Annotated in this window: 57 protein-coding genes and 1 pseudogene (1 of these 58 cut by a window edge); 32 read left to right on the forward strand and 26 right to left on the reverse strand. The window is 71.4% G+C overall.

Annotated features, from left to right (window positions below; translation table 11 throughout):
* Positions 1 to 568, reverse strand: partial view of a GNAT family N-acetyltransferase gene (locus tag O7624_RS18895; RefSeq protein WP_093403488.1) — the 5' portion only. The gene continues 449 nt to the left of window position 1, outside the view; only the first 568 of its 1,017 coding nucleotides appear in the window; it begins with the start codon at positions 566 to 568; its stop codon lies off the left edge, out of view.
* A 72-nt stretch (positions 569 to 640) separates the two neighbouring features.
* On the reverse strand, positions 641 to 1,855 hold the full coding sequence (locus tag O7624_RS18900) for a lytic transglycosylase domain-containing protein (RefSeq protein WP_282236742.1): 1,215 nt from the start codon (positions 1,853 to 1,855) through the stop codon (positions 641 to 643).
* Between the two features lie 56 nt (positions 1,856 to 1,911).
* Here O7624_RS18900 and O7624_RS18905 point away from each other — a divergent pair, with 56 nt between their 5' ends.
* The 3 genes from O7624_RS18905 to O7624_RS18915 all read left to right on the forward strand — a co-directional run bounded on the left by O7624_RS18905 (position 1,912) and on the right by O7624_RS18915 (position 6,727).
* Positions 1,912 to 2,130 carry a zinc ribbon domain-containing protein gene (locus tag O7624_RS18905; RefSeq protein WP_282236743.1) on the forward strand — a complete coding sequence of 73 codons (219 nt, stop codon included), beginning with the start codon at positions 1,912 to 1,914 and terminating at the stop codon, positions 2,128 to 2,130.
* Between the two features lie 165 nt (positions 2,131 to 2,295).
* Positions 2,296 to 5,124 (forward strand): adenylate/guanylate cyclase domain-containing protein, encoded by a 2,829-nt coding sequence (locus O7624_RS18910; protein WP_282236744.1) that lies wholly within the window; start codon positions 2,296 to 2,298, stop codon positions 5,122 to 5,124.
* Positions 5,125 to 5,278: 154 nt separating this feature from the next.
* Positions 5,279 to 6,727, forward strand: coding sequence for an NF041680 family putative transposase (locus tag O7624_RS18915; protein WP_282236745.1), 1,449 nt, complete (start codon positions 5,279 to 5,281; stop codon positions 6,725 to 6,727).
* 105 nt (positions 6,728 to 6,832) lie between these two features.
* On the opposite strand, the gene O7624_RS18920 is transcribed toward O7624_RS18915, so the two are convergent.
* The 5 genes and pseudogenes from O7624_RS18920 to O7624_RS18940 form a co-directional block, all read right to left on the reverse strand.
* Positions 6,833 to 8,134 (reverse strand): IS256 family transposase, encoded by a 1,302-nt coding sequence (locus O7624_RS18920; RefSeq protein ID WP_282236516.1) that lies wholly within the window; start codon positions 8,132 to 8,134, stop codon positions 6,833 to 6,835.
* A gap of 52 nt (positions 8,135 to 8,186) precedes the next feature.
* Positions 8,187 to 8,723, reverse strand: coding sequence for a phospholipase (locus O7624_RS18925; RefSeq protein ID WP_282236746.1), 537 nt, complete (start codon positions 8,721 to 8,723; stop codon positions 8,187 to 8,189).
* A 185-nt stretch (positions 8,724 to 8,908) separates the two neighbouring features.
* The gene (locus tag O7624_RS18930) at positions 8,909 to 9,634 is read right to left on the reverse strand and encodes a methyltransferase domain-containing protein (RefSeq protein ID WP_093403496.1); all 726 of its coding nucleotides are present in this window, start codon (positions 9,632 to 9,634) and stop codon (positions 8,909 to 8,911) included.
* 136 nt (positions 9,635 to 9,770) lie between these two features.
* A pseudogene (locus tag O7624_RS18935) lies at positions 9,771 to 10,022 on the reverse strand (hypothetical protein); the annotation flags it as partial.
* 37 nt (positions 10,023 to 10,059) lie between these two features.
* Positions 10,060 to 11,697, reverse strand: coding sequence for an ABC-F family ATP-binding cassette domain-containing protein (locus O7624_RS18940; protein ID WP_282236747.1), 1,638 nt, complete (start codon positions 11,695 to 11,697; stop codon positions 10,060 to 10,062).
* A 60-nt stretch (positions 11,698 to 11,757) separates the two neighbouring features.
* Between O7624_RS18940 and O7624_RS18945 the strand changes: the two genes are divergently transcribed.
* From O7624_RS18945 to O7624_RS18955, 3 genes are all read left to right on the forward strand, one after another.
* Positions 11,758 to 12,510: an ROK family protein gene (locus O7624_RS18945; RefSeq protein ID WP_093403500.1), complete on the forward strand. Its 753-nt coding sequence runs from the start codon at positions 11,758 to 11,760 to the stop codon at positions 12,508 to 12,510.
* A 91-nt stretch (positions 12,511 to 12,601) separates the two neighbouring features.
* On the forward strand, positions 12,602 to 12,967 hold the full coding sequence (locus tag O7624_RS18950; RefSeq protein ID WP_093403502.1) for a tetratricopeptide repeat protein: 366 nt from the start codon (positions 12,602 to 12,604) through the stop codon (positions 12,965 to 12,967).
* A 149-nt stretch (positions 12,968 to 13,116) separates the two neighbouring features.
* Positions 13,117 to 13,371, forward strand: a complete 255-nt coding sequence (locus O7624_RS18955; RefSeq protein ID WP_013736060.1) for a Smr/MutS family protein — start codon at positions 13,117 to 13,119, stop codon at positions 13,369 to 13,371.
* A 43-nt stretch (positions 13,372 to 13,414) separates the two neighbouring features.
* On the opposite strand, the gene O7624_RS18960 is transcribed toward O7624_RS18955, so the two are convergent.
* Entirely contained in the window at positions 13,415 to 14,530 is a 1,116-nt protein-coding gene (locus O7624_RS18960; protein WP_282236748.1) for a site-specific integrase, read from the reverse strand.
* Complete coding sequence (locus tag O7624_RS18965; RefSeq protein WP_282236749.1) at positions 14,517 to 15,119, reverse strand: helix-turn-helix transcriptional regulator; 603 nt, start codon at positions 15,117 to 15,119, stop codon at positions 14,517 to 14,519. The genes O7624_RS18960 and O7624_RS18965 overlap by 14 nt, the downstream gene beginning before the upstream one ends.
* A 127-nt stretch (positions 15,120 to 15,246) precedes the next feature.
* Between O7624_RS18965 and O7624_RS18970 the strand changes: the two genes are divergently transcribed.
* The 9 genes from O7624_RS18970 (at position 15,247) to O7624_RS19010 (ending at position 23,212) form a co-directional block, all read left to right on the forward strand.
* Entirely contained in the window at positions 15,247 to 15,435 is a 189-nt protein-coding gene (locus O7624_RS18970) for a helix-turn-helix domain-containing protein (RefSeq protein ID WP_282236750.1), read from the forward strand.
* 1 nt (position 15,436) lies between these two features.
* On the forward strand, positions 15,437 to 16,318 hold the full coding sequence (locus O7624_RS18975) for a bifunctional DNA primase/polymerase (protein WP_282236751.1): 882 nt from the start codon (positions 15,437 to 15,439) through the stop codon (positions 16,316 to 16,318).
* On the forward strand, positions 16,315 to 17,613 hold the full coding sequence (locus tag O7624_RS18980) for a DUF3631 domain-containing protein (protein ID WP_282236752.1): 1,299 nt from the start codon (positions 16,315 to 16,317) through the stop codon (positions 17,611 to 17,613). The genes O7624_RS18975 and O7624_RS18980 overlap by 4 nt, the downstream gene beginning before the upstream one ends.
* Positions 17,610 to 18,248, forward strand: a complete 639-nt coding sequence (locus O7624_RS18985; protein ID WP_282236753.1) for a hypothetical protein — start codon at positions 17,610 to 17,612, stop codon at positions 18,246 to 18,248. Before O7624_RS18980 ends, O7624_RS18985 begins: the two co-directional genes overlap by 4 nt.
* A complete protein-coding gene (locus tag O7624_RS18990; RefSeq protein ID WP_282236754.1) occupies positions 18,245 to 18,457 on the forward strand; it encodes a hypothetical protein in 213 nt (70 codons plus the stop codon). The genes O7624_RS18985 and O7624_RS18990 overlap by 4 nt, the downstream gene beginning before the upstream one ends.
* Complete coding sequence (locus O7624_RS18995; protein ID WP_282236755.1) at positions 18,447 to 18,833, forward strand: hypothetical protein; 387 nt, start codon at positions 18,447 to 18,449, stop codon at positions 18,831 to 18,833. Before O7624_RS18990 ends, O7624_RS18995 begins: the two co-directional genes overlap by 11 nt.
* A 372-nt stretch (positions 18,834 to 19,205) precedes the next feature.
* Entirely contained in the window at positions 19,206 to 19,715 is a 510-nt protein-coding gene (locus tag O7624_RS19000; RefSeq protein WP_282236756.1) for a hypothetical protein, read from the forward strand.
* A 1-nt stretch (position 19,716) separates the two neighbouring features.
* Positions 19,717 to 22,461 (forward strand): phage tail tape measure protein, encoded by a 2,745-nt coding sequence (locus O7624_RS19005; protein WP_282236757.1) that lies wholly within the window; start codon positions 19,717 to 19,719, stop codon positions 22,459 to 22,461.
* Between the two features lie 10 nt (positions 22,462 to 22,471).
* Positions 22,472 to 23,212, forward strand: a complete 741-nt coding sequence (locus O7624_RS19010) for a hypothetical protein (protein WP_282236758.1) — start codon at positions 22,472 to 22,474, stop codon at positions 23,210 to 23,212.
* A 4-nt stretch (positions 23,213 to 23,216) separates the two neighbouring features.
* Here O7624_RS19010 and O7624_RS19015 read toward each other — a convergent pair whose 3' ends face one another.
* From O7624_RS19015 to O7624_RS19065, 11 genes are all read right to left on the reverse strand, one after another.
* The gene (locus tag O7624_RS19015; RefSeq protein WP_282236759.1) at positions 23,217 to 23,582 is read right to left on the reverse strand and encodes a hypothetical protein; all 366 of its coding nucleotides are present in this window, start codon (positions 23,580 to 23,582) and stop codon (positions 23,217 to 23,219) included.
* Positions 23,583 to 23,928: 346 nt separating this feature from the next.
* Positions 23,929 to 24,168: a hypothetical protein gene (locus O7624_RS19020; RefSeq protein ID WP_282236760.1), complete on the reverse strand. Its 240-nt coding sequence runs from the start codon at positions 24,166 to 24,168 to the stop codon at positions 23,929 to 23,931.
* A gap of 142 nt (positions 24,169 to 24,310) precedes the next feature.
* On the reverse strand, positions 24,311 to 26,329 hold the full coding sequence (locus tag O7624_RS19025; protein WP_282236761.1) for a cell division protein FtsK: 2,019 nt from the start codon (positions 26,327 to 26,329) through the stop codon (positions 24,311 to 24,313).
* A 2-nt stretch (positions 26,330 to 26,331) separates the two neighbouring features.
* Positions 26,332 to 26,523: a hypothetical protein gene (locus O7624_RS19030; protein WP_282236762.1), complete on the reverse strand. Its 192-nt coding sequence runs from the start codon at positions 26,521 to 26,523 to the stop codon at positions 26,332 to 26,334.
* A 2-nt stretch (positions 26,524 to 26,525) separates the two neighbouring features.
* Positions 26,526 to 27,326 carry an ABC transporter permease gene (locus O7624_RS19035; RefSeq protein WP_282236763.1) on the reverse strand — a complete coding sequence of 267 codons (801 nt, stop codon included), beginning with the start codon at positions 27,324 to 27,326 and terminating at the stop codon, positions 26,526 to 26,528.
* Entirely contained in the window at positions 27,323 to 27,565 is a 243-nt protein-coding gene (locus O7624_RS19040) for a hypothetical protein (protein ID WP_282236764.1), read from the reverse strand. The genes O7624_RS19035 and O7624_RS19040 overlap by 4 nt, the downstream gene beginning before the upstream one ends.
* Before the next feature lie 2 nt (positions 27,566 to 27,567).
* Positions 27,568 to 27,819: a hypothetical protein gene (locus O7624_RS19045; RefSeq protein ID WP_282236765.1), complete on the reverse strand. Its 252-nt coding sequence runs from the start codon at positions 27,817 to 27,819 to the stop codon at positions 27,568 to 27,570.
* Positions 27,819 to 27,992 (reverse strand): hypothetical protein, encoded by a 174-nt coding sequence (locus O7624_RS19050; protein ID WP_282236766.1) that lies wholly within the window; start codon positions 27,990 to 27,992, stop codon positions 27,819 to 27,821. The genes O7624_RS19045 and O7624_RS19050 overlap by 1 nt, the downstream gene beginning before the upstream one ends.
* Positions 27,989 to 28,291 (reverse strand): hypothetical protein, encoded by a 303-nt coding sequence (locus tag O7624_RS19055; RefSeq protein WP_282236767.1) that lies wholly within the window; start codon positions 28,289 to 28,291, stop codon positions 27,989 to 27,991. Before O7624_RS19055 ends, O7624_RS19050 begins: the two co-directional genes overlap by 4 nt.
* Positions 28,291 to 28,452, reverse strand: a complete 162-nt coding sequence (locus tag O7624_RS19060; protein WP_282236768.1) for a hypothetical protein — start codon at positions 28,450 to 28,452, stop codon at positions 28,291 to 28,293. The genes O7624_RS19055 and O7624_RS19060 overlap by 1 nt, the downstream gene beginning before the upstream one ends.
* Positions 28,452 to 29,237 (reverse strand): hypothetical protein, encoded by a 786-nt coding sequence (locus O7624_RS19065; protein ID WP_282236769.1) that lies wholly within the window; start codon positions 29,235 to 29,237, stop codon positions 28,452 to 28,454. Before O7624_RS19065 ends, O7624_RS19060 begins: the two co-directional genes overlap by 1 nt.
* 168 nt (positions 29,238 to 29,405) lie before the next feature.
* On the opposite strand from O7624_RS19065, the gene O7624_RS19070 reads away from it, so the two are divergent.
* Positions 29,406 to 29,603: a hypothetical protein gene (locus O7624_RS19070; protein WP_282236770.1), complete on the forward strand. Its 198-nt coding sequence runs from the start codon at positions 29,406 to 29,408 to the stop codon at positions 29,601 to 29,603.
* Between the two features lie 157 nt (positions 29,604 to 29,760).
* On the opposite strand, the gene O7624_RS19075 is transcribed toward O7624_RS19070, so the two are convergent.
* The gene (locus O7624_RS19075; protein WP_282236771.1) at positions 29,761 to 32,139 is read right to left on the reverse strand and encodes a M28 family peptidase; all 2,379 of its coding nucleotides are present in this window, start codon (positions 32,137 to 32,139) and stop codon (positions 29,761 to 29,763) included.
* Between the two features lie 157 nt (positions 32,140 to 32,296).
* Here O7624_RS19075 and O7624_RS19080 point away from each other — a divergent pair, with 157 nt between their 5' ends.
* The 7 genes from O7624_RS19080 (at position 32,297) to O7624_RS19110 (ending at position 41,208) form a co-directional block, all read left to right on the forward strand.
* A complete protein-coding gene (locus tag O7624_RS19080) occupies positions 32,297 to 33,547 on the forward strand; it encodes a fused response regulator/phosphatase (RefSeq protein WP_170863401.1) in 1,251 nt (416 codons plus the stop codon).
* Positions 33,544 to 35,334 carry a sensor histidine kinase gene (locus O7624_RS19085; protein ID WP_282236772.1) on the forward strand — a complete coding sequence of 597 codons (1,791 nt, stop codon included), beginning with the start codon at positions 33,544 to 33,546 and terminating at the stop codon, positions 35,332 to 35,334. Before O7624_RS19080 ends, O7624_RS19085 begins: the two co-directional genes overlap by 4 nt.
* Complete coding sequence (locus tag O7624_RS19090) at positions 35,331 to 35,783, forward strand: response regulator (protein WP_093403507.1); 453 nt, start codon at positions 35,331 to 35,333, stop codon at positions 35,781 to 35,783. Before O7624_RS19085 ends, O7624_RS19090 begins: the two co-directional genes overlap by 4 nt.
* Positions 35,776 to 36,585 (forward strand): inositol monophosphatase family protein, encoded by an 810-nt coding sequence (locus O7624_RS19095; RefSeq protein WP_282236773.1) that lies wholly within the window; start codon positions 35,776 to 35,778, stop codon positions 36,583 to 36,585. Before O7624_RS19090 ends, O7624_RS19095 begins: the two co-directional genes overlap by 8 nt.
* Positions 36,586 to 36,880: 295 nt before the next feature.
* Positions 36,881 to 37,885, forward strand: a complete 1,005-nt coding sequence (locus tag O7624_RS19100) for a hypothetical protein (RefSeq protein WP_282240682.1) — start codon at positions 36,881 to 36,883, stop codon at positions 37,883 to 37,885.
* 36 nt (positions 37,886 to 37,921) lie between these two features.
* Positions 37,922 to 39,475, forward strand: coding sequence for a fused MFS/spermidine synthase (locus O7624_RS19105; protein ID WP_282236774.1), 1,554 nt, complete (start codon positions 37,922 to 37,924; stop codon positions 39,473 to 39,475).
* A 71-nt stretch (positions 39,476 to 39,546) separates the two neighbouring features.
* Complete coding sequence (locus O7624_RS19110; protein WP_282236775.1) at positions 39,547 to 41,208, forward strand: serine/threonine-protein kinase; 1,662 nt, start codon at positions 39,547 to 39,549, stop codon at positions 41,206 to 41,208.
* A gap of 9 nt (positions 41,209 to 41,217) precedes the next feature.
* On the opposite strand, the gene O7624_RS19115 is transcribed toward O7624_RS19110, so the two are convergent.
* Together O7624_RS19115 and O7624_RS19120 are read right to left on the reverse strand one after the other, a co-directional pair.
* The gene (locus O7624_RS19115) at positions 41,218 to 41,889 is read right to left on the reverse strand and encodes a TrkA family potassium uptake protein (protein WP_282236776.1); all 672 of its coding nucleotides are present in this window, start codon (positions 41,887 to 41,889) and stop codon (positions 41,218 to 41,220) included.
* On the reverse strand, positions 41,879 to 43,213 hold the full coding sequence (locus tag O7624_RS19120; RefSeq protein ID WP_282236777.1) for a potassium transporter TrkG: 1,335 nt from the start codon (positions 43,211 to 43,213) through the stop codon (positions 41,879 to 41,881). Before O7624_RS19120 ends, O7624_RS19115 begins: the two co-directional genes overlap by 11 nt.
* A gap of 285 nt (positions 43,214 to 43,498) precedes the next feature.
* Here O7624_RS19120 and O7624_RS19125 point away from each other — a divergent pair, with 285 nt between their 5' ends.
* From O7624_RS19125 to O7624_RS19155, 7 genes are all read left to right on the forward strand, one after another.
* Complete coding sequence (locus tag O7624_RS19125; RefSeq protein WP_348774955.1) at positions 43,499 to 43,954, forward strand: hypothetical protein; 456 nt, start codon at positions 43,499 to 43,501, stop codon at positions 43,952 to 43,954.
* Between the two features lie 325 nt (positions 43,955 to 44,279).
* Positions 44,280 to 45,485 carry a substrate-binding domain-containing protein gene (locus tag O7624_RS19130; protein WP_282236779.1) on the forward strand — a complete coding sequence of 402 codons (1,206 nt, stop codon included), beginning with the start codon at positions 44,280 to 44,282 and terminating at the stop codon, positions 45,483 to 45,485.
* Between the two features lie 6 nt (positions 45,486 to 45,491).
* Positions 45,492 to 46,235, forward strand: a complete 744-nt coding sequence (locus tag O7624_RS19135) for an ABC transporter ATP-binding protein (RefSeq protein WP_093403522.1) — start codon at positions 45,492 to 45,494, stop codon at positions 46,233 to 46,235.
* Positions 46,232 to 47,008, forward strand: coding sequence for an ABC transporter ATP-binding protein (locus O7624_RS19140; RefSeq protein ID WP_282236780.1), 777 nt, complete (start codon positions 46,232 to 46,234; stop codon positions 47,006 to 47,008). Before O7624_RS19135 ends, O7624_RS19140 begins: the two co-directional genes overlap by 4 nt.
* Positions 47,008 to 47,898: a branched-chain amino acid ABC transporter permease gene (locus tag O7624_RS19145; RefSeq protein ID WP_093403525.1), complete on the forward strand. Its 891-nt coding sequence runs from the start codon at positions 47,008 to 47,010 to the stop codon at positions 47,896 to 47,898. Before O7624_RS19140 ends, O7624_RS19145 begins: the two co-directional genes overlap by 1 nt.
* Positions 47,895 to 49,025: a branched-chain amino acid ABC transporter permease gene (locus tag O7624_RS19150; protein WP_282236781.1), complete on the forward strand. Its 1,131-nt coding sequence runs from the start codon at positions 47,895 to 47,897 to the stop codon at positions 49,023 to 49,025. Before O7624_RS19145 ends, O7624_RS19150 begins: the two co-directional genes overlap by 4 nt.
* Positions 49,026 to 49,208: 183 nt before the next feature.
* Entirely contained in the window at positions 49,209 to 49,955 is a 747-nt protein-coding gene (locus O7624_RS19155; RefSeq protein ID WP_282236782.1) for an SDR family oxidoreductase, read from the forward strand.
* Positions 49,956 to 49,959: 4 nt separating this feature from the next.
* Here O7624_RS19155 and O7624_RS19160 read toward each other — a convergent pair whose 3' ends face one another.
* The gene (locus tag O7624_RS19160) at positions 49,960 to 50,757 is read right to left on the reverse strand and encodes a hypothetical protein (RefSeq protein WP_282236783.1); all 798 of its coding nucleotides are present in this window, start codon (positions 50,755 to 50,757) and stop codon (positions 49,960 to 49,962) included.
* A gap of 92 nt (positions 50,758 to 50,849) precedes the next feature.
* Here O7624_RS19160 and O7624_RS19165 point away from each other — a divergent pair, with 92 nt between their 5' ends.
* Positions 50,850 to 53,024 carry a DEAD/DEAH box helicase gene (locus tag O7624_RS19165; protein ID WP_282236784.1) on the forward strand — a complete coding sequence of 725 codons (2,175 nt, stop codon included), beginning with the start codon at positions 50,850 to 50,852 and terminating at the stop codon, positions 53,022 to 53,024.
* 69 nt (positions 53,025 to 53,093) lie between these two features.
* Complete coding sequence (locus O7624_RS19170; RefSeq protein WP_282236785.1) at positions 53,094 to 54,119, forward strand: hypothetical protein; 1,026 nt, start codon at positions 53,094 to 53,096, stop codon at positions 54,117 to 54,119.
* Between the two features lie 8 nt (positions 54,120 to 54,127).
* On the opposite strand, the gene O7624_RS19175 is transcribed toward O7624_RS19170, so the two are convergent.
* Together O7624_RS19175 and O7624_RS19180 are read right to left on the reverse strand one after the other, a co-directional pair.
* Positions 54,128 to 54,580 carry a helix-turn-helix domain-containing protein gene (locus tag O7624_RS19175; RefSeq protein ID WP_210937859.1) on the reverse strand — a complete coding sequence of 151 codons (453 nt, stop codon included), beginning with the start codon at positions 54,578 to 54,580 and terminating at the stop codon, positions 54,128 to 54,130.
* A gap of 118 nt (positions 54,581 to 54,698) precedes the next feature.
* On the reverse strand, positions 54,699 to 55,874 hold the full coding sequence (locus O7624_RS19180; RefSeq protein WP_282236786.1) for an SAM-dependent methyltransferase: 1,176 nt from the start codon (positions 55,872 to 55,874) through the stop codon (positions 54,699 to 54,701).
* Between the last annotated feature and the right edge of the window lie 71 nt (positions 55,875 to 55,945).

Consider the following 55,945-nt stretch of genomic DNA (forward strand, 5'->3'; position numbering starts at 1 on the left):
GCGCGTACGCCTCGATCAGTTCGTCCGGCGGGCCGCCGGGGTGGAACTGGACCTGGTAGCCCGCACCCAGCCCGGTCGACATCTCCGCCAACTCGGCCCAGTCGACGCTGGAGAGGTCCAGGACGCTTCGGGTCTCGACGTACTCCCGGCTGAAGCCGAGCGATTCGTAGAAGGCGACGGCAGGAGTGTCGCCGACCACCTCCACCCCGATCGACTCGAAGCCCTCCTGGTAGACGCGACGGGCCGCGCGCAGGACGAGATCACGGCCCAACCCGCTGCGCCGTGCGCTCGGGTGGACCAGGACCTCAAGCACACCGATGTTGCCGAGCAGCAGCACGTGCACCTGCCCGAGGATGGCCCCCGGGCTGCCGTCAGCAGCCGGATCCTCCTCGGCGATCCAGGAGATCCGCCGTTCGCCCGGCATCACCTCGGCGAGGTACTCCCGCAGGGAACTCTCCCGCCACGGCGGATCCTGCGGGAGATCGGCCGCCAGGACCGCGTTCAGCGTGTCCAGCAGCGACGCGATCTCGGCGGACGACGCGGTCCTGGGGTCCCACTCGCGCACCATCACCCGTCTAGCTTGCCGTTAACCGCAGCCGGGGGGAAGTGTCCAGTTCTCCAATGTATGCGGACGATCACTTCACGTGCGACTGGCCTGTCCGTACCGGTTGGCGGCGTCGAAGACATCCTGGGCGTACCTTCGGACGTCGTTGTACGACAGAATCGCGTTCCACCAGTCACCCGGAATGGTGAGGTTCCGACCGCCCTTGCACAGGTACATGCCGGCGGCGAGCGCGGCGTCGTGGATGTTGTGCGGGTCCTTGCGGCCGTCGTTGTCCGCGTCGGCGCCGATCTCCGCCCAGGTGGTCGGAATGAACTGCATCGGCCCGATCGCCCGGTCGTAGGTGGTGTCGCGGTCCAACTCGCCCCGGTCGGTGTCGGCGATGCGCATCCGGTTGCCCTGACCGTCCAGCGGCAGACCGATGATCTCCGGGACCGCCCGGCCGTCCGCGCCGAGCTGGGCGTTGTTGGCCTGGCCGTGGCGGGACTCGACCAGACCGATCGCGGCCAACGTGGTCCAGCTCAGGCCGCAGGCGCGATCGGTCTCGGCAAGCACCAGCTCGGCGTAGCCGTACGCCTGCATGGCGATCGGGTCGATGCCGACCTTGGCGCCCGTGTCGCGGGCCCAGCCGGCCAGGGCGTCGGACGGGCGTCCACCGGCCGGCGCGGCGGCGCCCGGCGGGGTCACGCCCGGCGGAAGGGTAGCGGTGGGTGGCGGGAACTGCCCCGGCGGCGGCACCGCGCCGGACGGCGGCAGGTCGCTGGGCAGCGCGTCGGGCACCTCGGCGGTGGCGTCGACCGCCACCGGACGCGGGGCGCCGAGGGTGGCCGGCACGAGCAGTGCGCCGGCCGTGGCGGTCGCAGCGATCAAGGCCAGCAGGAACACGCCGGGCAGGGTCAGCCGGCCACTCGGCCGGCGCGACCAGTCGCGGGTCGCCCGGGCCGCGACCCGCGGCCCCGGCAGACGTACGGCGTGCACGAAGCGCACCCGGCGACGCCGGGCTGCCGGTGCGCCGGAGTCCGGAGTGGACTGCTCGACAGTGGTCTTCGGCGTCGATCCGGGAGCCGCAGCGCCGGTCGAGGCGCCTGCGGCGCTATCGATGGCCGCTGCCGGAACCGACTCGGTGGTTGGTGAGTCCAATGCCGCGTCGTCGGCCGGCTTGCCGGAACTCAGCCAGGGTCGGCGGGGCCGGGGCAGCCTGGTCGCCGGCCCGTCCGGGCCGGCACCGGAGTCGGCGCGCGGCGTGGCCGGTCGGAGGGGTCGAAGGGTGCTGCGCTCTTCGCCGTCTGCCACCCGTCGAGTATCACCCATGTCCCCGCCGACGTCAGGTCCGGTCGTAGGCTGATGGCATGCCCCGGTACGAGTTCCGTTGCCGCGCCTGCGGCGCCACCTTCGAGGTCAACCGTCCGATGGCGCAGGCCGGTGAGCCGGCGCCCTGCCCGCAGGGGCACGCCGACACGGTGAAACTGCTCTCCACGGTCGCGGTCACCGGTCGCGGCGGTGGCGGCTCCGGTGCCGCGTCCGCTGCCGGCCGCGGCGGTTGCTGTGGTGGCGGCTGCGGCTGCTGACCGCGCCGGCAATCTTCGTGGATGGGTGGTACGGGTGATGCCGGCCTTGCCCGGATGCCGGGTCCGATGGCACCTTGGGTCGGAGTCTTGGCCGGCCGTTCTCACGATGCGTGATGATCTGGTCTCGGGAAGTATGGTGCCGAGACCAGGGGGGAGGTTCCACGCATGCCGCCACGGATCCACCTCCCGACCGGCTGGGTGACCTTCGTTTTCACCGACATCGAGGGCTCCACCCGGCTGGCACAGCTGCTCGGGTCGGGCTATCGGCCGGTGCTGGCCGAGCATCGACGGCTGCTCCGCCGCACGATCGCGGCGACCGAGGGTGCGGAGTTGCTGACCGAGGGCGACTCGTTCTTTCTCGCCTTCGATGACGCCGGAGCGGCGTTGACCGCCTGTCTGACCGCCCAGCGGGCGCTCGGTGAACACGACTGGCCGACCCCCGAGGCGGCCCCCCGGGTCCGGATGGGACTGCACACCGGTTGGGCGGAGCCACGCGACGGCGAGTACGCCAGTCCCGAGGTGCACCGGGCGGCCCGCGTCGCCGCGGCGGCGCACGGTGGGCAAATCCTCTGCTCCGGTGCCACGGCGCGGCGGGCCCGTCCACTGCCGGCCGGCGCCTCGCTACTAGACCTCGGGCTGCACCGGCTACGCGGCTTCGATGACCGGGAACGGCTCTTCCAGCTCGTCGCACCCGGCCTGGAACGGCAGTTTCCGCGACCGCGCACCGCCGACGCGGTGGCGCACAACCTGCCGATCCAGGTCACCACGTTCGTCGGCCGGCAGACCGAACGCGCCGAGCTGAGGCGACTCGTGGCCCGACACCGGCTGGTCACCGTGCTGGGCGCGGGTGGCAGCGGGAAGACGCGGCTGGCTGTGGAGTTCGCCACCGACCTAGTGGACGAGTACCCGGACGGCGTCTGGTTCGTCGACATCGCCGCGGTCACCGATCCCGGGCTGGTCGCCTTCGCGGTCGCCGCCGTGCTCGGGCTGCGTCCGGAGCCGGGCCGCCCGATGGTCGACACGCTTGTGGAGTACGCCGCTGCCCGCCGGATGCTGATCGTGCTCGACACCTGCGACGCCCAGCCGGCGTCCTGTGCCGAGGCGGTGTCCCGGTTGCTGGCTGGTGGCGGTGGCGTGCGGGTGCTGGCGACGACCCGGGAACCGCTCGGGCTGCCGGGCGAGGTGGTGTGGCGAATCCCGCCGTTGTCCGTCGACCCGGCACCCGACGGCACCGAGAGCGACGCGGTGGCGCTGCTGCTGGACCGTACGGCGGCGGCCCGAGGCGGACGGCAGCCCGACCCGTCCGAGTCGGCCGACATCCGCCGGGTGGTGCGCCGCCTGGACGGGTTGCCGCTCGCCATCGAGCTGGCCGCGGCCCGGCTGCGGGTGCTCTCGGTCGGTCAGCTCGCCGAGCGTCTCGACGACGTGCTCGGCACGCTCGACGCCGGCCGCGAGGATCCGCTGCCGGCACCGGCCGATCGGGGCAACACCGGCAACCAGCGGGACACGGTCGACCTGGCCGCGGCGGCCACCGGCGTCAACCCCTCGGCCCCGGCGACCCGAGCGGCGGCCCGCTCGGCTGTCGAACGGCACCTGACCATGCAGGCGACGGTGACCTGGTCCTACCGGACCCTCGGGCCACGGGCTGCGCGACTGCTGCGCTGGCTGGCCGTCTTCGCCGGCCCGGTCGACCTGCCGACGGTGGAGTGGCTGCTCGACGACGACCCGCTCGACCCGTTGTCGGTGCTTGTCGACAAGTCCATGGTGCTGGCGGAGCCGCATGCGGCCGGCTGCACCTACCGGATGCTCGACCCGATCCGGGCGTACGCGGCACGCCGGCTCGCCGAAGCCGGCGAGGAACAGGCGGCCCGTGACCGGCATGTGGCCTGGTCGGCGCACGCCCTGGAGCGGGCACACCTCGGCCCGGACGGGCAGCCGGTGACGCTGTCGCTGTACGCGCTGGATCCACTCGCCGGTGAGCTGCGTGCCGCGCTGCGCTGGTGCGCCACGGGTGGCAGTGCCCGGATCGGACTGCGGCTGGCTGGCGGGCTGGACCAGTGGTGGCGTGAGCGCGGACTGGCCCGGGAAGGCCGGCTCTGGCTGTTCCGGCTCTACGGCCGCCTGGCCGAGACCGGCGAGGTGATCCCGGAGGACGAGCTGGCGGCGGCCTACCACATGCATTCGCTGCACGCCGGTGGCGACGGCGAGTTCGGCGAGGAGCTGCGCTACTCGCAGCGGGCCGAGGCGGCGGCCCGCCAGGCCGGGGACGCCGGTCTGCTGGCCCGGGTGCTCGCCGGCCGCGCCGCCCCGCTCGTCGACATGGGACAGTTCGCCGAGGCGGAGCGGGTCTGCCGGGAGGTCATCGACTGGGCGCAGGACCAGGGGGTCGAGTCGGAGGCGTTGTTCGCCGTCTTCCGCCTGGCCGAGTTGCTGTGGCGGCGGGGCGCACTGGGCGAGGCGGCGGAGCTGCTCGGTGCGGCTCGTCCGGTGGAGGCGTCCCGCCCGGTCGACCGGGGACGCCGCTCGGTGGACATGCTGCTCGGCATGGTCGCGCTGGCGCGGGGTGACCTGGTGGCCGCGCACGAGCACCTGCTGGTGGCGCTGCGGTCGCGGATGAATCACGGCTTCCACGGGCGGGCCTGCGACACATTGAACGCGGTCGCGGTGCGTTGCGCGGTCGGTGGCCAGCCGCTGACCGGGGCTCGGCTCTTCGGCGCCGCCCAGGCGACCCGGGCGGGTCTGCGGTCGACGCCGGGCATCTTCGAGGCGTACTGGACGGAGCGGCAGGCGGCGCTGCGGCGGATGTTGGGCGACACGGCCTTCGACGAGGCGTACGGCGAGGGTGCCGAACTGGGGCTGGATGAGGCGGTCGCGTTGGCGCTCGGTGTCGAGCATCCCGACCTGGCGGCCGATTCGGGGCGGTTCGCCTCGGGGGCGGGTCGCTCCGCTCCACCTCGGCCCAGCGCTGTCGACCGGCACACCGAGCACGCCTGAGACCGTCGGGAATCCGCGCGCGGTTTCCCGACGGTCCCTGAGCTTGATCTTTAACCTTTGGCGGCTGGTCGGTGACCCCGGCTGATCATGGTGACAGCCCCTGGTCGATCATCTTCTTGTCGAGGGAAGAGGATCAATACCAGGGGCTGTCTTGGTGGTCAGTGTGCATGATGCTGGTTCTGCTGGTGCGTTCGGGGAGCTGGCGGCGTTTCGGCGGGAGTTCCATGCCTGTCTGACCGCTCGGGCGGATGCGATGTTCGAGTTGGCCGACGCGGTGTTGTGCGGCGACGGGCCGGTGCATTCGCTGGTGGAGCTGTCGCTGGTGGGCGAGCATCGTCGTGGCCATGGGTCGCTGTACGCGGCGCTGGCCCGAGGTCGGGTGGATGTCGAGCGGCTGCGCAGGAGCTTGGCGGCGCTTCCGCTGCCTCGCGCGGCCGACGGCCGGCTTGTCCTGGCGGTCGACATCACCTGCTGGCTGCGGCCCGACGCGCATACCTCCGCGGAGCGGATCCTGTGCCACACCTACGGCCGCGGCAAGGACCAGCACGTGATGATTCCTGGCTGGCCGTACTCGTTCGTCACGGCGTTGGAGCCCGGTCGCAGTTCCTGGACCGCGCCGCTGGATGCTCAGCGGCTCGCGCCGGGCGATGATGCCGCCACCGTCACCGCCGGGCAACTCCGCCACCTCGTGCAGCGACTCATCGCCGCTGGGCAGTGGCGCACCGGTGATCCCCACATCCTGGTCGTCGCCGACGCCGGCTACGACACGCCCCGATTGGCATACCTGCTGCGCGACCTGCCGGTGCAGGTGCTGGGCCGGATGCGCTCCGATCGAGTGCTGCGCCACGCGGCCCCGCCCCGACGGCCGGGCACGAACGGTCGACCACCCCGCCACGGCAGCGAGTTCATCTTCGGTGACCCCGCGAGCTGGGGCGCGCCCGAGGTGACCACGGTGACCGACACTCGCCTCTACGGCGCTGCCACCGCCCGCAGCTGGGACCGGCTACATCCCCGGCTGACGCACCGCAACGCCTGGATCGACCAGACCGGCGACCTGCCACTCATCGAAGGCACCGTGATCCGGCTGGAGGTGAATCACCTGCCTAGCGGCGCGATCCCGAAGCCGGTGTGGCTGTGGTGGTCCGAGACCGATGCCACACCCGCCGACGTTGACCGGCTCTGGCAGGCGTTCCTGCGCCGCTTCGACATCGAGCACACCTTCCGGCTGCTCAAACAGACCCTTGGCTGGACCTGCCCGAAGATCCGCACCCCACAAGCCGCCGACCGGTGGACCTGGCTCATTCTGGCCGTCTACGCGCAGCTGCGCCTGGCACGCGGCCTCACCAGTGACCTGCGCCGCCCCTGGGAGAAACCGACACCGCCCGAACGCCTCTCACCCGCCCGCGTCCGACGAGGGTTCCGGCACCTCCGCGCGAAGACCGCCTGCCTGGCCAGCGCACCGAAACCCTCCCGACCAGGTCCAGGGCGACCACCAGGCCGACCGAACAAGCAACCCGCTCAACGACACGACGTGCACATCAGCGCGAACGCAAGGAAGAAACCGAAGACCTCGAGCAGTCCCCGCCCACGCCGCACAGGTTAAAGATCAAGCTGAGCGGCGGGACGCCCGACCACGGTTGCTGCCGGGCGTCCGTCACTGTTCGTCAGGGGTCTGTCAAACGAACGGTGTAACTCGGGTTGTTGACGGCTACTTGCGGCCTGCGGACAGGCGTCCTTCGAAGGCGATGTCGAAGGCGTTGAGGGCTGGCTTCCAGCGGATGGTCCAGCGCCGGCGGCCCTGCCCGGTGGGGTCGAGGCTCATCACGGCCAGGTAGACGCATTTCAGCGCGGCGGCCTCGTTGGGGAAGTGGCCGCGGGCGCGGACGGCGCGGCGGATGCGGGCGTTGACGCTCTCGATGGCGTTGGTGGAGCAGACGACGGTGCGGATCTCGGCGTCGAAGGCCAGGAACGGCACGAACTCCGCCCACGCCTGCTCCCACAGCCGCACGATCGCCGGATACTTGCCGCCCCACGCCTCGGTGAACTCGGCGAACCGGGCCCTGGCAGCCGGCTCGGTGGGCGCGGTGTAGACCGGCCGCAGGGCTTTGGCGATGGCGTCCCAGTGCTGCCGGCCGGCATACCGGAACGAGGCACGCAGCAGATGGATCACGCAGGTCTGCACCACCGCTTCGGGCCACACCTCGCCGATCGCGTCGGGCAGCCCTTTGAGTCCGTCACAGACCACCATGCACGCGTCCGCGACACCGCGGTTCTTCAGCTCGGTGAGGACCTGCAGCCAGAACTTGGCGCCCTCACCGCCGTCACCGGCCCACAGCCCGAGGATGTCCCGGGTGCCGTCAACGGTGACGGCCAGGGCCAGGTAGATGGGCCGGTTGGCGACCTTCCCGTCACGGATCTTCACGTGCACCGCGTCCAGGAAGATCACCGGGTAGACCGGGTCCAAAGGCCGGTTCTGCCACTCGGTCATGCCCTCGACAACCTTGTCAGTGATCGTCGAGATCGTCTGCCGTGACACGTCGGCACCGTAGACCTCGGCGAGGTGGGCCTGGATCTCCCCGGTGGTCAGGCCCTTGGCGGACAGCGAGATGACCATGTCGTCCACACCGGACAACCGACGCTGCCGCTTGCGGACGATCTGCGGCGCGAACGACCCATCCCGGTCGCGCGGCACGTCAATCTCGACCGGGCCGACATCGGTGAGCACCGTCTTGGCCCGCACACCGTTGCGGGAGTTCCCGCCGTTCCTGCCCGCCGGCTCGCCCTTGTCATAGCCCAAGTGATCGGTGATTTCGCCCTCAAGCGCTGATTCCAGGACTCGCTTCGTGAGCTGCTGCAACAGACCGCCGTCGCCGGTCAGCTGCAGACCCGCCGCACGGGCCTGCTCCACGATCTGGGCGACGAGTTCCCCGTCGAGACCCTCCGCCGGTTGTCCCGGCCCGTTCTTCGCCACCGCGGCAGTATCCACGGCGGCCATCGATCCATCAGACATCAGGTGCTGCTCCTTGATCAGGAGTTACACCGTTCGTCTTACAGTCCCTTCGTCAGGCGCGAGCGCGGCGCTCGGCGTCTGCCTTCATCCGGGCGGCCCGGTCGATGTCGGACTGCTGGACGGCGGCTACCGAGCCGAAGATGGCGACGGCCTGGTAGTAGGTCCACGCCAGGCTCAGGCAGGCCGGCCGGACGACGGAGTTGTAGGTGGCGCAGGACCGCTTCAGATCCGCGTAGAAGGCGCTGTCGAGGCGCGGCTTGGTGGCACTGAAATGGCCGACCGCCTTGTAGTTGCGGTAGCCGAAGTCGTGGCGGGCGCAGGAGAGGCTGAACTTGAATCCGAGCGGGTTGTCCGGGCTGGACGAGCAGTAGTCGGTGGACCAGTCGAAGTTGTACTCGGCCCAGGGCGCGCGGTTCTGGCGGGCGGAGTACCAGGCGTTGTAGCTGCTGGCGCTGGTCTGGGTCCAGCTGGACAGGACCGACAACTTCTGCTGTGGAGTGACGGCCGCCGTGGCGGGGGAGGCCACGGCGAAGGCGGTGAGCAGCGCGAGTACGCCGGAGGTGAGGATGGTGGCGAGACGTCTGGGCATGGTCGTACCTCCGCGGGGGTGTGCGGTGGGGCCAGTTGTTACCGGCGAGTCACCGGGGTTAGATCAGTGTCGATCGATGACGCGGCCTGCCGGTGTTACCCGCGAGAAATATTGGTGACCTGTGCCGAAACAGACGAATGTCCTGGACACCGCCGGTGTCCAGGACATTCGTCGAGCGGACCTGCCTAGTCGAAGAAGCGGGCCAGGTGGGTGGCGGTAGGGCCGTCGTCCTCCGGTCCCAGCGGAGTGAGGTCGGCGAAGATGGACGCACCGTCGCTGCCGGCGTGCAGGGGGTACCAGCGCGGCGTGCCCGGGGGGCGCATGACGCAGATGCCCTTGACCGTCTGCACGTCCAGCAGCCGCACGTGGGTCGGGTCGGCAACCGCGTTCACATGACCCCACCAGGGGCTCATCACGTGCAGCACACCCCCGGGACGGAGCACCCGGTGACACTCGTCCAGCAGCGGCAGAAAGTCGATCAGGTGCTCCAGGATGTGTACCGCAAACAGCACGTCGACCGAGTCGTCGGCCAGTGGCAGGGAGCCGGAGAGATCGGCGACCGCGTCCACTCCGGGGGCGGGGAAGATGTCCAGGCCGAGATTGCCGGGCCACTGCTTGGTGGCGCCACAGCCCAGGTCGACCACCACCGGGTCGCGTCCGCCGACCCGTACCCGGCACCAGACGCCGAAGACGCCGGCCAGCCGGCCGACCTGCTCGCGTACCAGTCGCAGCTGTGCCGGCTCGTCGACCTCGCCGGTCAGGTGGGCGACGCCCCGGTCGAAACGGACCTCGACACCGAGCGGGCGCAATCGCTCGTCGTGGCGGACCTGGTCCAGCCACGCCTCGGTGAGGAACCCGTCCATCGCCCGCAGCCGCTCGGCGGAGGACGGGGTGTGTGCCAACGCGACCATACCGGCCACCTCCGGCCGGCCCGTTACCCGGATAGTTGCCCGGTATGCGCCGGTTGTCCCTGAAATCTGCGCCAGGTCAACGCGCGATGGGCCGTCGAGGACGTCCGGTACGCATCCGCTGCCGCGGTGCGGCCGCCGTCCGGGGCCGCTTCAGGTGATAGCGGTGCAACTCGTTGTTCCCGGGCAGGGACGGGTCCTCGCTCATCGCGACCAACTCCCAGCCCTGGTCGCCGGCCCGGTTGAGATGAGCCAGCGCGGTGTCGCCGTACGGCGTGACGTCGATCATCGAACCGTCGGGGCCGTACCAGGAGAAGATGACCTCGAAGCCGAGGTCGTTGGTGGCGGCCTGGCGGCGGCGCACCAGTAGGGCGTACTCCCACCTGAGCATGGGGTCATTGTCGCCCCACCGTCCGGATTCCGCCGGATCAAAACTCGGTGATCCGCCCGGCGTCCACCCGCAACCGCCGGTCGAGGCGTACCGCCTCCAGCATCCGCCGGTCATGGGTCACCAGCAGCAGCGTGCCCGGGAAGCTGGCAAGCGCGGACTCCAGTTGCTCGATCGCCGGCAGATCGAGGTGATTCGTCGGCTCGTCCAGCACCAGCAGATTGACGCCCCGCCCCTGCAACAGGGCCAACGCGGCCCGGGTCCGTTCGCCCGGAGAGAGCGTCGCGGCCGGTCGCAGCACGTGCTGCGCGCGCAGGCCGAACTTGGCCAGCAGCGTACGCGCGTCGGCCGGAGACACGTCCGGCACCGCGGCCCGGAACGCGTCAAGCAGCGGTACGTCACCCAGGAACAGTCCCCGGGCCTGGTCCACCTCGCCGACCACCACGCCCGGCCCCAGCGCGGCCTGGCCGGCGTCCAGCGGCAACCGGCCGAGCAGGGCGGCCAGCAGGGTCGACTTGCCGGAACCGTTCGCCCCGGTCACCGCCACCCGGTCCGCCCAGTCGATCTGGAGGTTCACCGGGCCGAGGGTGAAATCGCCCCGGCGTACCACGGCGTCGCGGAGCGTGGCCACGACGGCGCCGGCGCGCGGCGCGGCGGCGATCTCCATCCGCAGCTCCCACTCCTTGCGTGGCTCCTCCACCACCTCCAGACGTTCGATCAGCCGCTCGGTCTGCCGGGCCTTCGCCGCCTGCTTCTCGGACGCCTCGGACCGGAACTTGCGGCCGATCTTGTCGTTGTCGGTGGCCTTACGCCGGGCGTTGCGGACCCCCTTCTCCATCCAGGCCCGCTGGGTACGCGCCCGTGCCTGGAGTCCGGCCCGCGTGTCGGCGTACTCCTCGTAGTCGGCGCGCGCCTGGCGGCGGGCCACCTCCCGCTCCTCCAGGTACGCCGCGTAACCGCCGCCGAAGTGGTTCACCTGCTGCTGGTGCAGGTCCAACTCCAGCACCGAGGTCACCGTGCGGGCCAGGAACTCCCGGTCGTGACTGACCAGGACCGTGCCGGCGCGCAGCCCGGTCACGAAGGTCTCCAGCCGGTCCAGCCCGGCCAGGTCGAGATCGTTCGTGGGCTCGTCGAGCAGAAATATGTCGTACCGGCTGAGCAGCAGCGACGCCAGGCCGGCCCGGGCGGCCTGGCCGCCGGAGAGACTGGTCATCTCCTGGTCGAGATCGACGGCGAGGCCCAGCTCGGCCGCCACCTCCTCGGCCCGCTCGTCCAGGTCGGCGCCGCCGAGCCCGAGCCAGCTCTCCAGCGCGGCGGCGTACGCGTCGTCCGCGCCCGGGGTGCCGGCGGTCAGCGCCTCCGTCGCCGCGTCGAGCGCAGCTTGCGCCCCGGTCACGCCGGTGCGGCGGGCCAGGAACGCCCGGACCGTCTCCCCGGGGCGGCGCTCCGGCTCCTGGGGCAGGTGCCCGATGCTCGCGCCGGGCGGGCTCACCGCGACGCTGCCGGCCTCGACCGGCAACAGACCGGCGAGCGTACGCAGCAGCGTCGACTTGCCGGCCCCGTTGGCCCCGACCAGGCCGACCACGTCGCCGGGCGCTACCACGAGGTCCAGGCCGGCGAAGAGGGTGCGTTCCCCGTGCCCGGCGGCGAGGTCCCGGGCGATCAGCGTGGCGCTCACAAACAGCCGAGCCTACCCGTCGCCGCGCGGCGGACCCTGCGACGAGGCAGACTCACGTGCGTGTTGACCACTCTGGCGATCGACTGCGGGGGCGGCGGAATCAAAGCCTCCGTCCTCGACGGCGCGGGCACGATGCGGGCCCAGCCGATGCGGGTGCCGACGCCGTACCCGCTGCCGCCGGACCTGTTCGTCCGCACGCTCGTGGAACTCGGCGGTCGGTTGCCGGCGGCCGGTCGGGTGACGGTCGGGATGCCCGGCATGATCCGGCACGGCGTCGTGGTGGCCACCCCGCATTACGTGACCCGTTCGGGCCCACGTAGCCGGGTCGACCCGGCGCTGCTCGCCGAGTGGTCCGGGTTCGACGCCCGCAGCGCGCTCTCGGCCGCGTTCGGCCTGCCGGCGCTGGTGCTCAACGACGCCGAGGTGCACGGTGCCGGGGTGGTCGCCGGCACCGGCTGCGAACTCGTGCTGACCCTCGGCACCGGGCTGGGCAGCGCCCTCTTCGACGGTGGGGTGCTCGCCCCGCACCTCGAACTGTCCCATGCCCCGGTGCGCTGGGGCACCACCTACGACACGTACGTCGGTGAGCCTGAGCGCCGCCGGCTGGGCGACGCCTTCTGGTCCCGACGGATCCGGCAGGTGGTGGAGGGGCTGCGTCCGGTGTTCCGCTGGGACCGGCTCTACCTGGGCGGCGGGAACTCGCGGCGGATCCGCCCCGAGCAGCTCACCCGGATGGGTGACGACGTGGTGGTGGTCCCGAACAGCGCCGGCATTGTCGGCGGCGTCCGCGCCTGGGACCTCGCCACCGTGTGAGGCGGGCAGGAAAAGCCACCGGGAACAGTCGCGGTACAGCCGGTGTTGTGCCAGCGTCGGAGCAGTGGTGCGACACGGAGGGGGTGGCGGCATGGATCTTCTGGCCGAGTACCGACGGGCGACCCTGTTCTTCGAGGCGGGCGACCCCAGCAGCGCGGCCCGGCTGCTCGAACCGATCATCGAGGCGGAGCCGGACAACGCCTCCGTGCGCCAGTTGCTGGCCCGGGCCTACTTCCAGTCGGCACAGCTCAACCGGGCCGAGGAGCAGCTGCGGGAACTGGTCGACCGCAACCCCAGCGACCACTACGCCCACCACGTGCTGGGCCGGACGCTGGAGCGGCTCAACCGCTACACCGACGCGCTGCGTCACCTGCGCATCGCGGCGGCCATGCACTCGTCCAACGACGATTACACGACCGCCCTGCGCCGGGTCGAGACCCGGGTCGGCGGTCGCTGATCCCGGACACGCGTCGAGAGGGCAGCCCACTGTGGGCTGCCCTCTCGACGTCCGGGGGGCCCGGCAGCCGGCGTGCCCACGATGGCCTGGCCGGCGCCCGGCGTGCCTACCATGAGCCGCATGACAGCCGACCGGACGGTGGACGTGGCATGAAGCTGAAGCTGGACCTGCACGACATCTTCAACAAGGGCCACGACATCGACCGGGCACTGCGCGGGATCATGGACGAGGCGGTGGCCAAGAAGGCCACCCTCGTCGAGATCATCCCGGGCAAGGGCTCCGGTCAGCTCAAGAAGCGGGTGCTGCGCTTCCTCGACCAGAAGGACGTCAAGCAGCTCTACCACCGGGTCGAGAAGGACTCCAAGAACTTCGGCCGCCTCTTCGTCCACTTCCGCTGGAAATAAGAGCGCCGGACGTGAAACCGGCGGTGAGCTGCGGCACCGTAGATCACTTCCCGTCGGCGGGGCGCATGTGGGGCACATGAGCCCGGAGGACATCATCCGTCGCCTGCCTCGTCCGGTCCTCGTCGTCCGGCCAGAGGTGACTGTACGTGTTCAGCGTCTCGGCGGCGTTGCCGTGCCCGAGACGCGCTGACACGACCTTGACCGACAGACCGGCCCGGATCAACGCCGACGCGTAGAAGTGGCGCAGGTCGTGAAACCCGACCCCCGGCAGACCGGCCGCCTTCACCGCTGGCCGCCACACCGACTCGTTGAACCGCGACCGGTGCAGCAGGCCGCCGCGATCGAGGAACAGGAACCCGTCGCCCAGGTCGGCCATGTGCGCCTTCAACGCGTCGGTGAGCACCTGGCCGACGGGCACCGTCCGGTAGGACGGCGCGTTCTTCAACGGGACCACCTCCGGCCGGTTGTCGACCAGCTGCACCTGTCGGTCAACCTTCACTGTGCGCGCCGCCAGGTCGACATCACCAGCCTGCAACCCGAACGCCTCGCCCTGCCGCAGCCCGGCCGCCGCGGCGACCAACGCGGTGAGGCGGTACGCCGGCGCAATGGTCGTCAGGATCGCATCGACCTGCTCGACGGTCAGCGGCGTCACCTGAACGCGTGGCCGCTCCGGCAGACGTACACCCTTGCGACCACTACGAGCCGGCAGGGATGGATCCTGCGTGATGATCCGGTCGTGCAGTGCGGCGCCGAACACCGCCCGCACCGTGGAGTAGACAACCCGAACCGTGCCCGGCTTGAGCGTGGCCGACAGGCCGGTCACGAACGCCTGTAGTTCGCTCGGACGAACCGCAGCCAGCGGGCGGTCACCCAGCACCGGGTAGACGTGCTTCGTCAGCCGCGACCGGGTACCGGTCGCGGTGTTGGGCCGGTGTGGCTGTCCGGCCCGCCAGGTCTCGGCGTATGCGCGGAACGTCTGCTTGCCGGCCTTCGGGTCGACGTACTGCCCGGTGTTCAGCTTGTGCTCGACCTCGGCCCGGAACCGGTCGGCGTCGACCTTCCGGGCGAACGACTTCTTGCGCTGCTTGCCGGCCTCGTCGCGCCAGCGGACCAGCCAGGGTTTCGGCCGGCCGTCGTCGCGCCGCTCAACGCTCGCCATCGGCGTCCTGGCCACTGTGCAGGGTCACATCCCCGCTGATCCTGCCGTCGCCGTCGTGGCGGATCTCCGCCCGGAATGGTTTCGTGCCGAGTCTGGCCAGCAGGAACATCCCGGCCTCGTCGATCGGGTCACTCTCGAACGGCCGATTGGCGCGGACGTAGTCGACCACCCGGGGGTCGGCCAGGTCGATGCGGTCGAAGGAGACGACCTCGCGGCCCTGCTCGTCCTGGCGGCGGCGCTCGGCGACCAGGGGATGCTCTCCGGCCGCCCAGCGCCATCCGGGTTTCCATCCGATGCGTACGCCTGCCGCGAGGTCGATGGGAGAGTCCTGGGCCGGCATCAGCAGGGCAAGGGGCGACACGTCCAGAGCTATGGCCAGGGCGACCAGGTCGTCCGCATCGACCCGTCTCGTGCCGTTCTCGATGCGCGACAGCCCCAACGTGGGAATGGATCGGCCCAGGTCGGCGAGGCGGTCGGAAAGTTCCCGGTACGTGAGCCGGCGCTCGGTACGGATGCGCTGGATGTTCTCGCGGACCCGGTGCCCGGTAGGTCCGAGTGGGTTCTTCTGCGGCTTCTCGTCATCGCTCACGGTGCACACCTTGGCATCGAAATGATGTCATCGCAAGTCTTCTTGACATGTCCCGCTGTGTCGTGCATGTTGGTGCGGAGATCGCCTATCGAAGTGATGCGGGCGACGATCAAAGGGGATGTTCGAGATGTCGAAGCGTTCGTTGGCGGGGCCGCCCGAGGTCGCCACGTACTTGAACGTGCCGGAGAAGACCCTCACTCAGTGGCGGTACCTCAAGACCGGCCCTCGCTGGTCGAAGGTGGGCCGCCACATCCGGTACCGGTGGGAAGACGTCGAGAAGTGGCTCGACGAGAAGAGCAGCAAGGCGGCGGCCTGAGATGCCGCAGACGCGAAACCGCCCCGGGGTGGCGTCCGGGGCGGCATCAGGGGTCATTGCGGCGACCACCAGCAGCGTAACCGAATCCGACGACATTCCGCACCGTCCGGTAGACCTGCTCAACGCAGCGCTGGCGTACGCCGAGGTGGGATGGCCTGTCTTTCCGTGCGCGGCCGGCGACAAAGCGCCGCTAACCCGACACGGATTCAAGGACGCCACCACCGACCCCGCCCGCATCACCGCATGGTGGCGGCAGCAGCCACACGCCAACATCGCCGTGGCCACCGGGGCACCTGGGCCCGACGTGCTCGACGTCGACACGAAGAACGGCCTGCCCGGCATGGCCCTGTTCCGCCGGGTGCTATCCGCTGGCCTGCTCCGGGGGGCGGCGGCGATCATCCGGACACCGTCCGGAGGGCTGCACGTGTGGTTCACCGGCACCGACCAGCGAGGCGGGGCGACCGGTGAAGGCCGGGCGCTGGAGTTGAAAGCTCGCGGCGGGTACGTCCTGCTACCGCCGTCCTACGTCGAGACCGGCACCTACGCCGGCCGGTACGAACTGGTCGAGCACCGGGAGACGTGCGCCACCGTCGACTTCGCGGCCATCCGTGAGTTGCTGGAGCCACCCCGGCCGGCGGCCCGGACGTGGACCGGGCAGATGTCCCGGCAGCGCGCCGAACGTCTGGCCGCGTACGTCTCACGGGCCACCGAAGGCAGCCGCAACAAGGCCCTGTTCTGGGCGGCGTGCCGGGCCGCCGAGAGCGGCGCCGGTCCGGGGGTCTACGACGCCCTGGTCGACGCCGCCGTCCGCGCGGGCCTACCCCGCGCCTCGTGCCTGGCCACCGTCCAGTCAGCTCAACGAACCGCGGGGAGTGCGGCGTGACCGACTTCAAGCTCGACGACTTCGACCGCGACCACGACGGCAGTGCGCTGCTCGACGAGGTGCGGGCGGCGGTCGTGCGGTACGTCGCGCTGCCCTCGACGCACGTCGAGGTGGCCGTCACGTTGTGGATCGTCGCCACGCACGCGGTCGACGCCCTCAACACCGCGCCACGGTTGGCCATCCGGTCGCCGGAGAAGCGGTGCGGCAAGTCCCGACTGCTCGACCTGGTCGGTGCGATGTGCCGCAACCAGCTGCCCACCGCCAACGTGTCCTCAGCAGTGCTGTACCGGGTGATGGGCGGGGACCGGAAACCGACGCTCATCATCGACGAGGCCGACACGATCTGGGGCAACAAGAAGACCGCCGAGCAGAACGAAGACCTGCGTGGCCTGGTCAACGCCGGATTCGAGCGCGGGCGGCCGACGCTGCGCTACGACGCCGCGTCACGGTCGGTCGAGGAACTGGAGACGTTCGGATTCGTCGCCCTGGCCGGCATCGGGCAACTACCCGACACGATCACCGACCGGGCGGTGAACATCACCATGCAGCGGCGTAAGGCCGGCGAGCGGGTCGCCCCGTACCGCAGCCGGCGCGACGGGCTGCCGCTGCAAAACCTGCGTGACCGGGTAGCGGCGTGGATCCGCACCGCGCTGGAGGAGATTGAAAAGACGGTGCCGGACCTGCCGGTCGAGGACCGGGCCGCCGACGTGTGGGAACCGCTGGTGATCGTCGCGGACATCGCCGGTGGCGACTGGCCCCGACTGGCCCGTGACTCCGCCGTGGCGCTCACCAGCGACCACGACGAGGAAGACCACGGATCCGACTCGCTGCGGCTGCTCGCCGACATCCGCGAGGTGTTCGGACCGAACCCGTTCATGCAGTCGAAGGATCTTGTGCACCGGTTGCGCGGCCTGGATGACTCGCCGTGGTCCGAGTGGGATCTGACGGTTCGGAAGCTCGCCGACCGGCTGCGCCCGTACAAGGTCGCGCCGCGCCGCAACGAGACGGGAACGGCGCGCGGATACCGGGCTGAGGACTTCGCTTCCGTCTTCGATCGGTACCTGTCCCGTCAGGAAGCGTCAAACCGTCAAAACCCCAGGTCAGAGCCCGACGGATCGATTCCGTCTGACACTTCGAAGTGTCAGACGTCAGAAGCGTCCAAGCCTCTGACCAGCACTTCTGACGGTTTGACGCTTCTGGACACTTCTACGCCCGAGACGGACCAGACGTGCCCGGTTTGCTCGTGGCCGCTCGACTCCACCGCCCACTACGAGAACTGCGAGGCGACCCGATGACCGCCGCCCTGCTGCTGGAGCAGTTGATGACGCACCCGCGCTACGGCGAACTGGTCGACCACCTGCGCGCCACCGCCAACCCGGCGCACGTCGCCCAGGTCGACGCCGCCACCGCCGACGCCATCGCGTTGATGACCGGCCTCGGCCGCGACGTCCTCGGCGTCGACCACGCCACCCCCACCACCGTCGACCAGACCCCCGGCTGGCTGCGCCTCGGGCTGCTCGACACGTTCACCGCATGGGCCGAAGGGCAGGCCGTCACCTGCCTGCACCAGCCGACCGTCGGCCGCCCGCTGCCGGTCCTCGCGGCGGCGTGGCGACCCCGGATGGTCGTCTGCGGCCTGTGCGTACACCTGGTGGCGTTGCCGCGTGGCAGTGCCGCCGACCGCACCTGCGACGCGTGCGGGCACCGCTGTGCCGGAGTTGAGCACGGGGACGGCATCTACCCGGGCATGGTGCAGTTCGGGCCGGTCATCTACCAGTACGGGGTGTGCTCGGACTGCCGGCCGCCGATCACCACCGGAACCGGCCCGCTGAGAGCCACGCACAGCCAAGATCCGGGCACCCCGAGGGGTGCGGGAAGGGTCCGCCCACGCGGCAGGCGTGGACGGGGCCGGGGAAGGGGACGCCGGTGACCACGCCACCGCTCGCCAACGGCGCGGAACTCGTGTTCGCCGCCGCCGACCAGGACTGGCCCACCGTGGAGGCGATCGTCCGGCAGGGCCCGCCCGATCTGCTGATGCAAACCGTGTGGGTGGCCTGCCAGCTCATCGAGGTGCACGGCCTGGACGACGCCCTGCGCGCCCGGCTGCGCGCCGCCCTGGCCGCCCCCGATGCCGGCTGACGGGCCGCCCCGGGTGGTGGCCGTCGACGCCCACGGCCACGCCGTCGCGCTCGGCGACCGGGCCATGGCACACCTGGCCAGTGCGCTGGGCGAGCACCTGCAACGCTGCCACCGGGCCGGCATCACCCCACCCGGTGACCTGCTGGAGTTGGCCGCCGCCATGGCCCCCAGCATCCCGAATGTCCGCACCGCTGGCCGCCAACGTGACCAGGCGCCGCTGGCCGGGCACCGTCAGGTCGTGATGACGTACGCGGAAGCCGCACGGCACCACGGTGTCTCTACCCGGACACTGCGGCGCTGGCGGGCGCAAGGCCTTGTTCGGGGGGTCGGGCGTCGGCTGGTCGTCGAGGTGCCGTGTGATCTTCCGGCCGCCTGACCGGTGACGACCGGACCAGGCCACGGCGCGACCCCTCCTGGTGGCCACCAGGGGATTGCGTGATGGCGGAGCCGGCGAACCAAGCCACTCGGCAGCCACCCGTGGAAGGCCCCGGCGTGGGTGACGCCAACTGTCGTGCTCGGAGGCGACGGGAAGCGCACCAACGTAGGTGAACCGGGCGTCATCCGTCCCCCGTGGCCGGCCCGCCGTGCATCCTCCCGCGTCGGGCCGGCCAACGGTACAGATCGACAGTCAGGTGGTTGTGGGATGTGCGTCGGATGTCGGGCTCTCAACGAGATGGTGGCCGCGCGGCTTGATCCGCTGCTGGGTTCACCCAGCTACATGCGGTCGGTTGCCGCCGGGCGTGCGCCGATGCCGTCCCCCCGGTACGGCCAGCCGACCCGCCGCACCGCGGCACGCCCCGCCACCCGGAAGCGTCAGCCGGACTGGAGTCCGGCGTTCAACATTCGCGCTGCCACCCAGAACCTGGTCGTCGACGGATGCCGGCTCGACCTGGCCGGCATGGACGCCCGCCAGTGCGAGGCGGCCCTCTACTGGAACCACCGCGACGGGTTGACCAGCCGCGACCGTGAAGCCATCGGCCGGGTAGAGCAACTGTTCGAATCCCGGTGGGGCCGCAACCTGTACGACCTTTCGCTGCACGCCCGCGTCCGCTTGGACCTGCGCACCGAGCAGGGCCGGCGGCAGTGGGAACACCACCAGGCCGGCAAGCAACTGGCAGCGTCGATCACGTACACCGCCGACGAGTGGCCCGAGCAGATCGGCGGGTGGGTGCGGTCGTGGCGGCTGCACCACATCACCCTCGGCGAGCCCGGCGAGCAGGCCGACGAGCGGGCCGTGACCCCCGGATGGATGCTCTGACATGGCCGAGAAAGACCTCAGCTACCGCCTCTCCGCTGACCCTCGACAGTTCGAGCGCGGCTTCAAGTCGGCAGAGTCGTCGGCCCGGGCGTTGGAGCGGGAACTTGCCAAGCTGGAAGCGGAACAGGCGCGCGTTGACGCGGCCATGGACCAGGTCGGGGCGACGTTCCTCGCGGCCGGGGCCGCCATCGGCGCCGGCCTGGCAATGGCCGTCCGCGCCGCGATCAGCTGGGAATCTGCCTGGACCGGCGTGGCGAAGGTCATCGACGGGTCACCCGAGCAGCTCGCCGAACTCGAAGGCGAACTGCGGCAGCTGGCCCGCACGCTGCCGCAGACCCACGAGGAGATCGCCGGAGTGGCGGCGGCTGCTGGCCAGCTCGGTATCGCCCGGCAGGACATCGTCCAGTTCACCCGCACCATGGTCGACCTGGGCACCGCCACGAACCTGACCAGCGAAGAGGCGGCGTTCGCCCTGTCGCGGCTGATGAACATCATGCAGTCCGCCCCCGACGACGTTGGCCGCCTGGGCGCGAGCATCGTCGAGCTGGGCAACAACTCGGCCACCACCGAGCAAGAGATCGTCGACATGGCGCTCCGGATCGCCGGTGCTGGCCAGACCGTCCGCATGAGCGAAGCCGACGTGATCGGATTCGCTGGTGCCCTCTCATCCGTGGGTGTCCAAGCCGAAGCGGGCGGTTCGGCGATCTCCCGGGCGTTCATCATCATCGAGCAGGCCGTCCGCTCCGGCGGGGAGCGTCTCGACACGTTCGCCCAACTGGCCGGCATGACCGCCGACCAGTACGCCCAGGCGTTCCAGCAGGACGCCGCGAAGGCCACCGCCGCCTTCATCCAGGGCCTCGGCCGCATGCAGCAGTCCGGTGGCGACGTCTTCGCCACCCTCCAAGACCTCGGCATGAGCGAGATCCTGCTCCGCGACGCCCTGCTCCGCCTCGCTGGCGCGGGTGACCTGGTCACCCGGTCACTCGACACGGCGAATCGCGGATGGGAAGACAACACCGCCCTACTCGAAGAGGCCGAACGGCGGTACGCCACCGTCGAGTCCCGCGTCGCCATCGCCCGCAACCAGCTGAACGACTTCGCGATCGACATCGGGAACACGTTCCTACCGGCCGTCGGCGCGGCCGCTGACCTGATCGGTGACCTGGCCGGGGTACTCACCGACCTACCCGGACCGGTCAAAGCCGTCCTGGCCGTCCTCGGCCTGTCCGCCGCCGCGCTGCTGCTCGTCGGTGGCACCGCCCTGCTCGTCGTGCCCCGCATCGCCCAGTACAAGCAAGCCATCCTGGAACTGTCCATGGCGCAAGGACGGATGGCCGCCACCGCCGTGGCCGCGAACACCGCCATGAGCCGCGTCGGCAGTTTCCTCGCCGGGCCGTGGGGAATCGCCATCGCCGGCGCGGTCGCCGCCCTGTCCGCGTTCGCCCTGGCCAACGCCGAAGCACGAGGCCGCGCCCGCGAACTCGCCGACACCCTCGACGACCAATCCGGGGCCGTCACCCGCGACACCGGGCTGTGGATCGCCCACCAACTCGCCCAGAACGGCGTCATCGACCAGGCCGAACTCCTCGGCATCTCCGCCGGTGACCTGACCGCCGCCATGATGGGCGAAGCCGACGCCATCGCCCGCGTCAACGCCGAACTCGACCGGCATAACGGGGCCATCGCACCCGCCTACGCGCAACGCTCCGACGACCTCAACGTCGCCGCCCAGAAAGTCCGCGGCTCCCTGCAAGACATGGGCGGTGACCTCGCCAACGCCCGCGAACTGCACCGGCAGGTCACCGAAGCCACCGACGGGCAAACCCGCTCCGTCGCCGACCTTGACCCCGCCACCCGGCAGCTGGCCACCGGACTCGGCCTGACCGCCGCCGCGGCCACCGACCTGGCCGCCGAGGTCGACGAGTTGGACAAGGCCCTGAGGGCTCTCTACGACCAGATGTTCGCCCTCGAAGAGGCCGAAGACGCCGCCACCAGGGCCATGAAGCGGATGACCGAAGAAGCGAAAGCCAACGGCGGCGCCCTCGACGGAAACTCCGAGTCGGCGTTGACCAACCGGGACAACATCCGCAACCTGATCCGCACCCACATGGACCTGGTCGTCGAGTACGCCAAAACCGCCGACAGCGCCGACGACGTCACCGCGAAAACCGAGGAGCTGCGGAAGAAGTTCGTGGAGCAGGCCCGGCAGGCCGGCATCACCGAAGCGGACATCCGCGAGTACGCGAAGGCGTACGACCGGGTCCCCGACGAGGTGGCCACCCTGCTCAAGACCCTCGGCCTGGACGCGGCGCAGCGACAGATCCGCAACCACCTCGAATGGCTGGACCGCATCCCACCGGAGGTGCGTACCCGCCTGGTCGTCGAGCAGCGCACCGCGAGAGGCGGGCACCGCGAGTTCAACGCATTGGGCGGGCCGGCCGGCAGCAGGTACGCCGGAGGTGGCGAGGTAGACGGCCCATACGGCTACGACGCCGTCCCCGCGTGGCTGACCCGCGGTGAATGGGTGTCCACGGTCGAAGCCACCCGCCGCAACGCCGCAGCCCTCGCCGCAGCCAATGCCGGCGCCCGGCTGGCGGTGGTCGGATCATCGGCCAGCCGTGGCGACTACGGCGGCGCCGGACGAGGCGTCCACGCCGACAACATCAACGTCAACGTCCAGGCGTGGACCGACCGATTCAGCCTGCGGCAGGTCGAGCAGGAAATCGCCATGCACAACAGCATCTAGGAGGCCACCTGTGGGAGTCATCGGCGACCAAGCGATCTCGCCCGGCAACCTCGCCCGCCGGGTCCGTGAACTAGAGCGGCAGGTGCAGATGCTGACCGCTGGCCGCCGCCTCGAAGCGGCATCCATCGGCCGCGGCGGCCTCACCGTCACCGGCGGCACCATCACCACCCGCGACACCGACGGCAACGTCCTATCCCGGCAGGGGCAACTAGCCGAAGGGTGGCGTGGCACGTGGATCGGCCGTGCCGGCGGCGGCGTCGCGTTCTTCGTGGGCGGCGAGGGCGCCGACGAGGGTTTCGTGGGCATCTACGACCGGGCAGGCCAGTACATCGTGTCCGACGACGCCGCATCCGAACGTGGCCTGGCCCGCCCGTACATCCCGATCCAGACGGGCGAGGTCACTGTGCCCACCGCCACCACCGCCTCGGCGACGTTCGTGGACATGGCGGCCGGCACCATGCCCGTGCAGCACCCAGTCCTGCACGCGCACCTGCTGATCCGCTCCGACGACGGGTCCACCACCGGCGAGGTGCGGATGACGCTGGATGGCGAGCAGGTCGGCGAGGTGTTGGAGGTGGCGGCCTCTCAGTACGCGTTCGCCACGCTCGGTCCGGCCGCGCTGCCGGGCGTGTACCCGTACGGTGCGCTGCGTACGGTGGCGGTGCAGGCGCGCCGCACCGCGGGAAGCGGCAACATCGGGGTGCGGGTCCTGACGATCCTCGGCCTGGAATCCGCCTACCTCGCCGAATGACCGGTCAGTCGCCCGACCTCGTCGGCAGCGGCTCCGGCAGCGGATCCGGCTTGATGACGTCCACCGTGCCCGTACCGGTCGTGGCCTGCGGGCTGGTGGACTGCCGTCCGGTGGGCTTCTGCTCGGGCGTGCGCTGCTCCGTCACAGTCTTCCCCTCACGCTTCGGTGTCACCACGGCCGAAGGACTGGCCGCAGTCGACGTCACCACCGTAGGCGTCGGCTCGGCAGACGGCGTGCCCTGCGGGTCCTCCAGGCGCAGCCTCACCTCACCGCCCGTGTCCCGGTCAACGAACTGCACACCGATCGCCGCACCGGCAGCGGTGGCGAACACGAACGCACCCACCAACAGGGCAGCACTACGCACCCTCACCGTGTCCCCTCTCGACAGCTCACAGCGACCGACTGTAGGCCCAGCGCGCACACCGAAGCATCGACCAACCAGCAGCGACAGCAGCGGCGAACAGACGCGAGCAACGGGGACACCAGGGGGGCCGGGTCCGACCGGGCAGCGTCCGGCCCCTGACCCGCCCCCGCCTCAGGGAAATCTCCCCCCGCAATCGATCTTCGGCCACTCGGCGGTCACGCGCGTGACATGCCGTTACGTGCCTGTTGAGCTGGGGCAACGGGGCATTGTCACGGCCGTGACATGTCACGTAACGCCGTTACGCGTAACGGCCCGCCAGGCGCGATCCTGGCGGGCCGTACGGCGTCTCGGGTCAACTGGCGGCGCGGTGTAGCCGGCGGGCGCGGTTCCACAGCCGGCGGCCGAACCTGAGTCGCTTCCCGGTGCCCTTGCACCACCGGCACGGCCGGGACAGTTTCGGGTTGCGCTTGCTGCGGTGGTGGGCCTTCCCGTCGCACACCCAGCAGTCCCGGAACGGGCGGACGGCACACGACAGGGCGTAGACGAGCAGGGCGGCGAGGATCAGGCCGGTCGCGACGATGGTGCCTCTCACGAGGTGCCTCCTGGGGCGGTTTTCGGGCTGCTGGCGGGGGTGCCGCGACCCGCGACTATCGGGGGTTTCCGCAGGTGAAGGCCGGTCGCGGGGGCGGTCGCGGAAGTGCGACCGGGTTGCGTGCCGCGACCGGCCGTGCGACCTATCCGGCGTCGATCTCCCGACGCTGCTGCGCGGCGTCCAGGGCGGTGCGGCGGGCACCCTTGAGGTTCTTCCCGGATACCTTCACGTCCTGGCTGTCGACGCCGTACCGGGACAGGGACTCGCGGACCATCTCGGCGGTGATCCCGGCGTACATCTCCGGCCACTGCTCCGCCAGGCGCTCGGCGAGCACCGCCCACGGCAGACCGGACTCACCCGGCCGGAGGACCGCGCGGGCGTCGGCGAGCATGTCGCGTGCTTCCACCCGCTCGGCGCCGTCGCCGATGACGACCTGGCCGCGCAGCTGCGCGGCGCGGGCCACGATGCCCGCGGTGACCTCGGGGGTGGGGAAGAACGAGCGGGCGCTGCCGGGCTTGTCGACGCCGACCATGACGCCCCACCCGGCATCGACGCCGGGCCGGTAGACGGTGCCGGTGAACCCGCGCTTGTACGCCCCCGTGCCGAGGATCATGTCGTTCTCGACCTGGCCGAGCACCGACAGGCACCAGCGGGTGGTGATGCAGCGGGTGATGTTCGGCGGCAGGCTGTCCTTGTCGGGGATCTGCGTGGCCAGGCAGAACATGATGCCCAGCGCCCGGCCCCGCTTGATGGCCCGCTCACAGGCCGCCGCCGAGCCGGGCACCGCCGCGAACAGCTCGTGGACCTCGTCGAGCAGGATGAACACCGGATGCAGGCCCGACCCCGGTTTCGCGGCCAGTTCCGGGGTGACCTTGCCCTCGGGTGCCTCGCCGCGCTTCTTGGCCTCGAGGATCCGCTTGCCGCGCCGTTCGCATTCGGCGAGCGCCCAGGCGATGATGTCGCTTCCCGCCTCGAACGCCTCGTCGTCGACACCGACGACGTAGTCGGAGCACAGTGGGCCGACGTCGAGGAAGTCACCGACACCCTTGAACTCGGCGACCTTCAGCTCGACGGTCGGGTCGAGCATGGCGATCGTGAGCAGCGTGCGGGCGGCGTACGACTTGCCGGATCCGGGCTGGCCGCCGATCAGGAAGTTCCGGGCGAACAGCACGGTGGTCAGGGGTCGCTGGCGGGCGTCGGTGGCGAACGGCTGCGGCTCAAAGATGCTGGTCCGCGCGGTGTCCGCCGCGAGGGCCCAGCGGGGTTGCCCCATCTTGGACGACGGCTGGTAGCCGACCCACAGGTCTACCTGGCCGGGGTGGTCGGGGCCGACCTCCGGCCACACCTGGTCGACGGGCAGGCGGAGGGCGGCGGCGAGGTTGTCGCGCTTCTCCAGCAGCTGCGTGGCCACGATCGCGCCGGGCAGGTTGAACCGGGCCAGCCAACCGGGCCCATCCTTGTGGATGCCGGGCGGCGGGAACGTGAGCTGACCAGGCTCTTTCACGCCGATCGACAGGGCGACGACGGCGTTGCGGACCATCTCGGCGGTGAGCTTGGTGAACTTCTGCCCGGTGCTGGTCCGGTCGACGATCGGCTTGTCCGCCGGCCGGCCGTACCGGGCGGCGAGCAGCACCAGACCGGCCACCGCGCAGTACCAGCCGACCGGCGGCATCCCGGCCAGCTCGACGCCGACCAACGCCGCCAGGAGCAGCACCAGGCCGATGCCGACGACCCACCAGCGGGCGGACGACTCCCGGGCCCGGGTGCGGTTCAGCGACTGCCAGGTGTGCGGGTCGTTCTTGTTCGCGGCCTCTTGCCGAAGGTGGAAGTTCTCCCGACCACCGACCGCCCACCACGTCACCGCGGCACCGGCCCGCCACACACCACGCGGCGCGTAGACGGCCACCTTGACGGCGTACTTCGGGGAGCGGGTCAGGTGGTAGAGGGCACGGTTGCGGCCGTAGCGGGCCGACCAGCCGACCAGCGCCCGACGTCCCTCCGGCGACCGCAGCACGGCGGGGATGATCGGCCGGGTGGGCTCGTCTCGGGCGACCACGTCGGCGAACGTGGCCTTGCGGTCGGGTGGGTCGACCGGCCCGCCGAGCTGCTCGGCGGTGATGGTGTGCCGTTCGTCGTCGTATTCCATGGGCAGCGTGGTCATGGTCAGTGCCTCCCTTCGGCCTGTGCGGCGAGGTTGCGTGCCCTCATGGCGAGGGCGGGTAGCAGGTCACGCCACGCCTGGGTCGGCTCGGCGATCTCGCGGTCGATGAGGTCGGCCAGGGCGCGCATGCCCCCGGCTGCGGCCCCGAGCCGCGTCAGCAGCTCGGGGCACACGGTGCAGTCCGTCTCAGCCACGGTCAGTGGTCCTCTCGTACGAGGTGGGCGAGTGCGGCGCCCATGCCGAGCACGGCGACGGGCAGACAGGCGACAACGGTGGTGATCTGCCACGGCGTGCCGGTCTCCGGCGCCGCAAGCAGGTGGTAGGTGATCTGCGCACCGGCACCGAGGGTCAGCGCGATCAGCGCCGACGCCATGGCGAAGGTCCGCGCCCGGCGGGTGGTGCGCCCGGACAGCCAGGCGAACAGGGCGTACCCGGCGTAGACCTCCATGCCGATCGGGAGGGTGATCGCCGTGTTCAGGGTCAGCAGCGGCTCGCCGTTGTCGCGGGTGAACCCGGGCAGCAGGTCCACCGGGCCGAACCCGGTGAGCTTGCCCAGCTCCACCCAGCCGGCCCACACGGCGACGAACGCGGGCAGCATGAGCAGCCACACCGGCCACACCGGCAGCGGCTTGACCGACTTCTCAGCGGTCGGCGTACCCGGGTGTCCGTCCGTCGTGGGCTGCACGTCCGGCTCGACGGTGTCGGCCACCTCGGCGGGCTGCGGGTCCGCCAGGATCGGCGGCGCAGACTCGGGTACGGGCGGTGCCGGCACCGGGTCCGGGCCGACCGGTTCGGCGTACAGCCACGGGTCGGCCGGCGGCTCGTCGACGAGCCGCTCGCGCAGCTCGGTCGCCTTCGGCGCGCCGATGGCGAACTCCTTCATCAGCCGGTTGCGCGACGGCACCTCGCCCAGCTGCTCGGCCAGGGCGCGGGCGGCGGGCAGCAGCGCGTCGACCGGCTGCGGGTACTTCACACCGTTCACGGTCGGGGCGGTCATCGGTTCCACCGCTTCTTGTCCTTCTTGCGCTCGCCGGTGCTGCCGATGGCCACGGCACCGTTGCCGATGGCCGACTGGCCCTTGACCTTGATCCGGCCGGTCTGGATACCGCCGTCGTCGGTGCTGGACGGGTCGAACGTGTGGTGGCCCTTGGCGCAGATGGCCAGCGCGCCGGTGGAGTCGATCGACAGGCTGCGGAACTCGCTGGTGCCGCAGGTGGAGCAGGACGAGATAGCCATGGTCAGCGGTCCTTGTCGCTCGGGCTGGTGGCGAGCGCGTCGCGGCGCCACCGGCGGAGGTTGAGTGCCGCCATCGCCCCGTAGGACAAGGCGGCGACGATGAACCCGTACTGGCCGGTGGCCAGCGCGTACGCCAGCCAGAGGGCCTGTACGGCGAGGCTGACGGCCCACCCGTGCCAGAGGCGGCGTCCGGTGAGCCACCAGCCGGTGAGGCCGATGAGGGTCAGCGCCCAGGACCACCACTGCGCGGCCATCAGCGGGCCACCGCCTTCGTGCGGGTCGGGGTCTGCCGGGTGTGCTGGCGGCGGATCGCCGCGGCGGTGGAGTCGGCGTGGCCCTCGACCAGGCGGCGGGCGACCAGGAACACGGCCAGCGGCGTACCGGTGCCACCGGCGACGATCAGGAGCACGTACTGCGTGGCGGTCATGAGTGGTCACCTCCGGGCAGGTCACGGGCGATCAGGGAGACGATGGCGGCAACCAGCTCGGCGGCCACCGGCAGCGGCAGCAGCAGCAGGTTGTCCGGGTCGAACGTGGGCACGTCCTCGGCGTCCATCGGCTCGGCGAAGTGCGTGAGCAGCACGTACGGCAGGCGTCCGTCGCCCGCCTCCAGGTGCACGAAGAACCGATCGGCGGGGGTGACGATCTCCACCGGGGCGGACCGGTGCGAGTTCAGCTGGTGGTCGTGGTGGGTGGGTACGCACCACGGCGGGCAGTAGCGGGCCATCAGCGGGCACCTCCCGCCCAGGTGGTCGACACGCACATGCCGCCCGCGCCGACCTTGTCGCCGCACGGCTGGGTGGTGTGGTTGTGGTAGGCGGCGAGCCCGGCCAGGGCCGTGCACACCAGGACGGTGCGCACGACCCACCGGTTGATTGCGGCCGCCATCAGGAAGCGTCCTGGCGGGCCACCTGCGCGGCCCGGATCAGCGCCACGCCCAGGGCCTCGACCTGATCGGCGGTGCCGCTCCAGCCCATCTGCCGGGTACCGGTGCGGTCCGCCGGGTCCGCGAACCTCACCACGACGCGGGTCGGGTCGATGACCTGCCCGGCCTCGCTGGACATCTCGACGACCACCTCGGCCACCGACACGTCGGTGGCGCTCTCCGGGTCGGAGCCGGTGATCTCGGCCAGGTCGAGGGTGTGGATCGAACCGACGGTGAAGCCCTCGAACTCGGTTTCCTCGCTGGAGTGGTCGCGCTGGCACCAGGTCGGGCAGGCCCGCTCGGCGTCGTTGAGCGTCTCGGCGGCGGGCCGCTTCCCGACGAGGTGGTGTGCGCCTTCCTGCCAGCAGATCCGGTCGATGTGCGCGTCGAGCGCTTCGGCGACCGACACGCCCAGCTGGGCGGCGATCTCGGCCGGCTTCATGTCGGTCGACCCGATCAGGAGCTCGACCTTGCGGCCCAGCTCCATCGTGGCGGCCGACGGGCCGGCCGGCCGGGACGCGACCGCGTGCCCGACGGCGTCGGCGTAGCCGTGGGCGTACCCGTCGTCGAACGCCGAACCGGTGCCGGCCGGCTGCGGGGTCCGCTCGTCGCCCCGGTGCGCACCCGAGTTCAGGACCGGGAAACGGTCATCGGCGGGGCGGGGGCGGGTGATGGCGGGGATGTCGGCGGTGGGGGCGTCGTGGAGACGCTGCTCCGGCGGCACGGACGCGGATGCAATGATGCTCATGGGTCGGGGATCCCTCCCGATCAAGGCCCTCGGTTGGTGCTGCTAACACCGCCGGGGGCCGACTTGTTGGTGCCGGTACTACGCCACCGAGTGTGGCCTACTGATGTGGCGTACGTCAACTGTGTTGGCCACGTTGATTGGCAACACGATGTGTGCGACCATCGCCGCGTGACGAGACTGGAGCAGGCAGCGAAGGCGTACCGCCGCGCCAAGGAAGCGCTCGACAAGGCGCGGCCGGAGTTGGCCGAGGCGATCGTGGAGGCGGCCCGCGAGGGGATGCGCCAGGCCGAGATCGTCAGGGTTACCGGCTACACCAGGGAGCAGGTCCGGCGGATCTGTCGCGCCGCTGGCATCGACCCAGGGTGACCGATCATGTTGGGGCACATTCGGGGCGCATGACAGTCGGATCGGACGAGATCCACTGAGACAACGTGAGAGGTAAAACCGCAGGTCAGGGCCGCTACGGCGGCCCTTTCTGCTGGTCAGGGAAGATCGTCGTCCACTTCCGCTGGAAGTAGCTGCCCTACAGCGGGTAGGTGCGGGCGACGGCGAGCATCTCGGAGCTGTGCGAGCCGGCGACGCCGACGTCCGGGGGGCGGGGGCGGAAGCCGGGCAGCGTGTCGAGGCCGTCGCTGGCGTCCATCGCGCGCAACGCGATCCGGTCCGTCTTCGGCGTGACGGTAAGCGTGACCTCGATCCCGTCGGGCGGTGGGGCGTGGAAGACCACCCCGAATCCCCAGCGGCCGTCGCGGGTCTCCACCGGAACCGGGCGGCCGGCGACCTCGACCCGCCGCACGTCAGCGGTGTTCGTGTCGACGTGCAGGGTGGTCAGGCGTACCTGGCGCTGCGGGGTGAGCCGGAGCGTCAGTGTGCGTTCGCCTGCGGTGGTGGTGTCGGTCAGCACATCCAACCGGGGCGCGGGTAGGTCCGCCGGCTGTGCCGGGCCGCCGAGCAACTCGTCGCCGCCGATTCCGGGGAACTCGTCGTCGACCTCGACCGGGCCGTCCACGTACTCGTCGGTCCAGGGCTGCGGATCGCTCTCGTGGCTGAGCCAGCGGGCCTGGCCAGTGCCGGCGTCCAGCGCGTACATCAGGTGGGTGGGTGCGGGGTGCGTGGCGTCGAACCGGTCGACGGCGAGGCCGATCCCGGCGAGGACCACCGCGGCCAGTGCGGCGGCCCCGGCCGGCAGGGCGCCGAGTCGGCGGGCCCGCAGCGCCATCATGCCCCGCTGGCCGCCGGCCTGTGGATGCAGCAGGTCGATCACGGGCAGCGCGGCGAGACCGAGCAGCACCGCGAAGAGCGCCGCGACGCCGCCCATCGCCATGCCCAGCGCCGGGAAGAGCAGCACGACGGTGGGGAGCAGCAGGAGCACCGCGACCGCGGCCGCGACGGTCACCGCGATCACCGGTACCGGGCCGTCGAGGCGGGTGGCCAGCGCCACCAGTCCGCCGAGCGCCCCGGCCAGGGCGGGCAGGGTCGCCAGGTACGCCCCGCCGGGCGCCAGGAAGGCGAGCAGCACGCCGAGCAGCGCCAGCCAGCCGAGTCCGCCGATCGCCAGGGCGGCCGGGCCGATCCGGCGTCGGCTCAGCGCGTACCAGGCGAACACGACGGCGGCGGCGAGCGACAGTACGGCCAGCCGGTACCAGGTCGGCCGGTACGGGTCGAGTAGTTCGGCGTAGCCCGGCCGGAGCGCGACGATCGCCGCCCAGAGCAACTGGGCGCCCAGCGGGGCCACCACGATCGGCACCAGGGCCAGGCCGAAGCCGGCGGCCAGCCGACCGGTGGTGACCCGGTGCCGGCGTCGGGCCAGCCAGCCGAGCCCGACCACGCCGCCCAGCGCCAGCAGCGCCAACGGCAGCACCAGCCAGCCGGGGTAGCGGGCGAGCCCGCCGGGCACGGGAAAGTAGGTGGCGTCGTGATTGGCGCGCAGGTCGCCGAGGTCGATCCGGCCGAACTCCCGGGCGAGACCGAGGGTGTTGTCACCGTGGTGCTGGAGGCTGGCCTGGTCCATCGAGGCGGGGGTGTCCAACGGCGTGTGGTAGATCGCACCGCCATCCAGGTACGCCGAGTTCAGCCCGAGGAACCCCTCGTCGAGGAAGGCGGTGAAGTCGGTGTCGTTGGGCAACGCGCGGTACACCTCCACCGCGAACGAGGTGCCCACCGGGTGCGGTGCGGCCCGGCCGAAGACCTCGACCAGACGCGCGTTCTCCGGCGACGTCTCGAACATGATCACCGGGCCGGTTCGACCCCTCGCCTCCAGGTTGAGCACCACACCCTTGTCGGCGGCGAGCGGGTGCTCGGAGGCGAACGTCGAGGCTCCGCAGAGGCACGCCTCCTCGGCGTCGGTTAGCACGAAGACGACGTCGTTGCGGGGCGCTGGGCCGTCGGTCAGCGCACGGGCCACCTCCAGGATCGTCGCCACCCCTGCGGCGTCGTCGTTGCCGCCCGGCCCGGTCTGCACCGCGTCGTAGTGCGCGACCAGGAACACCGTGCCGGTGGGGGCGGTGCCGGGCAGCCGCGCCACCACGTTGCGGACCCGGGCCAGGGTGGCGCCGCCCGCCGCGCCGCTGAGCTGCCCGGCCTCCTCGGCGACGGTGTCCTGCACCTGCGTCTCCAACCCGAGGCCACGCAGCGCGCCTTCCAGGTAGCCGCGGACCTCCTCGTTGGCTGGGCTGCCTGCGACGTGTGGCCGTCCGGCGACCTGCGTCACGTGTGGGTACGCGCGCCCGGCGCTGAACTCGTCCGTCGGCGCGTCGGCCGGCCGGGGTGCCGGAGGACGCAGGTCGAGCAGCGCGCCCGCGCCGACGGCGACGAGCGCGACGAGTGCCGCAAGCGCGGCGAGGGGACGTCGACGCGGCCGGGTGAGGGCGCGGTCGGCGGCGGGGGTGGGGGGTGCGCCCACGGGTGGCTCCTTGCGAGGGGGGTCCTGGGGTGGACATCATCCTCCATGCCACCTGAGGGTGCCCCGTCGTGTTGTGTGCGAACGTTGTCTAATACAGGATCAGCAGGGCACTCGGAAGGAGCCCGACATCACCAGCGATCAGCCGCCAATCGCGGCGGTGACCCGGCCGGCCCGGGGGACCGGGATGACCGGTCCCTCCGTCGTGTCGTGGCCGTACCCGCAGGGAGGGCTGGGTGGCAACCCGAACCTGCCCCCCGGGGAGCGGCTGAGCGTGCTGCTGGTGGAGGACGACGAGGGTGACGCCTTCCTGGTCGGCGAGTTGCTGGCCGAGACGAACTCCGGAATCGACCTGCTGGTGGCGACCAGCCTGAGCGAGGCCCGCCAACGGATCGCGGGGGTCGACTGCGTACTGCTCGACCTGGGGCTGCCCGACGCGCAGGGGCTGGACGGGCTGCGGCAGGTGCTGGAGATGTCCGGCAGCGCGGCCGTCTGTGTGCTCACCGGTCGCACCGACGAGCACCTGGGTATCGTGGCGGTTGCCGAGGGGGCGCAGGACTACCTGGTCAAGGGCCAGGTCGACGGGGTGCTGCTGACCCGGGCGCTGCGCTACGCCGTGGAGCGCAAACGGGCCGACGAGAACGCCCGCCGGCTGCGTGAGGTGGAGCTGCGCCAGGCCGAGTCGGCCCGGTTGGAGCGCGGCCTGCTGCCCCAGCCGCTGATGTCGACCGATCAGATCGCCGTACACACCTTCTACCGGCCCGGCCGGCACGCCGCCCTGATCGGTGGGGACTTCTACGACGTGGTGCAGACCCGTCCCGACCGGGTGGATCTGATCATCGGCGACGTCTGTGGACACGGCGTGGACGAGGCGGCCCTCGGCGTCGAGCTGCGGGTGGCCTGGCGGGCGCTGATCCTCGCCGGGGTACCGGACGACGAGGTGCTCCCCGCGCTGGAACAGGTGCTGATGAGCGAGCGTCGGCTTCAGGAGATCTTCGCGACCGTGGCGACGGCCCGGCTGGACCTCAACGCCGGCCGGGCGACGGTGCGGCTGGCCGGCCACCCGCCACCGGTGCTGCTCGCCGGTGGGCGGGTGACTCCGGTGCCCGCCCCGGGTGGTCTGCTGCTCGGCGTACGGCCGCGTCGGCCCGTCGCCTTCGACCTGAAGTTCGACACCGAGGACTGGTCTCTGCTGATGTACACCGATGGTCTGATCGAGGGCCGGGTGGGCGCGGGCGACGAACGTCTCGACGTGCCCGGCCTGACCCGCCTGCTGACCGAGCCGGCCAGTCGGGCGGTTGCGCTGCCCGATCTGCCGGCCTGGCTGGTCGGGCGGGCCGAGCAGCTCAACGACGGCCCGTTCGCCGACGATGTGGCGATGCTGCTGGTCACGCGGGGTGGTGGCCGGTGACGGCCACGGGTGCCGGCTGGAGCCTGCGCGGTCGGCTGGCCCTGCTCGTCGCCGTCGTCGGGTTGCTGTTGCTCGGGGTGGCCGTCGCGGAGGCGGTGGTCGCCACCCGTAGCCGGGCGCACATCGACGCGGTGCTCAACGAAACAGGTCCGCTGCGGGCCCAGTCCCAGGAACTGCTCGCGGTCCTGGTCGACCAGGAGACCGCGATCCGGGGGTACGCGCTGACCGGCGAGCGGGAGGATCTCGCCCCGTTCGACACCGGCCGGCAGCGGGAGCAGGAGCTGGCCGCCTCGATGGACCGGCTGTTGGCCAGCTACCCGGAGCTGCGTGACGAGTTCGGCACGGTGCAGCAGCGGGCGGAGCAGTGGCGGCAGGCGGTTGCCCTGCCGGTCATCGCCGCCATCGAGACCGGTGGCGCCACCGCCGGCCAGCAGTTGCTCACCGACCAGTCGCGGCAGCAGTTCGACCAGATCCGGGTCGCCGTCGACGTGTTGCAGAACGGCATCCTCGAGGTTCGCGACGAGGCCGCGGCGAACGTACGCAGCACGAGCAACCTGCTGGTGCTGCTGCTGGTCATCGCGGCGCTCGTGGTGCTGGTCACCGGGGTGGTGCTGCTCACCTCGCTGGAGCGGATGGTGATCCGTCCGCTGACCAGCCTGGCCGGGCAGGTTCGGGAGGTCGCCGTCGGCGACTACGGCCACCACATCACCGGCACCGGTCCGCCGGAGTTCCAGCGCCTCGGCGAGGACGTGGACGCCATGCGCCAGAAGATCGCCGCGGACCTGGCTGAGGTGCGTGAGGCCCGGGAGCGCATCGAGTGGGTCAACGCTCAGTTGCAGAAGCAGGCCGAGGAGCTGACCCGGTCCAACCGTGACCTGGAGCAGTTCGCCTACGTCGCCTCGCACGACCTGCAGGAGCCGTTGCGCAAGGTGGCGAGTTTCTGCCAGCTGCTCCAGCGGCGTTATGCCGGGCGGCTCGACGAGCGGGCCGACCAGTACATCGCCTTCGCGGTGGACGGCGCGCAGCGGATGCAGCGGCTGATCAACGACCTGCTGGCCTTCTCCCGGATCGGCCGGCTCACCACGGGCTTCACCGATGTCGACCTGAACCGCCTGATGGCCGAGGTGGCGGCACAGACCGAGCCGGCCCGGCAGTACGCCGACGCCGAGCTGACCTGGGGCGAGCTGCCGGTGATCCGCGGCGAGGAGCCGCTGCTGACCAACCTGCTGGTCAACCTGGTCAGCAACTCCGTGAAGTTCCGTCGGGCGGATGTTCCGCCGAAGGTGCACGTCTCGGCCCGGCTGATCGGCGAGGATTGGGAGATCACCTGCCAGGACAACGGCATCGGGATCGAGCCGGAGTTCGCCGACAAGATCTTCGTCATCTTCCAGCGACTGCACGCCAAGGACGCGTACCCGGGTACCGGAATCGGGCTGGCGATCGTCAAGAAGATCGTGGAGTACCACGGCGGTCGGGTCTGGGTGGACACCGACGTGCCCGAGGGGACGGCGATCCGCTTCACCCTGCCCGCGCTGCCCGCCGACACGGAGGCTGCGCAGAGCGCCACCGGCGCGGACGGGTCCGCTGCGGACGGGGAGGCTGCGGACGGGGCCGCTCCGGCGGCGGTGGGGACGGACGCGGCGGCAGGCCGGGCCGATGACGAGGTCCCGGCGGGTGACGGTACCGTCGGCGCCGAGGCCGGCGGCGACTCGCAACGCCCCTCGGCCGTCGCTGGCCTGCCACAGGCCGGCGGTGGGACAGGTGGCATGAAGGAGGCGGTGGGATGACCGCGCCGGCGGACGGTAACAGCCCGATCGAGGTGCTTCTGGTCGAGGACGACCCGGGCGACGTGTTGATGACCCAGGAAGCGTTCGAGGAGCACAAGCTGCGCAACCGGCTCAACGTCGTGTCCGACGGTGCCGAGGCGCTTGCCTACCTGCGTCGCGAGGGCCAGTACGCGGACGCGGAGCTGCCGGACCTGATCCTGCTCGACCTGAACCTGCCCCGGCGGGACGGTCGGGAGGTGCTGGAGGAGATCAAGAAGGACGAGCAGCTCCGCCGGATCCCGGTGGTGGTGCTTACCACCTCCCAGGCCGACGAGGACATCCTGCGCAGCTACCAGCTGCATGCGAACGCGTACGTGACCAAGCCGGTCGACTTCGAGCAGTTCATCGCGGTGGTCCGGCAGATCGACGAGTTCTTCGTCAGCGTGGTGAAGCTGCCGCCGCGTGGTTGACACCCTGCTCGACGACGTCGGCGAGCTGCTGCGGGAGACTGCCGACCGCGTCGTGCTGCCCTTGTTCCGCCATCTCGACGCCGCCGACGTGAGCGAGAAGGCCCCCGGTGAGCTGGTCACGGTCGCCGACCGGCGGGCCGAGGAAATGATCAGCGCCCGGTTGCTCCGACTGCGCCCCGGCTCGGTGGTGGTCGGCGAGGAGGCGGTGGCCGACGATCCCGACCTGCTGCGTCACCTGCGTGCCTCGGGGGACGTCTGGCTGGTCGACCCGGTCGACGGCACCGCGAACTTCGCAGCGGGCCGCCGCCCGTTCGCCTTGATGGTCTCCCTGCTCACCGATGGCGAGCCGGTGGCCGCCTGGGTGTTCGACCCGTTGGCCGACGCGCTGGCGACCGGCCGTAACGGCGAGGGCACGTACCTGGACGGTCGGCCGTTGCACCTGCCCGACGGGGCACCGCCAACGGGTGAGCTGCGGGGCACCGCGATGACGAAGTTCCTGCCGGGGCCTTCACGGCGCACGGTGGAGGCGGGCGGTGCGCGGCTCGGCGAGCTGCTACCGGGGCAGCACTGCGCCGGTCGCGAGTATCTCGACGTGCTCACCGGCCGGCAGCAGTTCGTGCTGTTCTGGCGGACCCTGCCCTGGGACCACGGCCCAGGCACCCTGCTGGTGCGGGCCGCAGGCGGAGTCGCCCGCCGGCTCGACGGCACGGACTACCACCCCGCCGACACCGAACACGGCCTACTGGTAGCCGCCAACCAGGAGGTCTGGACCAAAGTCCACACCACTCTCCTCCCCACCTGATCCCCTGCGCCCACCCGGCGTTGATCATGAGGTCGGCGGCGAGTTCGACCGAAAATGCCGCCAACCTCATGATCAACGCCGGGTATGGGTGCGGAGGGTGAGGGAGCGGTTGCGGGTGGTTGAGGGTTCGGCGGGGTTGGGGGTCGGCGGGCTGGTCGGGAGGGATGGTTCCGGTATCCTGACCGGCGGCCTTCCGCCAGCAGGCCGCCGACCGGCGCCGGCGGGGGCCGCCGCCGCGCAGTGGAACTCATCGGGGGCCGGCGGCCGACGAAAGGATGCTTTCGTGCGCAGGTCCATGCCCGTCCGGCGGTACGCCCACCGGCCGCTGATCGCCCTGCTCGCCGCCGTGGCGCTGCTGCTCGGCGTGGGTGCCGTGCCGGCGTACGCCGAGCCCAACGAGGGTGGCAGCAAGAAGCTGCGGGACGCTCTGGAAGCCACCGCCAAGGCGCACATCGACGCCAAGCGCAAGCTGGACGGCTCCAAGAAGCGGCAGAAGCAGATGGCCAAGGAGTTGTCCGCGATGGAGGGCCGGCTCAACGAGCTGACCGCCATGGTCGGCGAGGTCGCCGCACAGTCCTACCGGGTCGGGCGGCTCAGCCCGGCGGCCGTACTGCTGGACAGCGCGACGCCGGAGGCGTTCGTGCAGCGCGCCGCCAACCTCGACATGATGGCCCAGCGGGACAGCCGCCGGATCCGGGAGCTGACCGAGGCGCGTGAGCAGGCCCGGCAGGCCAAGCTGGCGATCAACGCCGAGGTGCGCGAGCAGACCAAGCAGTTGGCCGTGATGGCGAAGAAGAAGAAGGAGGCCGAGGCGGCCCTGGCCGCGGTCAGCTCGGGTAGCGGCGGCGGGTTCAGCGGTGGCAGTTCCACCTCGGCGAAGCCGGCACCGCGTAACTCCGACGGTTCCTGGCCCGGCGAGTCGTGCTCGGTGAACGACCCGACCACCTCGGGCTGCATCACGCCCCGCACGCTGCACGCGCTGAAGCAGACCCAGGCCGCCGGATACAAGCGGCACGTCTCCTGCTACCGCAGCGGCGGCTCCGGCGAGCACCCCAAGGGTCGGGCCTGCGACTTCTCCGCCGCCACGAACGGCTTCGAGGACCGCACGGCGACCGGTGGCGACAAGTCGTACGGTGACAGCCTGGCCGCCTGGCACGTCCGCAACGCCGACCGGCTCGGCGTGCTCTACGTCATCTGGTACCGCCAGATCTGGCACCCGGGCACCGGCTGGCGGGCGTACAGCGGTAGCGGCAGCCCGGCCGCCGACCACACGAACCACGTTCATCTCTCGATGTACTGACCCGCCGGCCCGGGGCCGCTGCGTACCATCGCCACGATGAACTCTCCATCGCCTGACGTGGCGGCCCCAACCGCGCCGTCTTCGCCGGAGGTGCCCCGGGCCCTGCCCAACGGGCTCGCCGCGTTCCTGGTCTTCTACTCCAGTGGTGCCGTTCTGGTCCTGGAGACCGCCGCGCTGCGCCTGGTCGGGCCGTACGTCGGGGTCACCCTCCAGGTGACGAGCTCGGTCATCGGCATCGCGTTGGCGGCGATCGCGTACGGGGCCTGGGCGGGTGGCTGGCTGGCCGACCGGCGCAACCCGCGTACGCTGCTGGCCCCGGCGCTGGTGCTCTCCGGCATCGCCACCGCGATCACCCTGCCGGCGGTGCGGTACGCCGGTGAGGTGCTGCGGGGCGGTGCGGCAAGCGCGGTTCTGCTGCTGGTCGCGGTCGCCGTGTTCGCGCCCGCGATGCTGCTCTCGGCGGTCAGCCCACTGGTGATCAAACTTCAGCTCGCCGACCTGCGCCGCACCGGCCAGGTCGTCGGCCGGCTCTCCGGCATCGGCACCCTCGGCGCCGTCACGGCCACCCTGGTCACCGGCTTCGTGCTGGTGGCAGCCCTGCCCAGCACCGTCATCCTGTTCGGGTTGGCCGCCTCCCTCGGCATCACCGGCATCGCGCTCGGGGTGTACCTGCACCGGCAGGACCGGCCCGCCCTACCCGGGCCGGCCCGGGTCAAGGCCGCCCTGGCGGTGCTCGGCCTGGCCGGGGCCGGGCTGACCATGGTCGCCCCGAACCCGTGCGACGTCGAGACGGCGTACCACTGTGCCCGGGTACAGGCCGACCCGGGTCGGTCCAGCGGGCGGACGCTGCTGCTCAACTCGGCCCAGCACTCGTACGTGGACCTGAACGACCCGACCCACCTGGAGTACGCGTACACCCGGTGGATCGGCGCGGTGGCCGACGTGCTCGCCCCGTCGGGCCAGCGGCTCGACGCGCTGCACCTGGGCGGGGGCGGGTTCACCGTGCCGCGTTACCTGACCGCCACCCGGCCCGGCACCGACAACCTGGTGTTCGAGATCGACGGCGGGCTCGTCGAGCTGGGGGAGCGGCGACTCGGCGTACGCCAGGGACCGGACCTGCGGGCGGTGGTGGGTGACGCCCGGATGCTGGTGGCCGACGAGGCGACCGACAGCCGCGACTTCGTGGTGGGCGACGCCTTCGGGCACCTGGTGGTGCCCTGGCACCTGGCCACCCGGGAGATGGCCGCCGAGATCCGCCGGGTGACCCGCCCAGCTGGCGTGTACGTGCAGAATGTCATCGACTACCCGCCGCTGCGGTTCATCCGCAGTGAGGTGGCCACCGTCGCCGCCGAGTTCGGGCATGTCGCGCTGATCGCCCCGCCCGAGGCGCTGGCCGGCGAGCGGGGTGCGAACTTCCTCATCATGGCCTCCGACGCGCCACTGCCACTGGCCGCGGTACGGGCCCGGCTCGACGACGCCAACGAGCCGGCCAGTCTGCTCAGCGGCGGTGACCTGACGGATTTCGTCGGCGACGCGCTGGTGCTCACCGACGACTACGCTCCGGTGGACCAACTGCTCGCCACCGCCTGATCGGGTGACATCCGTGACCGAATCAGACCAGAAAGGTGTAGGCGGCCTCACGTCGGGCAACAACGCCGACCATGGGTGGTGCGGTGAGCAGAGGCGCGCAACTGCTCGGTGAGCGGTACCGGCTCATCGAACAGCTCGGCGCGGGCGGCATGTCGGTGGTCTGGCGCGGCTACGACGAGGTGCTCGGCCGGCAGGTGGCGGTCAAGGTGCTCGCGTCCCGGCTGGCCAGCGACCGCGCGTTTCGGCACCGGATCCGGATCGAGGCCCAGGCCGCCGCCCGGCTCTGCCACCCCAACATCACAAACGTGTACGACTACGGCGAGTCCGTGCAGGTCGGGTTGACCGTGCCGTACGTGGTGATGGAACTGATCGACGGCGGTCCGCTGACCGCGCGGTTGGCCCGGGACGGACGCCTGCCGTGGCGGGAGGCGGTGGCGGTGGCGGCCGAGGTCGCCTCCGCGCTGGCCACCGCGCACGCCCGGGGTGTGGTGCACCGCGACGTGACCCCCGGCAACGTGATGCTCACCGCGACCGGGGTGAAGGTGGTCGACTTCGGCATCTCCGCGCTGGTCGGTGAGAGCGAGAAGGGGCCCGACGGCAACCTGCTCGGCACCCCGGCGTATCTCGCGCCGGAACGGCTCGACAACGGCCAGGTCAGCCCGGCCACCGACGTGTACGCGGTCGGGCTGCTGCTGTACCGGATGCTCACCGGTCGGCTGCCCTGGCAGGCCGACACCACCACCCAGATGCTGCGCGCCCACATGTACCGCGAGCCGGAGCCGATGCCCGACGTGCCGGGCCTGCCCGGTGCCGTCGCCGACCTCGTGCAGCGCTGCCTGGCGAAGCGGCCGGCGGATCGTCCGGCCACCGCAGAGCTGGCCCGGGTCCTCGCGGAGGCGGCCGGCAAGGTGTCGACGGTGCCGGTGGGCACCGGCGTGGGTGACATCGGCCCGTCGTCGCTGGCCGACGCCGGTACCACGATCCTGCCCTGGTCCGCGGCGACCGACGCGCTGCCCCTGGCCGGCCTGCGCACCCGGCGCCGGCTGAACCGCAGGCGCCGGATCGAGGCGGTGACGGCCGCCGCCGGGCTGATGGCCGTCACGGCGGCGGTCTGGGGGGTCACGTCGCACAGCCCCGCCAGCGGTGGAATCGATCAGCCGACCCAGGCGCGTATCGGCGGCGAACAGGAGATTCCCTGCCAGGTGACGTACGCGCTGCGCAAGGATTCCGGCAAGGACTTCACCGCGGAACTGAGCCTGACCAACACCGGCGATCGTGAACTGCGCGACTGGACCATGAGCTTCGCGTTCCCCGGCGAGCAGCAGGTGACCGACGCGACACCGGTGCCGGTGCGGCAACAGGGCCGGTCGGTGGCGGTGCAACCGGTCCCGCAGCGGCCGGCGCTGGCACCGGGTGCCACCGAGAAGGTGAACCTGACCGGGCGGTACTCCGGGACGAACCCGCTGCCGGTGGAGTTCCGGATCGGCACGGCGGTGTGCGGGGTGCAGGTCTCCGGGGTGGCTGGCACCGCGCCCACCACCAAACCGGCACCCACCAAGTCGGCCACGGCCAAGACGGTGAAGGCAACGGCCGGCAAGGCCGGGTCCGGTGACACCAAACCGAAGGCGAAGAAGCCCAAGGCCGAGAAGGCCAAGCCGGACGACGGCAAGGCGAAGGGCAAGGGTGGAGGCAAGCCGCAGCCGGACAAGCCCGGCAAGGGCTCCGGCCGGTGAGTTGAGCGGTCAGGACCGCGCGGCGAAACGCTGGATCTGTTCGATGGTTCCCTCCACGATGAGGATCGTGTCCTCGGTGAGGTCCAGGACGTGCGAGGCGTACCGGTACCGGTTCTCGCCCGGCCGCTTCACCCCGATCACCCGTACGCCGTAGCGGTCCAGCAGTTGAATCTCGCTGGTCGGGCGACCGGCGAGCGACCGCGGAACGCGGACCCGTGCCACTGCGAAGGCCTCATCGAACTCCACGAAGTCGAGCGTCCGGCTGATGATCAAATGGGCGAGCCGCTCGCCGGTCTCCGCCTCGGGAAAGATCACGCGGTGCGCGCCGACCGAGGAGAGGATCTTCGCGTGCTGGCCCGAGGTCGCCCGGGCCCAGATCTGCGGTACGCCCAGCTCCACCAGGGCGAGCACGGTGAGCACGCTGGCCTCGACGGAGGCGCCGATGGCCACCATCACCCGGGGCAGGTCGGACAGGCCGAGCTGGCGCAGCGCGCCCTCGTCGGTGGCGTCGGCCTGCGCCACCTGGTCGAGCATCGACGACCACTTCTGCACCTGCTGAGCGTCCCGGTCGATGGCCAGCACCTCGCGGCCGAGGGCGGAGAGCGATTCGGCCAGATGGCTGCCGAACCGGCCGAGGCCGATCACGGCGATGCCGCCCGGGTCCGATTTCCTATCCGACAATGGGTTGCTCCTCTGGGTATCGGTACAGCCGACGTCGGGTGTTCAGCGCGATCGCCGAGCCGAAGGTGAGCGGCCCGACCCGGCCGACGTACATGAGCACGGTCAGCAGGAACTGGCCACCGTCGGACAGGGAGGAGAGGACGCCCACCGAGAGCCCGGTGGTGCTGAAAGCCGACGTGACCTCGAACAACGCGGCGTAGAACGGAAGCTTGTCGGTCATCGCGATCAGCGTGGCGGTCCCGCCGGCCACGATCGCGACGCTGAGCAGCGCGACGGTGAGGGCCTGCCGCTGGCTGGCGGTGGCGATCCGACGGTGACCGACCGTGACGTCCGGCTCGCCGCGGACCTCCGCCCAGATGACGAAGGCGAGCAGGAAGAAGGTGGAGACCTTGATCCCACCGGCGGTGCTGGCGCTGCCGCCACCGATGAACATCAGCCCGATCAGCAGGATGTGACTCTCCTCCCGGAGCAGGCCGGTCGGCACCACCTCGAAGCCGCCGGTGCGGGCCAACGCGATCTGCGTGAACGCGGCCACCACCTTGCCGGGTACGTCGTACTGGCCGACGGTCCACGGGTTGGCCCACTCGGCGGACAGGAACGCGACCGCACCGAACACGACAAGCGCCGCGCTGCCCCAGATGGTCAGCTTGGTGGCGACCGCCCAGCGCGCCGGCTGCCGCCACTCGCGGACCGCTTCGAACAGGGCCGGGAAGCCGAGACCGCCGACGATCGCGCCGAGGGCCAACGGCAGGCTGACCCACGGGTCACGGGAGAAGGCCAACAGCCCGTCGGGGTAGAGCGAGAATCCGCAGTTGTTGAAGGCCTGGATGGAGTGGAACGCGGCGGACCAGAGGGACCGCCGGAACGGTTGGTCGTAGCCCAGCCAGAGCCGGCCGGTGACGACGACGGTCATCGCCAGCTCGCAGGCGAAGACCGTGGTGGCGATGCGCAGCAGCAGTCGGCGTACGTCGCCGATCCCGTACTCCGCGGTCTCGGCCCGCAACAGCAGCCGGTTGTGCAGCCCGAGCCGCCGGGACACGGTGAGGATCACCAGCGCGGCACCGGTCAGGATGCCGAGCCCACCCAACTGGGTGAGCACGGTGATGAGCGCCAGCCCGGAGCCGGACCAGTAGTTCGGGGTGTCGGTGACGGTAAGGCCGGTCACCGAGATGGCCGACGTGGCGGTGAACAGCGCGGTCATGAACGAGGTGTGCTGGTACTCGATGGTCATCGGCCGCAGCATCAACAGGCCGGTGCCGATCAGGATCGCCACCAGGAAGACCAGCGGCACGAGCCGCACCGGGTGACGAAGAAACCGACGCACCAGACAATCTTCCGATTCTGCGCGCGGTTCCGGGCCTGAACCGACATCCCGACGCCCCGCACCCCGACCCGCCCTTGCTCTGCCCCGTCCCGGTCTAGCCGGCAACTTCGGGGATACTGCCGCCTCGGGCGCTGGCGACCCTGCAACTTTGGGGATGTTGCTGTCTCCCGCGACCACCGCCGTTCTCGAAGGGTTGCGGGGTATTGGATTGTGGGTCGTGGACGTAGCGTCGGCGAGGTAGGTGGGTGGGCTGCGGAGGGACGTCGGGTTGGGCGGCGGATGATCATGGATGCGACGTTGGTGCGCATCGGCCAGGGGGTCGAGTTGCATCATCAACAAGGCCAGCGCGAGGCCGCTCGCGACCTGTTCGCGCAGATCTGGGACGAGATCGGCGGGGAGCGGGGCGACCCCTTGCACGTCTGCGTCCTCGCCCACTCGATGGCCGATGTGCAGGACGACCTTCACCGGGAGCTGCTCTGGGATCAGCGGGCGCTGGCAGCGGCCGACCAGCTCACCGACGCCCGGGTCGCGGAGGCCGGCGTGCCGATGACCGTGGCCGGCCTGTATCCGTCACTGCACCTCAACCTCGGTGACTGCTACCGCAGACTGGGTGATCTCGACCTGGCCCGCGACCACCTCCACCGCGCGGAGGCGGGGATGGTCGAGCTCGCTGACGACGACTACGGCCGGTTGATCAAGAGCGGCCTGGACCGACTGGCCGAGCAGCTGTCCGCCGGGTAGGAAACGGGCCGCCGTCCCGCGAGACACCGCGACCTGTGCCTTCGGCTGGCCCGGACGCCCCGACATGCCGCAACTCGTCGTCGCCGGAGAGCGTTCGCGAGTGGGCGGCGGACCGTGGCGGGGGGCGACACATGACGGCCGCGAACCGTGGCAGCGGGCGACCGCCGTTGTGCTGGGCCGGTGCGCCCGGGCTCCGGGCTTGTAAGTGCCGGCCACCTCGGCCCGGTTACTTGTGTGTTTCGACCACATGGCCCGTGGGTGACGTCACTTCTAGCGTGAGCCGACACATAAGGTTCCTCCCTCTGAGTCCTCACGTGGAGTCGCAATGACGGTCCGGACGACACGGCGGGTGTTCATCTCCGCCGCCACGATGATGGCCGCGGCGATCGCCGCCACGGCCTGTGGCAGCCCTCAGGACACCGCCAACGGCGGCGGCGACAGCGCCGCCCCGGTGAAGGTTGGTCTGGTCTACTCCCAGTCGGGAGCGCTGGCCAGTTACGGAAAGCAGTACATCGAGGGGTTCAGGGCCGGCCTGGACTTCGCCACCGACGGCACCAACAAGGTCGGCGACCGCACGATCGAGATCACCGAGGTCGACGACGCCGGTGACCCGGCTAAGGCGGTCTCCGCAGCCAAGGATCTGATCGGCAAGGGCAACAAGATCATCGCTGGTTCGACGGCCTCGGGCGTGGCGCTCCAGGTCGCCCCGATCGCCGCGCAGAACAAGGTGCTGTTCATCTCCGGCCCGGCCGCCACCGACGCGGTGACCGGCGCGAACAAGTACACGTTCCGCTCCGGCCGGCAGTCGTACCAGGACGTGGTGACCGCGAAGTCGTTCATCGGCGACCCGGCCGGCAAGAAGGTGGTGGTCTTCGCCCAGGACGGCGCCTTCGGCGACGCCAACGAGGCCGCGGTCAAGGCCGTCATCGGTGGAGCCGGCGCGAGCGTCAGCGCCGTCCGGGCGCCGGCCAGCGCGACCGAGTTCACCCCGTTCGCCAGCCAGATCAAGTCCGCCAAGCCGGACCTGCTCTTCGTGGCCTGGGCCGGTACCACCGCCCCGGCCATGTGGCAGACCCTGGACCAGCAGGGCGTGCTCACCTCCACCACGGTCGTCACGGGCCTGGACATCCGCGCCTCCTGGCCGACCTTCGGTGCCGCCGGCAGCAAGATCTCCTTCCTGTCGCACTACTTCGACGGGGCCAGCGACACCGAGGCGGCCAAGGCCGCCAAGGCGAAGGTCCCCGGCGGCACGCTCGACCTGTTCCACCCGGACGGGTTCGCCGCCGCCCAGATGGTGGTCCGCGCCGTGACCGAGGGTGGCGACGACGTCGAGAAGATGGTCACCGCGCTGGAGGGCTGGAGCTTCGAGAGCGTCAAGGGCAGCATGACCATCCGTGCCGAGGACCACGCGCTGCTCCAGCCGATGTACCAGGCGAGCCTGACCGGCAGCGGCGACACGTTCACCGCGACCGCTCAGAAGGCGCTCACCGGTGACGAGACCGCGCCGCCGGTCCAGGCAATGAAGGGCTGACGCGAGATGCTCGCCACCCGCGGTCTGACCTGGCGGATCGGTGAGGTCTCCATCGTCGACTCCGTCTATCTGGACCTGGCACCCGGGGAGTTTCTCGGCGTGATCGGTCCCAACGGCGCCGGCAAGACCTCACTGTTCAACCTGATCACCGGCCTGCGCCGGGCCACCGAAGGCCGGGTGACCCTGGACGGACAGGACATCTCTGCCCTGCCGCCGTACCGGCGGGCCCGGCTGGGCCTGGGCCGTACGTTCCAGGCGTCCTCGGTGTTCGGTTCGTTGAGCGTGCGGGAGAACGTCCGGCTCGCCGTGCAGGCACACCGCGGGGGTTCGCTGAAGCTGTGGCGGCGGGCGGCGGCCGACCGGGAGGTCGCCGCCGCCGCCGACGCGGCGCTCGACCGGGTCGGCCTGGCCCACCGGGGTACGGCGTTGGCCGGCACCCTCGCCCACGGCGAGAAGCGGAAGCTGGAGATCGCCCTGCTGCTGGCCGGCGAGCCACGGGTGATGCTGCTCGACGAGCCGATGGCCGGGGTCAGCGCCGAGGACGTGCCGGAACTGGTCCAGGTGATCCGTGCGTTGACCGGGGACAGCGGTCGAGCGGTGCTGATGGTGGAGCACCACATGGACGTGATCCTCGAACTGGCCGACCGGATCGCCGTCATGCACCACGGCGCGTTGCTGGCGTGCGACACGCCGGAGACGGTGATGGCCAACCCGACCGTACAAGAGGCCTACCTCGGGGAGTCGCTGTGAGCGAACCCGTATTGACCGTGGAGGATCTGTCGGTCCGGATCGCCGGGCTGCACATCCTCCAGGGAGTGTCGTTCACGGTCGCGCCGACCGGGGTCACCGTGCTGCTCGGCCGTAACGGGGTCGGCAAGACCACCACGCTGCGCGCCGTCGTCGGGCTGACTCCGCGCAGCGGCGAGGTACGCGGCACGGTCCGGATGGGCGCCCGGAGCCTACTTTCCCAGCGGACCCACCGCCTGGTCCGCGATGGGCTCGGCTACGTGCCCGAGGACCGCTGCGTCTTCGCCGGACTCACCGTCGCGGAGAACCTGCGGCTCGCCGAGCGGCGCGGCACCACCCCGGCGTACGACCGGGTGTTCGCACTCTTTCCCGAGCTGGACCGGCGTTCCCGGCAGCGGGCCGGATCGCTCTCCGGTGGGCAGCAGCAGATGCTCGCCATCGGCCGGGTGCTGCTCAACGACAACCGGCTGCTGCTGGTCGACGAGCCGACCAAGGGGTTGGCGCCGAAGGTGGTGACCGAGGTGGCCGAGGTGCTGGAACGGGTCGCGGAGTCCGTGCCGGTGCTGCTGGTCGAGCAGAACCTGGCGGTGGTCCGGCGGCTGGCCCGCGACGCGGTGGTGCTCGCCGCCGGACGGGTCGCCTGGGCCGGCGACGCCCAGGAGTTGCTGTTGGAAACCGCGCTGACCCGGTCCCTGCTCGGCGTCGGCTCGGCAGAGGGCCACCAGACCGCCAGCCAGCCGGCCGCCGCCGCGTCGGCCTCGGAGGACGGCAACTGATGGACGCGATCATTCTGCTGACGCTTACCGGGCTCGGCCTGGCCGCCCTCTACTTCCTGGTCGCCTCCGGGCTGTCGTTGGTCTTCGGCCTGGCCGACGTGCTCAACTTCGCGCACGGGCTGTTCCTCGGCGTCGGCGCGTACGCCACCTGGTGGGCGGCGGGGAACCTGCCCGGCGCCGGCCCCGACGGCCTCGGTTTCGTGGTCGCGGTCGCCTTCGGGGTGGCCGCCGGCACGCTGATGGCGGTGCTTGTCGAGCTGGTGCTGATCCGGCCGCTCTACTCGCGCACCATCGAGCAGGTGCTGGTCACCGTCGGCCTCTCGCTGGCCGGCGTGGCGTTGTTGCAGGCCACCTGGGGCGCCGACGCCCGACCTTTCCCCCGTCCGGCATGGACCCGCGAGGTGACCTCGATCTTCGGCGCGCAGGTGCCCAACGGAGGTCTCCTGCTGATCGTCGCTGCGGCGCTGGTGCTCGGCGCGATCCTCGCCTTCCTCCGCTGGACCCGCTACGGCCTGATCATCCGGGCCGGCGTGGAGAACCGGGAGATGGTGACCGCGCTGGGCATCGACGTACGCAAGGCGTTCACCCTGGTCTTCGCCATCGGCGGGGCGGCGGCAGCGTTGGCCGGGGCGCTGGGCAGCGTCTACTTCGGCACCGTCTCGCCGCAGCAGGGCGGCTCGCTGCTGATCTTCGCGTTCATCGTGGTGGTCATCGGCGGCATGGGCTCGGTGGTCGGGTCCGCGTACGCAGCGGTCGCGGTCGGGCTGCTGCAACAGTTCGTCAACTACTACGGCACCTCCGGACTGGGTGACATCTGCGTGGTGGCGTTGCTGGCCGTGGTGCTGCTGCTGCGTCCGCAGGGCATCGCCGGGAAGGCGGTTACGGCATGACCGAGGTCAAGAGCCCCGAGGTTTCGGCACCACCGGCGGTGGTGCCCGACGAGTTGACCGAGCAACCAGGCCGCTGGGGCCGGCTCCGCCCGTTCCTGCCGCTGGTCGCGCTGGTGGTGGCGCTGATCCTGCCGTACTCGACGCTGCACCTGCCGGGCATCTTCGAGGGCGCGCTGAACTCGCCGGGCACCCTGCAACTGCTCGCCGTGTGTCTGGTCTTCGGCGGTCTGGCGGCCGGTTACGACCTGCTTTTCGGGCGCACCGGAATGCTCTCCTTCGGCCACGCCCTCTACTTCGCCGCCGGCGTCTACGGCACCGACATCCTGATCACCCGGGCCGGGCTGCCGCTGTGGCAGGCCGCACCGCTGGCCATCGTGGGCGGAACCATCCTCGCCGGGCTGCTCGGTGCCGTGGCGCTGCGTACGGTCGGCATCGCCTTCGCCATGGTGACGCTGGCGTTCGCGCAGGTCGGGGCGATCCTGGTGGCCCGGGACTTCGGTGGCCTCACCGGTGGTGAGGAGGGGCTGCCGCTTGACGTCGCCGGGCTGCCGGACGGGCTGGTCGGGGTCACCAACACGGTAAACCTGTACTGGTTGGCGCTGGCGTATCTCGTGGTGGTGGTCTTCGTGGTGCACCGGGTCAGTGGCTCGCCGACCGGGCGGGTGCTGGCCGGGTTGCGCGACGACGAGCGCCGCATCGGCGTGCTCGGGCTGGATCCGTACCGCTTCAAGCTTGTCGCCTTCACGCTGGCTGGCGGCTTGGCGGCGGCCGGCGGGGCGGTCTACTGCCTGATCGTCGGCGGTGCCTCGCCGCACATCACCAGCAGCGAGCTGACCCTGTCGCTGCTGGTGATGGTGGTCCTCGGCGGGCCGGGTACCCGGTGGGGTCCGGTGCTGGGCGGCATCCTCTACATGTACCTGGACCACCGACTGGTGTCGTTCGGCACCTCCGACGCGGTGAACGCGCTGCCGGCGTTCCTCAGCCGGCCGCTGTCCCAGCCGCTGTTCGTGCTCGGCACGGTCTTCATCCTGGCCGTCTACTTCTTCCCCGGTGGCCTGGCCAGCCTCGCTCCTCGCCTGGCCCTGCTCCGTGACTCCCTGCGTCCCGGCTCCCGCCAGCGAGGTTGATCAGGCGGTCGGCGGGACGGCACGGACGGCGTGCCGTCCCGCCGCGCTAGCCTCATGATCGGTGGCCGGACCGACGCGTCGGTCCGGCCAGCCGGGCATCCGGCTGGTCACCGTCGCGCTGCGGCACGGCGGTGGCGGGTCCGGCCGGGCGCGTGCGGGAAAAGCAGCGACGGGGAGGACGGCATGAGCGAGCGGTTGGCCGTGGTCAGTGGCGGCGGTACGGGGATCGGGGCGGCGGTGGCACGGTCGCTCGTCCTGGACGGGTGCTCGGTGCTGGTTCTGGGCCGGCGCGCGGAGGTGCTCAGTGCGACGGTCGAGCGGATCGGCGCCGAATGTGGCCGTCCCGAGGCGATCCGTGCCGTGACGGCGGACCTCACCGACCCGGACCAGGCGGCGAAGGTGGTCGAGGCGGTGGGTGGTCGGCCGGTCGACGTGCTTGTCAACAACGCCGGCGGCTACCACAGCGCGGAAAGTGACACGCTTGCCGGGATCGCCGTGAACTGGCGGGCGACCCTGGACACCAACGTGCTCACCGCGGTGCTGCTCACCGAGGCGCTGCGGCCGGCACTGCGCCGGCCCGGCGGTCGGGTGATCCTGATCAGCTCCATCGCCGCACAGCGCGGTGGCGGTGACGCGTACTCGGCGGCGAAGGCGGCGCTGCACGGCTGGGCGTACAGCCTCGCGGCCCAACTCGGGCCGGATCAGATCACGGTCAACGTGGTCAGCCCGGGCTACGTCGCGGAGACCGAGTTCTTCGACGGCCGGATGACCCCCGAGGGCCACGCGCAGCGGGTGGCCGCGACCCTGGTCGGCCGGGCCGGGGTGCCGGACGACGTCGCCGAGTCGGTGCGCTACCTGGCCAGCCCCGCCGCCGGCTACGTCACCGGGCAGGTGCTCGGCGTCAACGGGGGGTCGGTGTTCGGCCGCTGACCCGTCAGCCGTTCAGCAGGTCGTACGCGGCGTTCGGGGCCTGCTGGGCCTGCTCCTCGGTGAACGCGACGACGGCGGGGGCGGCACCGAAGTCGAAGTACTCGACCACGTACTCGGACGCCTTCTTCTTGCCGGCCGGCGGGATCTCCAGCGTCAGCGAGGACAGGTTGCCGTCCGCGCCGACCACCGCGCTGAGCGGAAGCTGCCCGTCGGTGTCGTCGAGCGCGGCCACGCCCTCCAGGGCGTCAGCCAGCTCCGGCACCACGGACAGGTCCACCACACCGGTGTACGTCCCGGGCTCACCGGCCTGGACATCGGAGGCCGCGCGGATGATCGCGTCGGCGTTGCCCGGGTCGGTGCCCTCGTAGGTGGGCAGCGAGTCCGGTCCCTCGATCTTCGCCGGATCCAGCTCCATCCACTTGGTTGGCAGCTTCATCAGCTTCTGGATGTCCTTGGCACCCTTGAAGTTGACCTTCATCCAGGTGCGTGACTCGACCATCCGGAAGGACATCTCAAGCGTGAAGTCCTTGTCCTTGGTGACCGTGTCGATGTCCATGCCCCGGTTCACCGGGTCGACCACGCCGGAGACGTCCCCGGACGAGTCGCTGGTGGTGAAGCGGAAGGCCGGGTCCTGCTCACCCGGCACGGCCGCCAGCAGCTCCTGCTTCGGGTCCGGCGGTGGTGGCGCCGCCGCCGGAGTGGCCTCGTCGTCGCAGCCGGCCACCACTGTCGCGGCCAGCAGGGCGGCGGCCACGGCCGCGAGACGGCGGGTCGTGGCGGTGGTGCCGGTTCGCTGAGTCATCTCGTCTCTCTCTCCGGTATCGAACGGGAATGGTAGAACACACTCCCGGACGCGGCCCGGCTCTGCCGCCGCGACGCTGGTAGAAACGTCGGATGGGCCAGGAACGGACGGTGGTACGGCAGCGGGCCGAGGCGGTGCTGCGGCGGCTGGCCGGCGCGCAGGCCCGGCTCCGCGAGGACCAGTGGCGGGCGATCGAGGCGCTGGTGGTGGACCGGCGTCGGGTGCTCTGCGTGCAGCGCACCGGGTGGGGCAAGTCGGCTGTGTACTTCGTGGCGACGGCGCTGTTGCGCGACCGCGACGGCCAGGGCGCCGGGGCCGGACCCACCGGCCCGACCGTGATCGTGTCGCCGTTGCTGGCCCTGATGCGGAACCAGGTCGACGCGGCGGCCCGGGCCGGCATCCGGGCCCGCACCATCAACTCGGCGAACCTGGACGAGTGGGACGCCATCACCGCCGAGATCCACGCCGGCACGGTGGACGTGCTGCTGATCAGCCCGGAACGGCTCAACAACCCGGACTTCCGGGACGCCGTACTGCCGAAGCTGGCCGCCACCACCGGTCTGCTGGTGGTCGACGAGGCGCACTGCGTGTCGGACTGGGGGCACGACTTCCGGCCGGACTACCGCCGGCTGCGCACCTTCCTCGGTAACCTGCCCGAGCGCACCCCGGTGCTCGCGACCACCGCCACCGCCAACGCCCGGGTGACCCGGGACGTGGCCGAGCAACTGGGCACCGAACCGACAGCGGCGGCCGGGCCGCGACCGGACGTCCTGGTGCTGCGCGGCAGCCTGGACCGGGAGTCGCTGCGGTTGGGCGTGCTCGACCTGCCCAGCCCGGCGCACCGGCTCGGTTGGCTCGCCGACCACCTGGACCGGCTCCCCGGTGCGGGCATCGTCTACACGTTGACGGTGGCCTCGGCGACCGAGACCGCCGAGTTCCTCCGCTCGCGCGGTTGGGCGGTGGCCGCGTACACCGGGCAGGCCGAGGACGCCGACCGCCGCGCCGCCGAGCAGGACCTGCTGGACAACAAGATCAAAGCCCTGGTGGCCACCAGCGCGCTCGGCATGGGTTTCGACAAGCCGGATCTCGGCTTCGTCGTGCATCTCGGCGCGCCGCCGTCGCCGATCGCGTACTACCAGCAGGTCGGCCGGGCCGGGCGGGCCGTCGAACATGCCGAGGTGCTGCTGTTGCCCGGTGCCGAGGACGCGGCCATCTGGCGGTACTTCGCCTCACTGGCCTTCCCGCCCGAGGAGCAGGTCCGCGCGGTGCTGGCCGCGCTGCACACCGACCGGCCGCTGTCCACGCAGGCCCTGGAGCCGCTGGTGGATCTGCGCCGGGCCCGGTTGGAACTGATGCTCAAGGTGCTCGACGTGGACGGCGCGGTCCGCCGGGTACGGGGCGGCTGGCTCGCCACCGGGGAGCCCTGGACCTACGACGAGGCCCGGTTGCGTCGCGTCGCCGCCGCCCGCACCGCCGAACAACAAGCCATGGTCGAGTACGCGGCGACGACCGGCTGCCGGATGCGCTACCTGCGCGAATGTCTGGACGATGCGGAGGCGGTCGACTGCGGCCGGTGTGACCGCTGCGCCGAGCCGCTGTTCCCGCCCGAGGTGTCGGCGGCCGCGCTGACCGCCGCGCAGACCTTCCTCGGCCGCCCCGGGGTGCAGGTCGCGCCGAAGAAGCTCTGGCCGACCGGGCTGGAGTCGGTCGGCGTACCCCTGAAGGGGCGCATCGCCCCGACGGAACAGGCGCTGCCGGGCCGCGCCGTCGGCCGGCTGTCGGATCTCGGCTGGGGCGGTCGGCTGCGCGGGCTGGTCGGCCCGGACGCGCCGGACGGCCCGGTGCCCGACGACGTGGCCGCCGCCGTCGTCGAGGTGCTCAAGGCGTGGGCGCACGGTGACGACCCCTGGCCGGACCGCCCGGCCGGGGTGGTCGCGGTCGGCTCCCGGACCCGTCCGGCGCTTGTCGGTTCGCTGGCCGAGCGGATCGCCGCCGTCGGCCGGCTGCCGCTGCTCGGCCAGGTAATCCCCACCGGGTCGGTGGCCGCCGACGGTCCGGGCGGCAACAGCGCGCAGCGGGTACGCGCCCTGCACGGCACCCTCACCGTCCCCGACCGTCTCGCCGAGGCCGTCGCCGACCTGGACGGCCCGGTGCTGCTGGTGGACGACCTGGTCGACTCCGGCTGGACCATGACGATGGCGGCCCGGGAACTGCGCCGCGCCGGCGCCACCGGCGTGCTGCCGCTCGCACTCGCCGTCGCCGCCTGAGGATGCGACCGGAACCACGATCCGGTCGGCCCGCCGGGTGTCCGATTCGCCCGGCGGTACGGTGGGCGCATGGCTGACCAGGCACCCGACGCGCCCGCGCTCGGGTCGGTACGCACCACCGAGCGACCAGTCGCCGGTCAGGACTCCGGCGTGACGCCGGCCCGCCGGGCGCCTGCCGCGGCCTCGGCCGTACCGGATCGCGCCACGCTGCGGCTGGCGCTGGTGGTGGGCGGGCTCGTGCTGGCGGTGCTGCTCGGATTCGGGCTCGGGCGGATCAACGGGGGCGGTGGCCCCACGGCGGCCGGCGGCACCGACAGCGCGCTGGCCGATCACCCCCACGCCCCCGGCGCCGGCGCGCACTCGCACGGCGCCGACCAGGACGCGGCGGCCGAGGCCGGCGGTCTGGCCGTCAGCCGCGACGGCTACACCCTGGCCCCGCTGACCGCCGAGTTCACCCCCGGTCAGGCAGGTGAGATGCGCTTCCAGATCCGGGACGGGCAGCGGCGGACGGTCACCCGGTTCGCGGTGGTGCACGACAAGCCGATGCACGTGATCGTGGTGCGTCGGGACCTGTCCGGCTATCAGCACCTGCATCCGACCATGGCGGTGGACGGCACCTGGTCGGTGCCGCTCACGCTGCCGTCGCCCGGCGTCTGGCGCGCGTACGCCGATTTCACCGCCGTCGCCGACGACGGCCGACAGACGGCGACGACGCTCGGGGTGGATCTGGTCGCGCCCGGCAGCTACACGCCTCGTGACCTGCCCACACCGGCGACCACGGCCAGGGCCGACGACTTCACCGTCACGTACCAGGGGGTTCCCCAGCCCGGGCTCACCGTGCCGGTCGACTTCCGGATCACGGGGGCGGACGGCGCCGGCCCGGCGCTGGAGCGCTACCTCGGCGCGTACGGTCACCTCGTCGCGTTGCGCGAGGGCGACCTCGGCTATCTGCACGTGCACCCGGAGGCGGAGCTGGCCGACGGGGCGATCCGGTTCTGGCTGACCACGCCGGGGCCTGGGCGGTACCGCCTCTACCTGGACTTCGCCACGGGGGGAGAGGTACGCACGGCAGAATTCACGGTGTCGGTGCCTTAGGCCCTGTGTCAGCCCGCCGTCCGGCGCATCGGTGCGGCGGTGGGGTCCGCCGGCCGGCGGACCGGCCGGCGGGCGAGGTAGCGCAGCAGGTCGCGGATGTGGTGTTTTTCTTCGGCCGGCACCGCCGGATCCGCCAACCGTTGCAGGATCACCCGCACATCGGCCTCCACCGGGCCGTCGTCGCCGCGTCGCCAGGACCCGGGGCCCGCGTCGGGCAGACCGAGAGCGCGGAAGGCAGCCGCCACCGGCAGATCGAGCGCGGCGCAGAAGCCTCGGACCTTTGCCAGTTCGGGATAGTCCTGCCAGTCACCGGCGAGCCAGCGGAAGACGGTCGAGCGACCGACGCCGGTATGGGCGGCCAGGTCGGTGACGGTCCAGCCGCGCTCCTCGCGGGCATCGTCGATGGCGCGGCGTACGAAACGCGCGAAGGCCATCTGCGGCGAAACCTCTGCCGAACCCATCCGGTGGGTCTTCCCTCCCGACCGGCACCCGACGGTGCGCTCTTCGAGAGTAGTACGGGAAGGGCGCTCGACAACTGACTGATCGACCAGACGATTCCGGTGGCGAGCCGCTAATCCGTCACACCGTGGGCGAAGCCTGCGTGAGCAGCGTCTCCAGCCGGGGTGTGACCTGCCACTGGGAGACCAGGTCCCGGTACTCCGTGCGCTGGGCGGCGGTCGGGTCGGCACCTGTTCGCCGGGCCCGGATGAGCAGGTTCCGGGGGGTGTGTGCGGAGTCAACGAACTCGACCACCTCGGCCCGGTAGCCGTGCAACCGGAGCAGCCCGGCACGCAGCGCGTCGGTGAGGACGTCCGCGAAGCGCTCCCGCAGGATGCCCTGCCGGGTGAGCAGGTCGTACGGCCCCGGTGCCGGCCGGTTACGCAGCTGCGTCGCGACGTCGTGGTGGCAGCACGGCGCGGCGAGCACCCAGCGGGCGTGCCAGCCCACCGCCCGGGCCAGCGCCTCATCGGTGGCGGTGTCGCAGGCGTGCAGTGCGAGCACCAGGTCGGGCGGTGGTTCGACAGCCGCGTCGGCGATCGTGCCGGCGACGAACCGCACCCGTCCGGCCCAGCCCAGCCGCTCGGCCAGTTCGGTGTTGCGGCGGCGCTGGTCGTCGCGCACGTCCACGCCGACCAGCTCGACGTCCAGGCCCGACCGGGACAGGTAGCGGTACGCGGCGAAGGTCAGGTACGCGTTGCCGCAACCCAGGTCCACCACCCGCAGCGGTCGGTCCAACTGCCCGGCCAGCCCGTCCGGAAGGGTGGCGGTCAGCGCCCGCAGGAACGCGTCCACCTGTCGTCGCTTGGCCGCCGAGCCGCCGATCTCGGCGAAGAGCGGATCGCCCGGATCGAGCAGGTACTCCTTGGCCCGGTCGTGCCCGGTCGCTGCCGCTGGAGCGGCCGACCGGCTCGCCGTGCTGCGGTGCACCTGGGCCTCACCCGACTTGGTGACCCGCAATTGCAGGGTGGCGTCGGCGGTCTCCACATGCCAGTTGCCGAACGGCTCGGCCAGCAGCGCCTCCACCGCGGCGTCCGCCTCCGGTCCCGGGCTCAGGTTGCGGGTGTGGGGCCGGGCTCCGTCGGAGGTGGAGATCTGCAACCGCTGACCGGCCTTGAGGGCGACGGGCCGCAGTTCGGCCCGGATCACCGAGGGACGCTGGCCGCGCCGCCGTCCGGCCGCCACGGCCCGGGTCAGGCTCGGTCCGAGCAGCATCGAGCGGACCTCGGCCAGGGCGGAGTCCAGTGGTTCGGGCATCGCTCCATCTTTCGGGGAGGATTCGGCAGCATTCGTCAGCTGGCAGGCGGCCCACGACCCCTGCGCTGCCC

This window comes from Verrucosispora sp. WMMD1129 (genome assembly GCF_029581255.1).
Taxonomy (GTDB): domain Bacteria; phylum Actinomycetota; class Actinomycetes; order Mycobacteriales; family Micromonosporaceae; genus Micromonospora; species Micromonospora sediminimaris.

Coding starts and splice junctions, on each gene's coding strand:
- O7624_RS18905 (WP_282236743.1), top strand. CDS start 1,912: ATGCCCCGGTACGAGTTCCGTTGCCGCGCCTGCGGCGCCACCTTCGAG.
- O7624_RS18910 (WP_282236744.1), top strand. CDS start 2,296: ATGCCGCCACGGATCCACCTCCCGACCGGCTGGGTGACCTTCGTTTTC.
- O7624_RS18920 (WP_282236516.1), bottom strand. CDS start 8,134: ATGTCTGATGGATCGATGGCCGCCGTGGATACTGCCGCGGTGGCGAAG.
- O7624_RS18925 (WP_282236746.1), bottom strand. CDS start 8,723: ATGCCCAGACGTCTCGCCACCATCCTCACCTCCGGCGTACTCGCGCTG.
- O7624_RS18930 (WP_093403496.1), bottom strand. CDS start 9,634: ATGGTCGCGTTGGCACACACCCCGTCCTCCGCCGAGCGGCTGCGGGCG.
- O7624_RS18950 (WP_093403502.1), top strand. CDS start 12,602: ATGGATCTTCTGGCCGAGTACCGACGGGCGACCCTGTTCTTCGAGGCG.
- O7624_RS18955 (WP_013736060.1), top strand. CDS start 13,117: ATGAAGCTGAAGCTGGACCTGCACGACATCTTCAACAAGGGCCACGAC.
- O7624_RS18960 (WP_282236748.1), bottom strand. CDS start 14,530: ATGGCGAGCGTTGAGCGGCGCGACGACGGCCGGCCGAAACCCTGGCTG.
- O7624_RS18970 (WP_282236750.1), top strand. CDS start 15,247: ATGTCGAAGCGTTCGTTGGCGGGGCCGCCCGAGGTCGCCACGTACTTG.
- O7624_RS18975 (WP_282236751.1), top strand. CDS start 15,437: ATGCCGCAGACGCGAAACCGCCCCGGGGTGGCGTCCGGGGCGGCATCA.
- O7624_RS18985 (WP_282236753.1), top strand. CDS start 17,610: ATGACCGCCGCCCTGCTGCTGGAGCAGTTGATGACGCACCCGCGCTAC.
- O7624_RS18995 (WP_282236755.1), top strand. CDS start 18,447: ATGCCGGCTGACGGGCCGCCCCGGGTGGTGGCCGTCGACGCCCACGGC.
- O7624_RS19000 (WP_282236756.1), top strand. CDS start 19,206: ATGCCGTCCCCCCGGTACGGCCAGCCGACCCGCCGCACCGCGGCACGC.
- O7624_RS19005 (WP_282236757.1), top strand. CDS start 19,717: ATGGCCGAGAAAGACCTCAGCTACCGCCTCTCCGCTGACCCTCGACAG.
- O7624_RS19025 (WP_282236761.1), bottom strand. CDS start 26,329: ATGACCACGCTGCCCATGGAATACGACGACGAACGGCACACCATCACC.
- O7624_RS19035 (WP_282236763.1), bottom strand. CDS start 27,326: ATGACCGCCCCGACCGTGAACGGTGTGAAGTACCCGCAGCCGGTCGAC.
- O7624_RS19040 (WP_282236764.1), bottom strand. CDS start 27,565: ATGGCTATCTCGTCCTGCTCCACCTGCGGCACCAGCGAGTTCCGCAGC.
- O7624_RS19045 (WP_282236765.1), bottom strand. CDS start 27,819: ATGGCCGCGCAGTGGTGGTCCTGGGCGCTGACCCTCATCGGCCTCACC.
- O7624_RS19050 (WP_282236766.1), bottom strand. CDS start 27,992: ATGACCGCCACGCAGTACGTGCTCCTGATCGTCGCCGGTGGCACCGGT.
- O7624_RS19055 (WP_282236767.1), bottom strand. CDS start 28,291: ATGGCCCGCTACTGCCCGCCGTGGTGCGTACCCACCCACCACGACCAC.
- O7624_RS19060 (WP_282236768.1), bottom strand. CDS start 28,452: ATGGCGGCCGCAATCAACCGGTGGGTCGTGCGCACCGTCCTGGTGTGC.
- O7624_RS19065 (WP_282236769.1), bottom strand. CDS start 29,237: ATGAGCATCATTGCATCCGCGTCCGTGCCGCCGGAGCAGCGTCTCCAC.
- O7624_RS19090 (WP_093403507.1), top strand. CDS start 35,331: ATGACCGCGCCGGCGGACGGTAACAGCCCGATCGAGGTGCTTCTGGTC.
- O7624_RS19100 (WP_282240682.1), top strand. CDS start 36,881: ATGCCCGTCCGGCGGTACGCCCACCGGCCGCTGATCGCCCTGCTCGCC.
- O7624_RS19105 (WP_282236774.1), top strand. CDS start 37,922: ATGAACTCTCCATCGCCTGACGTGGCGGCCCCAACCGCGCCGTCTTCG.
- O7624_RS19110 (WP_282236775.1), top strand. CDS start 39,547: ATGGGTGGTGCGGTGAGCAGAGGCGCGCAACTGCTCGGTGAGCGGTAC.
- O7624_RS19125 (WP_348774955.1), top strand. CDS start 43,499: ATGGATGCGACGTTGGTGCGCATCGGCCAGGGGGTCGAGTTGCATCAT.
- O7624_RS19130 (WP_282236779.1), top strand. CDS start 44,280: ATGACGGTCCGGACGACACGGCGGGTGTTCATCTCCGCCGCCACGATG.
- O7624_RS19135 (WP_093403522.1), top strand. CDS start 45,492: ATGCTCGCCACCCGCGGTCTGACCTGGCGGATCGGTGAGGTCTCCATC.
- O7624_RS19145 (WP_093403525.1), top strand. CDS start 47,008: ATGGACGCGATCATTCTGCTGACGCTTACCGGGCTCGGCCTGGCCGCC.
- O7624_RS19150 (WP_282236781.1), top strand. CDS start 47,895: ATGACCGAGGTCAAGAGCCCCGAGGTTTCGGCACCACCGGCGGTGGTG.
- O7624_RS19155 (WP_282236782.1), top strand. CDS start 49,209: ATGAGCGAGCGGTTGGCCGTGGTCAGTGGCGGCGGTACGGGGATCGGG.
- O7624_RS19160 (WP_282236783.1), bottom strand. CDS start 50,757: ATGACTCAGCGAACCGGCACCACCGCCACGACCCGCCGTCTCGCGGCC.
- O7624_RS19165 (WP_282236784.1), top strand. CDS start 50,850: ATGGGCCAGGAACGGACGGTGGTACGGCAGCGGGCCGAGGCGGTGCTG.
- O7624_RS19170 (WP_282236785.1), top strand. CDS start 53,094: ATGGCTGACCAGGCACCCGACGCGCCCGCGCTCGGGTCGGTACGCACC.
- O7624_RS19175 (WP_210937859.1), bottom strand. CDS start 54,580: ATGGGTTCGGCAGAGGTTTCGCCGCAGATGGCCTTCGCGCGTTTCGTA.
- O7624_RS19180 (WP_282236786.1), bottom strand. CDS start 55,874: ATGCCCGAACCACTGGACTCCGCCCTGGCCGAGGTCCGCTCGATGCTG.